This is a genomic window from Shewanella sp. SM55, from assembly GCF_025654025.1.
GTDB lineage: Bacteria > Pseudomonadota > Gammaproteobacteria > Enterobacterales > Shewanellaceae > Shewanella > Shewanella oncorhynchi.
Genome location: NZ_JAKKRS010000001.1, coordinates 1 through 57,671 on the forward strand (window position 1 = coordinate 1; position 57,671 = coordinate 57,671).

Genomic DNA, 57,671 nt, shown 5'->3' on the forward strand with positions numbered 1-57,671 from the left:
GTCGCCGCGGTCGCCGCGGGAATTGTTGGGATAACGCACCAATGGAGCGTTTCTTTAGAAGTTTGAAATCTGAGTGGATACCCGCCAGTGGTTATGGGAATTTTACAGAAGCAAATAAAGAGATCACAAATTACATCACTGGATATTACAGTGAGACCAGACCCCATCAATATAATGGTGGGTTAACGCCAAATGAGTCAGAACGTTTATATTGGAATGACTCTAAAACCGTGGCCAATTTTACTTGACCACTACAAAGGCACTCAATATTGTTAGTGCAATCAATATAACGAAGTACATCTCAAAACGATTTTTCTGCTTTTTATTCATAACTTATCCTTAGATGTTAATTTCTTTGCTATCCGCTGGACGCTTGATAAGCTGATATTTAGCCTTTTTGCGACCTCCGGTTTAGATATCCCCTCTGCAAGCATTGGAGCGGCTTCTTTCGCCTTAGTGATTGCCGTGGGTTTACGTCCTTTATACTTCCCCCGCAGTTTTGCGAGAGCGATTCCTTCAGCCTGTCTTTCTAACATCAGCTCTCTTTCAAAGGTTGCGATAGCTCCAACCATAGTCAGCATGAGTTTGCCTGTCGGGGTTGCGGTATTAATCCCGAGGTTTTGAATTTGCAGTGACACCTTTTTGCGTTCCAAAAATTCCGCAATTTCCAGCAGGTGACGAGTGTTACGAGCAAGTCTGTCGAGCTTAGTGACAATCACAATGTCACCCTCCCTGACAAACTCAAGCATGAGTTGCAGTTGTGGACGGTCATCCTTTGCACCACTTACCTTTTCTTGAAACACCTTGTCGCAGTTTGCTAATGCTTTCAGTTGGGCATCGAGACTTTGTCCCGTGGTCGATACACGGGCATATCCGATTTCTGCCATGAACGACTCCTGTTCAATAGGGCAAGGTATACTGACCAAGCCCTTCAAAAGGTCCAAAACAACCCATGTGACACGGTTATTGATGTGTTTACGACCGTGTCACATGGCCTTGGTTTATTGGTTATGAAAACAATGTGTTATTCAGATTCTTGATCTTCATCAACATCAATGTTTGCCCAAGGTTCTTCATCTGAAAGATAACGCTCAGCGAAGGCTTGGATGAGGATCGGCACTATGGTCAGCAGTGCAGCTTTAGCGACCTTTTTTAGTAACTCGTTAATGATGTTTCTCCTTCCTGATTGTCGTTCAGGCAGCCGAATACCCACCACATGAACCCATGTAGTGAAACGCTGGCCGCCTTAATGGTGTTTGCGGGTTAATCCCAGTTGATGGTTATTTGGTAGAGATCATCTACCAGATAGCTTCTGAAGTTGGCTTCCCATAGTCGGTATAGGCCGCTGAAGTGGCTTAACGGATGATGACCAACATAAGCCTGATACCCTGAAGCCTCTGCAAAGTTGAAGTCGATGTCCTTCTCTAATTCTGGGTAGTAACGTCCCTGATAGGCAAAGTCAGTGATATAGCAGAATTGCCACATGCTGGTGGTTGATGAATATTCCAAACGGATTTCGACCGGATGAAAGCCACCAGACTCAGCAGAATAGCTAGGATCACGGAAGTTAATCGTAACAGCTTTACTATTGATTGGTTTGTTAGCATCCACCAGCAATCGCTTGAGGAGCTGAGCCAAACTAAGCGTGATAGGTAGTAGTTTCCTTCCTGACTGAAGGTCAATCTGAATAGGCTGTTCAGTTGCCGCTGGTGTATTCATAACCATCCCCTTTCAGCAAACGAAACGACATCTTGATGACCAACAACAAAATGGTCTAACACTGATACATCAATAGTTGCCAAGGCTGTCTTTAAACGCTCTGTAATGCGTTTATCGGCCTCTGAGGGTTCAGGCATGCCTGAGGGATGGTTGTGGGCGAATATTACGGCAGCGGCGTTTCTATGCAGAACTATTTTTACCACCTCACGAGGATATACTGAGGCGGCATCTATCGTGCCGAAAAAGAGTTCTTCACAACTAATCAAACGGTGCTGACTATCCAGTAGCAATACCGCAAATACCTCCCGCTCGTATCCAGCCATTTTCAGTCGAAGATAGTCTTTTACCAGTTGTGGAGAGGTGAATGCCTGCGGATTAGCTTGCAGGGTGTAGCGACTCTCCAAGATAGCAATGGCTTCCCTGATAACAGAGTCTGAAGAGTCGAGTTGATTACGGTGGGTTAATGTTGAAATAAGCATATATGTTTCCTGTGTATTTGATTTACATCAGGTTTCTTATGCCTTAGTTCATGGTAAAAAATGACGGTATAAGTCAGTTGAAACGATCTCCCACCGATTAAAATAGAAATATGGGGGGTGACAAATACTGCCCCATTGAAAGTTCAATCGGAGAAAAAATCATGCACGACGAATTAGTCTTAACCTACCCCCTTTTGCTTGTTGAAGGCCGATTTACGCCAGAAACAAGAGATCATCAGATTAACGAAGCCATCAAAAACCACAGCCCCTTCTTTACAGTCGAGATTGTCCCAGATAAACGAGGTACAGATCAGAAGATGATGCACCTTCAAGGAGAGGTAGCAATGGGTGCAGGAAGCTTTAGAGATCAAGGTGCTATTAAAGCATTTCTCATTGAGAAAGGTTTTACCCCTGAGACTATCTCAATCACAAAGGATGGTAATCTATACGCGACTCATCCTAGAGAACATCTACCATATATGCACTGGATAGTCAGGCTGCTAGTCCATTTTCAGGCTTTTGGGGAATGGCTTGCGGTTAACTATTGGTATAGAGATTATCCAGATAAATAGTCATTATGGGTCGTTGCTAGACTCATCTATCAAGTGGCTAAGGTGAGTCTAGGCTCAGAATCTATGTTAACGTTCTCCGTGATCCCAACCAACCGTTATCACGAACCTATTTAGTGATCCTGCTGCAGAGCAAGCCAGTTAAGACCTTGCTCTGCAAAGACAAACAATTTATCGCTATAGCCCTGAGCTATCACGCTGCGAATAATCTCAGGATCAATATTAAGGTAATCGTGAACCAGTGCATTACGAAGACCTATCACCTTACGCCAACCGCTAAGTTCCTCAACAGGTTGTGCTCCACGCTGACAGAGGATCTCAAAAGCTTGATAGGCATCCTGCGGGCTATGTCCTGCCAATGCTTTAGCCCAATGTTTAGCAATACCGATACAGGCTTCAATCGAAACCTGCAAGGTTCGTTCAGCAGCACGATATTCAAGATTCGATAGCGAACGCTGGCTGAGTATAAGCTTTAGTTCAACCAGCTCAGCCTGATAACGGTTGAGGCTAAGGCGTAGAGACGTTATATAGGCATTATCAGACATCAGTTAGTTGTTCCTCTGCTCATTGGCGACGTTGCATAATCGAGTTCCATCGACGACATAATACGGGCCTCTTCCTGCATCCTTCGGCCTTCATCACGACTGTATAGAACCTTGTTAGCATCAATAATACCGAATGCTAGTGGAATAGGAGCCAGATTAATGTCGACGACTGAGAGCTTTCCTTCCGGCAAACCCAGTGCACGCTGCCAGTCCATCGCTAATAACTCTGCTCTTAGACGATTATCGAGCACGTTATCAGTCTTAACAGGGTCAAATGCGACCGCCAAATCCCAATCACTCTGTTCTGTAGCATTACCTTTGGCCTGAGAACCATAAAGCCATAGTGCGGCGACTTCAGGTTGGCTTGCCGCCAATGATTGTAATTGCTTAGGGTCAATGGACATGTGTGCATCCTTATCGATTAAATCATAAGCTATTGTTATAAAATATCTTCTGCCTCAGTACCTGCGATATTTCTTCATGATACTAGTCAGCAATATTACAGCTTTGCGATCAGAATATTAGTAGCATCAAGTTTCAGCTAGTCAGGGTGAGAGCCGTAATCAACTCTTTAAAAACAATAACTAATAATCCCGAAGTGTACCAACCCTCAATCAGGCTGAACAGTTGTTATTTCAAAGTTTGCTGCTAACGACCAGCTTGGACAACACCTTTTCTCCATGCCGATTTTGCTGCTGATTTCTGCCAACTCACTCTCCATCAAATGCAAGTAACATTGCCCTATTTGACAGTTTTATTGTTTTTACTTGCTGATTTTTAATTGATTTTCTAAAAATAGCTATAGAAAAAAGTTAATAGAAATACTTTAGTCAGTCTGCTGAATTTTCGGCTGAGGTTGGTGTAAAGCGGTTTAGGCTTATTGGAAATGGAGTGAAGACGAGTGAACAAGTGATTATCGACCTGATAGATGTGGGAGCCTTCATGCTGAACACTCCACCAGCACACTAGAGTTCACGTCATACGAGTTACTATCGTGAACTCTAGCATCACCAGTCTAAGACAGTTGATGCCATCTTTTATCTTCTTTTGTGACTTCCACTAAGTAAACCAGCAATAAAAACCTTATAAATTAGCACTATTCCATTTATTCATAACTACAGCCGCATTAATGAAAAAATGTCATATGAAAACCTTTTAGGCAACAATTCGCCTCTTTAACCGATTTGGTTGAAATCTCATCAATTTACTGCGTTCAACTCTAACTCCAATCGATTAAAACATTATGTGAGAGGCATGACATGAATGACCCCACCGGAGATTGAGATGATAAACCATGACCTAAACCACAGCCCTATAGCAACAGCAAGCAACGCAGTTAGCTCTAGCGTGTTCAAGCTACCTTTTGAGCTATTCCAAGATCAATTAGGCCGAACACTCTACGAGATAAGCCGGATGCCTGTTAGTAATGGCGTGCTGTTGGGTGGTAGGGAGAGTCTAGCTAATACCTTAATGAAGCGTTGCGGTTATTCATTAAGAACGGCTAAACGCCATATCGGTCGGCTGGTGGCTTCGGGACTTCTGGAATGCTCTCAAACAACTAATGCCACAGGGATGCAGGCAACAAACCTTTATCGTCGTATGTTCGATTAATAGAGGAAAGAATGCCCCTGTTTAGGTTGAAGGACGACTTAAACAGGGGAAGAGCTAAAACCAGCTCGAAGGCCAAACTACAGACAAACTATTTACATATATATTTTAGTCTGTTGGCCTCTGTTTTAGAGGATATGTCACATGACATCTCAAGTATTTGTAAGAAATAACAGATTTAACCATCAAACATTGAATGAAATCGGCTTAGAGGGCGTTAAAGCACTTTATGACTTGCCAGAGCTGATCGCTAAGCTCGTCGACAGCGAGGTTAAGCCAACATCGAGCGACTACTGCCAGTTAGAGGATGATGTTTGTCCCTTCTGTGGGCATGCAGGCTGTTTCAAAATTTATCATGCTGATCCAACAGACCAAAACTATCACTGCTACTCATGTGAGGAACACGGTGATATTTATAGTTTTCTGACCTGTTATGACCTTGCAAACAATCCCTATGATGCGGCCAACAAGTTACTTGCTGGCGAGATTGAAGGGATAACCATCAATACTCAACCCAAAGCTAAGAAAGTTAAGCCAGAGAAGCTAGAACTGACCGAAGAGCAATTCCTTCGTCGGCAAGAGCTTATGAATGCAGCATGTGAATACTACTTTGAACCTATGATTGCTGATAAAAGTAAGCCTCTTGCTACTCTTATGGAAAAGCGAAAATTCAGTCAAGAAGTACTGTTTGATAGCGACATAGGATATTCCCAAGGTCAACTTTGGTGTGCCTTAGAAGCTCAAGGCTTCAGTCGTAATGAGATGTACGCATCAGGATTGGTTAAAGAAGGCCAATCCAATCCTTCGGACTTTTTCCCAAGGGATGTCTATATCTTTCCTCATTATGATGAAGATGGACATCTTTGCCGCTTCACGTTTAAAGATCCCAAGAAAGAGAAACAATATCAAATGCCTAAGCAATTTTGGTTAAATGACATTCAGTTTTATGGACAACATTTAATAAATACCGCAGGGGCAGTCGCTATCGTTGAAGGTGAACACGACTTGTTAGCCTTACTAAATCACAACTGGGAGGGACCTGTTCTGGCAACCAATGGGCAACTGGGTCAAGAACAGCTGGCATGGGTAAAGCAGAACTTGCAAGAACGTGATGTGATCACCTTCTTTGATAGTGATGCTGCGGGTGATAAGTATCGCGAGAAGTTGGCAGAATTAGGATTATCCTCACTCACTCAAGTGGGTCTGCCTGAAGGTCAAGGCAAGGACATTGACGACTATTTAAGGCGTGAAGATGCCTTATCACTCGAGGAGCTGGTTAATCAATACGGTGTAAGCCAGCAGTCTGTTGAAGCGATCTGTGAACCTGCTGTAAAGCATGACAACACCTCGACAGACCCTGTGTCTGTGTCTGATGAACCTATCCCCGAGATCTGGGCTAACTTCAACGAAGACTCACTGAATGATGTGGGTAATGCTGACCGATTAAAAGCGATCACCAACGACAGCATGATGTACGTACCAGAACTTAACAGCATAGTTAACTTTAATGGCAAACATTGGGCTCCATCAAGCGGAAAGGAGCTTGAATATACCCGCTGTGTTGGAGAACGTCTTATCAATCAAGCTGGTAGTATGTTAGAAGAAGCAATACAAACCAAAAATAAGACTAAGTTAGCTGAAGCAGAGCAATTACAAAAATTTGGCCGGATGACGCTTAATCGTAAAAAAATGATGGATATGCTAGAAATCTTCAAGTCAGGCAATCAGATATCTTCGAACCGCTTCGATGCTAATCCTATGCTGCTTGGAGTAAACAATGGCGTATTAGACTTAGCTAACGGAAAACTATTACCTGCACAGAAAGAAATGTACATCAGCCGCTGTGGGGATGTTCATTTCGATAGCTCAGCAGGTTGCCCTCGTTGGTTACAGTTCATTGATGAAATCACCTGTGGCGACAAAGAATACGCTAAGTTTTTACAACGCATAGTCGGTTACATGCTAACCGGGCGAACAGACGAACAGGTACTGTTCTTCCTCCACGGTCATGGCTGTAATGGTAAGAGCACCTTTATGAACGTGATACAGCGATTAATGGGAAGTTATTATCATCAGATCGATAGTAGTGTTTTGCTGCAAACCAATAACGGTAATACAGGCCCTAACCCATCCTTAGTTAAGCTGGATGGTAGTCGTGTTGTTGTGGCTAATGAATTACCTGAAGGCTCTAGGATGAATGAAAACCTAGTGAAATCTATGACTGGTGATGATGTGATTGTCACTCGTCAACTCTATGCCAAGGTAGAATTAGAATACCGTCCGAAGTTTAAACTCATCATGATAGGTAACCACAAGCCCGTGATTCGTGATACGAGCCTCGGCATGTGGCGAAGAATGATCATGCTTCCATTCAATGCGAGTTTCAGTCAGGAACAGATGGACCCACGATTAATGGATAAGCTATATGCTGAACTCTCAGGTATCCTCAATTGGGCTCTAGAAGGCGTTCAAATGTGGCTAAAGGATGGCATTAAAGCCTCGATTCCCAATTCGATAAAGTCAGAAATCGCAGAGTATCGTCACGAGTCAGACTTACTCGCGATATTCCTTGAGGAATGTACCTGTAAGGGGGATTTTACCTATACAGATATGCTATATGATGCCTTTAGAAAGTGGGCTGAGCGTGATGGCGACTGGAAGATGACCCGTAATATCATGACCAAACGGCTGGTGGAGAAAGGCTTTGAGAAAGGCCGACACAACAGTAAAGCCATGATTAAAGGAATTATCTTAAAGCCAATATTTGATGACATTATCGAACTCGCTCCTGAGCCACGGCAAGCTTCAAAACCGTTGTGGAGCACAGCTAGCGGTATTTCGCCGGATCAGTATACTGTCTAACGGTTAATCTATAACCAATTGAAGAGAGGCCCTAGAGCCTCTCTTTTACTTTTTTATTGGGTTCATTTGAATGCAGTCTGTCAGTTTCGAGAACCAGATATAACTAGTTCTAGCAGGTTGTTCTAACCACTTTTTGCTCCATGCCTTGTTAGCTAAATGGCAATAGATATAGATATTGACTTGCTATTTAGAAAGCAACATAGTGATTATTAAATTGTAATCCAATAAGGTTCAGGCGTTCCAACGTTAGCTAAAAAAACTGACAATAGCATAACTAATAATGTCAACTAAACTGCTTTGTTACGCTATGAATATCGTTATACGTCTTGAGGGGAAACCGTGCAAAATCCGGGAGAAGAAGTGGTTGGTGAGTATCTTAAACTATTTTTAGCATGTGATTTTGTGGAGTACAACTTATATACGCCAGATGTTCAAGGAGAAATTGATGTCGTTGGTATCAATCCTAAAGACAAGGTCGTTTATATCTGTGAAGTAGCCACGCATTTAATTACTGGGCTTCAATATGTTAAGAATCAGCAGCCTGAGAATGTTGAGCGGTTTACTCGTAAGTTTCGTAAGAATATCCAATATGCCAACAAGTACTTTGAAGGGTATGAAAAACATTTTATGCTTTGGTCGCCAATTGTAAAAAATCAAGGGCCTAATGCTAAGCACAACCAAACTCGAGATATAGAAGAAATTAAAGAAAATCTCCGACTAGAATTTGGAGTCGAGTTAGAGCCAATGATTAATCAAGATTACCTTAATTGTTTGATTGAGCTAAGGAAATATGCAGCAAAAGAAACAAAAGAACTAAAGTCACCAATACTAAGACTCATGCAAATAGAAGAGAAGCTTGCTAAACATGCTGCCAAGCTTCATGTGTAATATTTTCTGTACTTTGCCATAACACGTTCGATGTAACTAGAAGATATCCCGCTGTAGTTAAATATGAGGCAATTACAACTTAGCGATGCCATTCAGGAATAGTGATGACTGGCATCTTATCTATCGCTTGATGCAGTTCTGAGTAGATCCCATAGTTTCGCCCCGTATTCCCCGCATTAGAGTGCCCTGTTATCGCATTTTGAATATCCTCACGCATCACCTTCCTTGCCTCTGTGATGAAACGATGGCGGAACGCATGTAGTGGTTTGAGTGTATCAAAATTTTCGATATTGAGCGTCATAAACGCCTCTTTGAGGTGCCTTGCAACCGCTAGATGATACTTAGCCTTATTGTTTGCTTTGAGCACCGGAAACAAACGGCCATCAACGGGCAAAGAGTGAAGGTAATCGAGTAATCCCAACTCGATGAGAGATCGACATACTGGCACTTTCCTTGATTCACCCGTCTTAACGGATTGGTCGTCCCTCACCTCTTGGATATGGAAAAACCATAGCTGTGGGTCGTCCTTATCCTGCTTAATGTCTTTCACATAGAGTTGAGCAATCTCTTCAGCCCTTGCTCCTGTATAGGCTAGGATAACGGGTAACCAGTAAGGTGCCTCACCATACCTTGCTTTCTGAGCATCTGTTCGAGCTAGAAAAAGTGGTAAGGAAAAAATCTGTGATAGCTCAGTGTTTGAATAGCCCGGATCTCTCACTGTCCTGACAGCTTCTTTACCCGGAGAGACTTGGTGACAAGGGTTTTTCGGCAAGATATCCAATTTCACCGCTTGCTGGAAATAGCCTGAGATAAGCTTAAGTTCCTTATCAGCGGTATTGATGCTAACCCGAGCCAACCCTTGCTTATTTGCTATCTCAATTTGCTTCTTAAAGGAGAGATCTCTGACATCATGTGTTGGCTTACTGGGACATTGAATGATCCAATTGAAGAAGTTACGCATATCAATCTTTTGGATTTGACCTATTGGCTTAGCGCCGAAAAACTCGATGAGTCTGTTGCATGGTCGATTGCGGTCTGCTTGCCATGACTTAAAGGCCGTCTCACCTAAGATGAGACTTTTTTGAGTATTAACCCATTCAACCAAATGAGAAACGGTAGATGATGTTGAGACATCCCCTCGGGTAGCCATATCATCAGGAACGACTTCTAACCCTGATTCAGCTAGTGCAGCACGACTGTTATCAGCAAAATCCTGCACATTCCCTAAGTCACTTCGTGGCATGAACAGTGGCTCGAAGCCTCTATTTCGTTCCCGTCGTGTATATACTTCTAGGTCAAATGCAGAATTACACAGCCTAATAATAGCTTCAGCTAATTTGACAGAGAGATACAGCCTAGCGGCATGGGAAAAGCGTTGGCACTGAGACAGATTGAGAGCTTCATCAACGAAATCGTTCATGTGACTCATGAAGCGTTGTTCTGCTGATTGCTGGTGGATAGTCCCTTCAGCGTCATTTAACGCCTCTAACGGATCGCTAAACCACTCTGCCATCGCTTCAAGCCCATCGGATGTCTCTAGGGTATATCGAGCGAGGATATCTGGCTGGCTTAGTCGTTGACGTTCATTAACGAACCAATGACTCACGATAGCATCTAATTGTGCAGGGTTAACTTGCTGCTCTCGTTCTTGATTATCGTAACGCAGCTGGGCATTAGCCGTGATAGCTTCAAACTCTGCAACAATGACTGATGCCCGAGATTTTGCTTCTGCTGCGTCCTTAGTTTCAAGACTTCTTTTAAGCTCTGTTTTACCGTCTAAGAAAGGCCGTAAATGTGCAGGAATACCCTTGCGGATTTTCCACATTCCAGACTTCGGATCTCTGCGAGGTTGGATCATAAATGCCATCGTTTTGTACCACCCTTTTGTACCACCTTAAGGTGCCAAAGGTTGGTTAGCCATTGGATTAAGCAACTATAATTCAATAAGTTTTTGATAGAAAAGAAAAAACCCGACCATGTGATCGGGTTCTTAGAATTTGGCGGTGAGAGAGGGAGTCGAACCCTCGATACGTTACCGTATACACACTTTCCAGGCGTGCTCCTTCGGCCACTCGGACACCTCACCATATATCGATTTATGTTAGCGTGGTTAATCTTTCACGTTCAAGAATCACTAACGATTTCATATAGCCCTGCCGAGAGGCTTTCATCGTTAACGGAGCGGTACTGTACGCAAAAGCCTAAAGGGGGTCAAGTAAAAAAGACTCAGTTTCAGGCGGTTGCGCAATTGCTAAACAAACCGCCGTGATTTATTGAATCTTTTCACCGTTTTATACCGTTAATTGACGGTAAATTTGTGTACTTCTTTTGACATTGAATTCGCGTCAAACGTTAGGGCTTTGGTCAGCTCCCTAAGCTCATCGGAGATCCTTTGAGTATTAAGGTAAATCTCACTGATCTTCAGTGCATTACGATTTACGTCTTCGGATACCGCCGATTGCTCATGGGTTGCTGTAGCAATTTGCTCGTTCATGCGGTCAATAATGTCTACTTGCTCCACAATACGTTTCAATTCGATACCTGCCTGTTCAGCTTCATGGACACTGCTATTAGCCTGAGCTAATCCTCTGTCCATAGCTTTTACTGCAATGCTCGCTCCCGCCTTCAATCTATCTGTCATATTTTTAATGTCAGAGGTCGAGGTTTGTGAGCGCTGCGCTAAACTTCGGACTTCGTCTGCAACTACAGCAAAACCGCGACCCATTTCCCCTGCGCGAGCAGCTTCAATGGCGGCATTAAGCGCGAGTAAATTAGTTTGCTCAGCAATACTGCTGATCACTTCAAGCACTACCACTATGCCGTGAATTTCACGGTCTAAATCGTTAATGGCTTTAGAAGCTCCACTAATATCGTCGGCTAACGCTTTGATCGCTTTGCTGGTTCGGCCGACTTCGAGGTTGCCTTCTTTAGCCTCTATATTGGCGGCGGAAGACGCTTCGGATGCCTGCACTGCATTACTGGCAATCTCGGCCACTGTTGCACTCATTTCTGTCATAGCGGAAGCTACTTGTTCTGCCTCACTGTGGCCCGCCATCACATCTTGCTCCATGGCATGGGTACAGAGATCCATTTGCGCCACAGCTTGTTGCAATTTAGCGCCACTGGAACGTACATGTAGGATCACCTTTTCAAAATCACTCATCATGTCGTTAAAGGCGATGGCGAGTTCACCGAATTCATCGGAGCTAGAGTGAGTCAGACGCACACTTAAGTCGTAATGTTTACGGGCTTGCGTGATGGTCGAATATAAGTGATGCACACTGTCATGCAAATAACGGATAACAGATAGACTCAATATCAAGACTATCGCCAATACTGAGATTAAGGTCGCGAGCACTAAGAACATTTTCTCATTCGCTAAGGTTAATCTTTCATGGGTGGTATTAAGTAAATCTGCCGAGACTTGCTGTTCAAACTCACGTAATAGCTCAATCCGCACGGTCGATTTACTGAACCACTCTTCAGGACTTTGTTGCAGGATTTTTTGATTATCTTGCTCGAATGCGATTTGACGTAACAGCTCAACGTCATGCATTGCAGCTGAACTCTGTAAACGGTTAAACGAGGATAATAAATCAGAATTTGCTAGCGCTAAAAAACGCTCTTGATAGGTATTTTGCTCTGAAACCAAAGTGATAAATTTGGCATAAACCTTAGGCTTAAATCCAGCTTGGCCAAAGGTTGAGCTGAGTACCGCCCTTTCAATCCCCGCCCTTTCCTTTAATTGCAAAAAAGCACTAAAAGCCGTCGCTTTAATGGCGATTTCTTGATTAGCACCCGTTTTTGCGGTTTCATCGACTATTGTCAGTAATAACTTATTTAACTCAGTGTAATAGGCAACTTCATCGGCGACACTGATACTTAAACTATCCACCTGCGAGCGGATTGCATTTAAACGCCCGAGTTGAGCGTTTAGCTCTCTAAGTTTTGGGGCAAATATCTCCGGCAGATGATTCTCAGTGATAAAACGCTGATAGAGGCCGAGCTGCGTATCCGTTAATTGTCTTTGATCAGGTATTTTACCCGCAAACGCTTTTCCTGCTGAGCCAATAAATCCAGCACTCATGCCGCGCTCTTTTTGTAACTCATGCACTAAATTACTGTTGGTGACGGCTAGCTCGCTTAATTGCACCACTAAGGTTAAATCTTTTCTATATTCATATTTTTCAATGAGGTAAAGCGTGCCACATAAAAAACAGGCTAACAGTGGAGGCAAGACAACCATTAATAATTTTTGTTTTAGACTGAGATTACCAATCCATTGCCATTTCATAGAAATATCCTTTTAAACTTAGTTTTAGATCCAAATACCGAACACTAGGTATAGCATAATATCAACCGTAGGACGACTAAGGTTTATTGAAATTGCACAAGCTAATATCCTGATAAACGAGGATTTCCCCCATATTCCATCAATTGTTTAGATTTTGCTAATCGCAGAGCAAACTTGAGAAACGTCAAACAAGAATAAGATAGAAATAAAAAACGCATTGAAAATTCCAATACGTTTTTCTAAAGAAAGGAACACTTAATCTGTGAATGAAGATGACTCTAGCTGAAAAGCTGTGGGAATAATCCCTTCACACCAGCCGCAATGACTTCGATACCAATGGATAACATCAAGAGTCCCATGAGACGGGTAATCACGTTAATACCCGTTTTGCCGAGGATCTTATAAATGATAGATGCCATTCTAAACAAACCAAAACTCACTAAACCAAACACTATCACAGTAATGAACATCGCAATAATGTTCGACAATGAATTATGCTCAGCGGCAAAGACAATCACCGAACTGATAGCGCCAGGTCCCGCCATCAGTGGCAAAGCCAAAGGCACAACCGCCACAGATTCCATCGCCGAGGATTCGCGGTCTTCCTCTTGGTTACGCTTCACTTCGCCTAACTTACCTTGCAACATTGACATCGCAATAATGGCAATCAGGCTGCCACCAGCAATTCTAAAGGCAGATAACGAAATGCTGAACATATTCAGAATGTGCTGCCCCGCCACAATCGTGACTAAGAGGATCACCACAACTGCAAAGTTCGCTACTTTACCCGTGTGATTCCGCTCAGCCTCCGTTTGATGGCTGGTTAAGCTCACAAACACAGGCAACAAGCCAACCGGATTAATGATGGCAACGAGGCCAAGAAAAAATTTAACGTAAAGAGTTAACTCCAAGGGACTATCCTTATGTGCGTGTCACGCCGTCTTCATCAAAATAAGCTTGAGGGCAAGTATAGTATCTCAAGCGCTATTGACTGAAAAATGAGATTTTTGAGGTTAAATCACAACTTCGAATAATATTTAGTTATCGAAGCCGATGCATTTTCAGCGCAATTTTAAACAAACAAGTTACCCTAAGTGTAGTTTTATTACATAAAAGCACGATATTGTCGTTGATATCACACTTTCAACGCGGCTTTAGGTGTAATTTTCTACCATAAAGAGGATTTAGTGAATGCCTTGATTCACTAAATCTTTTTAGGAGTATTAATCATGACAGTGACCAATGCACAAGAACTGGATCTCATGGTCGAGCGAGTAGCGAAAGCACAAGCCGAGTATGCAACATTCAGCCAAGCGCAAGTCGATAAAATTTTCCGTGCAGCCGCCCTTGCCGCTGCCGATGCGCGTATCTCGCTGGCGAAAATGGCCGCCGCAGAAACCCGCATGGGCGTGGTTGAAGACAAAGTAATTAAAAACCACTTTGCCTCTGAGTACATTTATAACAAATATAAAGATGAAAAAACCTGCGGGATTTTATCTGAAGATGTCACCTTCGGTACTATTACCATTGCAGAACCCGTAGGCATCATCTGTGGCATAGTCCCCACCACTAACCCCACATCAACTGCAATATTTAAAGCCTTAATCAGCCTTAAAACCCGTAACGCAATTATCTTCTCGCCCCATCCTAGGGCCAAAGTTTCAACCACAACCGCAGCAAAATTAGTGCTTGATGCTGCCATAGCCGCAGGCGCGCCCAAAGACATTATTGGTTGGATTGATGAACCGAGCGTTGCACTATCAAATCAATTGATGACTCACCCTAAGGTGAATTTAATCCTCGCAACGGGTGGCCCTGGCATGGTGAAAGCCGCCTACTCTTCCGGTAAACCCGCGATTGGCGTAGGTGCGGGTAACACGCCTATTGTTATCGATGAAACCGCCGACATCAAACGCGCGGTCAGTTCGATTCTCATGTCGAAAACCTTCGATAACGGCGTCGTTTGTGCGTCAGAACAAGCGGTAATTGTGGTCGACAGTATTTATGAGCAGGTTAAAGAGCGTTTCGCAACCCACGGTGGCTACATGCTATCGAAGGATGAAACCGCTGCGATGCAACACGTCATTTTAAAAAATGGCGGTTTAAATGCTGATATCGTTGGCCAAAGTGCTGCCAGTATCGCGAAAATGGCAGGCTTTGAAGTGCCGCACTGGACAAAAGTGTTGATTGGTGAAGTCACCGACATTTGCGATAGCGAAGCCTTCGCCCATGAAAAATTATCGCCATTACTTGGCATGTACCGCGCCATCGACTTTAACGATGCCATGGATAAAGCCGAAGCCTTAGTCGCGCTCGGCGGCATTGGCCACACATCAGGGCTTTATACCGACCAAGATACCCAAACAGAACGTGTGCATGCCTTTGGTTTTAGAATGAAAACAGCACGTATTTTGATCAACACCCCAGCTTCACAGGGCGGCATTGGCGATCTGTACAACTTCAAACTGGCGCCTTCGCTCACTTTAGGCTGTGGTTCTTGGGGCGGCAACTCGATTTCAGAAAACGTTGGCCCGAGTCATCTGATCAACAAAAAAACCGTCGCTAAGAGGGCCGAAAACATGTTGTGGCACAAGCTTCCTGCATCCATCTATTTCCGCCGCGGCAGTTTACCCATCGCACTAGAAGAACTGAGCGATAAAAAACGCGCCTTAATCATCACAGACAGATTTTTATTCAACCACGGTTATTGCGATGAAACCATGCGGATTTTAAAAGCCCAAGGCCTTGAAACCGAAATTTTTTACGATGTTGAAGCCGACCCCACCTTAGCCATAGTCCGTCAAGGCGCTAAGGTGGCCCAAAGCTTTAAACCCGATGTGATTATTGCGCTCGGCGGCGGCTCACCAATGGATGCGGCGAAGATTATTTGGGTGATGTACGAGCATCCAGATGTGGATTTTGCCGATTTGGCGCTGCGCTTTATGGACATTCGTAAACGTATCTACAAATTCCCTAAAATGGGCACCAAGGCCATGATGGTGGCAATTCCTACCACCTCAGGCACAGGCTCAGAAGTCACCCCTTTTGCAGTGGTGACAGACGAAATTACAGGTAAAAAATACCCGATTGCCGACTATCAACTCACGCCCAATATGGCGATTGTTGATCCAAATCTTGTGATGGACATGCCTAAATCCCTCACCGCCTTTGGTGGCATAGATGCGGTGACCCATGCATTAGAAGCCTATGTTAGCGTGATGGCGAATGAGTACAGTGATGGCCAAGCGCTACAAGCCCTCGATTTACTGTGCAAATATTTACCCGATGCCTACAACTTGGGCTCACAATCACCTGTCGCCCGTGAAAAGGTCCACAATGGCGCCACTATTGCGGGTATCGCCTTTGCTAACGCTTTCCTTGGGATTTGCCACTCAATGGCACACAAACTGGGCGCCGAATTCCATCTCGCCCATGGCCTAGCCAATGCGCTGCTAATCAACAACGTAATACGCTTTAATGCAACGGATCTGCCCACTAAGCAAGCGGCCTTTAGCCAATACGACAGGCCAAAAGCCCTGTGCCGTTATGCTGCCATCGCAGATCACTTGAAACTAGGCGGAAAGACGGATGAAGAAAAAGTCGAAAAATTGCTTGAGAAAATCACACACCTCAAGAAGACGATTGGCATTCCTGCTTCTATCCAAGAAGCCGGTGTCAACGAAGCCGACTTCCTCGCCAAGTTAGATGAATTAGCCGAAGATGCGTTCGATGATCAATGTACCGGTGCCAACCCACGTTACCCATTGATTAACGAGCTGAAACAACTGTTCCTCGATAGCTACTATGGCCGTGACTATAGCGATAACAACTAGGTTATCGCCTGCCAATGCTAGGCTCGTGCTTAATAAAAGCCGCGCGACATAAATGAAAAAGCCCTCGAATGAGGGCTTTTTATTGCGTGATGTTCCGTGGCTTACCTAGTTAATGAGTGACTGAATCGATGCGTTAACATCACGAACGTAAAATCACTTCACTAGCCGCTAGCTCAACGGGGCATCACTCAACTTACGATCACTAAGCTAATCACCACTTAGCTGAGCATCACAACAAACTACGACTAACGCTGCGCCAGCACATAATCGATGGCGCTGGTGATGGCCGCAACTTGCGCCAGATTACATTCAGCTGGCGTGGCCGTTGGGCTATCTGGGTACACTTCTGTCGTTGTGTTATAGATACACCCCGTGACACTGCTGCAAAGCCCTAATGACTTAAGCGGATAGTTAATCATCCCGTGCTGCACCACAGTCGAGCCAATGATCTCGCCTTTCTCATCGGCAGGAGCAATGTGCGTCACTTTACTCACACCATCAATAATGGCTTTCTGAAAGGCATCCATTGAGTGTTCTGTATCACCCACAGCATAAAAACCATCTGGGATAGTACCTTTGACGTACTCTTTTCCATCACGGGCGCAAAGCGCTGGACGAAATTCTAATTCATCTGAATCAGTGGTTTCATGTAAATCCACATGCACATCAAAATCTTGCTCTACGGATGCGACTAAGGCCATCAAGGCCGCCGATTCTTCCGCTGGACTATTGGCATAAAATGAGCGATTAGGATCGATAGCCTTAGGGTTCCAACGGTTGATAGTTTCGTAACCCCAAGGACTCACGCACACGGCGATCACAAGATTGACGCGCTCAACATAATGAGCCGCCTTATCCGCTAAAAATGCCAGGGCACCATGAACACCGCTGGTTTCGTAACCGTGCACGCCACCCGTGACTAATACTGTCAGTTTTTGAGGATCGAAGGACGCTGGCTTAACCGCAAGCAAGGGATAACGCTCCGCATTTATCGATAAGGCGCCATATTGCACAACAGCAAGCCCAAGTGCTAAGAGTGATGCTTCCATCGCCTTGAGTGGCGTCACGACATCGTCCTGATACGAACGCTTGATTTTGGCGCTTGCAAGCCATGCAGCTTTTTCAGCCTCGCCCCATTTTTCGCCTACGGTGCCGATGGGATAAAATGTTAAATTTGCCATAATTCCTCTATTTTTAGTTCTATTCGGTAAAGTTCTTTTTATTCAAGCTCTTTTCGCTCAAGCTTTTTCGTTGAATTACTATTCAGTCGAATGATAGTGCTCGTATTCGGATGATAAATGAGTACAGTCAACCTAAAGCACTAACTGCATGGGAATATCGCGGATCCCGCCACGTTCTCGCTCGGGTCCAAGGGGCATAAAGCCAAAGCCTAGGTACACAGCCTGCGCATTCAGCGCCGAGTTCACGGTAAATATGCCCGAATTGCCTTGGGCTAAACATTGAGCTTTGGCATGTTCCCACAACATTCGCGCCACGCCTTGCCCCTGCGCATGGGAGGCGACAAAGAGATGGTATAAGTGACTATTCGCCTTCATCCCCACTACACCTGCAAGTTGGTCCGAGTCCGTTATGGCAACATGGTACTGATAACCCATAGCAAAGTAGCTACCAATCGCTTCTATCGACATGGCATTAACTAAGATTGCAGCGCCCTCTGCAGTGCAAGTTGGGGCGATAAATTCTTGGGTTAATTGAGTGAGTAATACGCTTATTTCAGGGATATCAGTTAAGGTTGCGGCTCGAATGTTCATCTTAACTCCTTGATTAAAAAAATTTCATGACACCATAAAAAGCCAGAACAAAGTCTGGCTTTTTAAGATACTGAATCAAAAGGCACTCAATCCAAATACACTTGGTCAGAAGACGCTTAGTTTAAATACAGACTAAAAATACTTTGATTGTCAGTTGAGCATTAAATGACTCGCCGATAATAATCCTATCAGGGCGAGCATTGCTTCTATGGGCTTTCGTCGGTGCAAAGCCCATAAACGCACGGGTCGTTATTGCTTAGTCCAGCGGTTCATCCAACCGAAGACATTAGCATACCATTGCTCTAAGTTTTCAGGTTTTAAGATCCAATGGTTTTCATCAGGGAAAATCAATAACTCTGATGGGATCCCTTTGCGCTGCATAAAACTGAATGCCGCTAAACCCTGACCATAAGGGACGCGGAAGTCCTTCTCACCGTGGATAACCAGCATGGGTGTTTTCCAGTTTTCAACATAATTCACTGGGTTAAACTTCTCATATAACGCTTTGTTATCTGAATAAGTGCCGCCAAACTCATGCTCTGCGAACCACACTTCTTCAGTCACGTAATACATAGAACGCATATCGAACAGACCTGCGTGGTTAACTAAGCACTTGAAACCATCGTTCCAGTTACCTTGGATCCAGTTCATCATGTAGCCGCCGTAAGAACCGCCGAGCGCACAGGTGTTTTGCGGATCGAGCCATTTTTGTTGCTGGCTCACCGCCGCTAGACCTTTTTGTAGATCTTCTAATGGCTTACCACCCCAATCTTGGCTGATTGAATCAGTAAAGGCTTGGCCGTAACCGGTAGAGCCGTGGAAATCCACCATGACGACGCCATAACCCGCACCCGCCCATAATTGGGCATTCCAACGACCACTGAAGGCATTACCAAATGAACCTTGTGGCCCACCGTGAACGAGATAGGCAATTGGGTATTTTTTCCCTTCTTGGAAGTTCGCCGGTTTGATCCAGTAACCGTAAACGTCTTCGTTATTCCAACCTTTAAAGCTGAATTGTTCAAACTTACCAAACTTGATCTCGGCCAATTTGTCTTTATTCACTTCGGTCAGACGTTTAAGCCCTTCACCTTCGGTCGTAATGCTATAGAGATCGCCCGGTTCAACTAAGGTTTTGCTATCGAAAATCAGTTGTTCGTTAGTGACCGCAATTAAACTGTTCGTGCCATCACTGTAGACAGAACGCACATCGCCAAATTGGGTATTCACTTGGAAAATTGAGACTTGACCTAAATCTTGTGCCGTCACATACAAGGTACGATTGTCAGGAGCAAACATCAGTGAGCTTGGGCTGCGATCCCATAATGGCGCCACTTCTTTGGTTTGGCCTGTGCTAGTATCGCGCAGCATAATGCCGTAGCGATCTGCTTCAAAACCCGGTTTTTTCATTGCTAAATAGGCCATGTAACGACCATCGCTCGAAAATGTTGGCTGCGCATCCCATGCAAGATTGTCTTTGGTTAAGTTGGTTGCAGTGCCGCCTGTCACTGGCACTTGCCACAAATCATAGTTAGTGGTCCAAGCTTGATCTTTGCTAGGGGCTTTCGCGCTATAAACCACAAACTTACCGTCTGGGGTGAAAGTTACTTCTTCCATACCCGAGAAAGGTTTTGGCGGCGTTTCAGTATCTAAACCTTGAGTCACATCCACTACTTTAGTGAGTTTTTCACCGTTTACAGCGCCCACAAATAAGTGGTTACGGGCGTGGTCTTCCCACGTATCCCAATGGCGAACCATTAACTGCTTGTATTCACGGCCAGTCGATTTACGCTCAGCTTCAGCGGTAAATTTATCCTTTGAGCAGGCTAAGTCCTTACACTCTGGGAATACCCGCATGCTAAGTACAACTTGTTTACCGTCGTTTGATAATTTATAGCCATCAATATCCAAAGGTAAATCAGAAACTTGTACCGCTTCACCGCCCGTTAATGGCAGTTGAAATAACTGGCTTGAACCACTGCGACTGGCAAGGAAATAAATCGACTTATCGTCATTGGCGAAGCTCACATCGTGCTCTGTGCCCGTGGCAGAGGTCAATTGCAGTGGTTTCGCCTTCGTGTCTATCAAATCTAATAGATACAGATCCGAGCTGGCCTCTCCTTTATCGTTTACCGTTTTAAGACCATAAACTAATTTAGTGCCATCATGGGACACAGTCGCAGAGTGCATCTTATTGAGTTTAATGAGTTGTTGCACAGTAAAAGGCGTTGGATCGGCCGCTTGGGCTGATAACGCCAGTCCCGCAGCGCCGAGCGCCAATAGGAGAGGAGCTATTTTCATTGTTATGTCCGTCTTTGGTTAAACTGGTTCGATAGTTGCGCCAATCATTGCAAGGGTTCTATTGAAATTGCAATAGTTCTACTGAGTTGCAACCGCACGAATGTTAAAAACGATCTGAGATCGTATCTTTCGAAGATAAGCTTGCCACACTATCGAAACAAAAACGCTCAGGCAAGCCAAATGGCGAACCTGAGCGTATTTTTTTGTGACAAAATGTCAGTGGCGCAACGTTTTACCTCAAGAACAGATATCAGAACTCAAACTTAAGCTATTTTGCTTAAAAAGCCATCAAGTTCAATCCGCTGCATCCCAACCTTTACGCTTTCGCGTTGGCAATATTCACTTTCCAAATTGCAGGGCCAGTTTCATGGGCGTTCACACCGTTTGAATCCACAGCCACAGTCACTGGCATATCTTGCACATCAAACTCGTAAATCGCTTCCATTCCCAAATCAGCAAAGGCCACGACGCGAGAATGTTTAATCGCTTTAGACACTAAATACGCAGCGCCGCCAACGGCCATCAGATATACCGCTTTGTGTTTTTTGATCGATTCAACTGTCGCAGGGCCGCGCTCAGCTTTACCTATCATGCCCATCAAGCCAGTTTTCTCTAACATTAAGTCAGTGAATTTATCCATACGAGTTGCTGTGGTTGGGCCCGCAGGGCCGACAACTTCAGTACCCACTGGATCAACTGGGCCAACGTAGTAAATAAACTTACCGGTAAAGTCCACGCCTTCTGGCAGACCTTCACCGCTTTCAATCAGGCTTTGAATGCGCTTATGGGCAGCATCACGACCAGTCAACATTTTACCGCTCAGCAGAATGGTTTCACCGCTTTGCCACTGTTCGATATCCGCTTGAGTGACAGTATCTAAGTTAACGCGGCGCACATCATCACCCACTTCACGGGTAATTTCTGGCCAATCAGACAATGATGGTGGCGTTAATTCAGCTGGACCTGAGCCATCTAAATGGAAATGCACGTGGCGAGTAGCAGCGCAATTTGGGATCATCACCACTGGCTTTGACGCCGCGTGGGTGGGCGCCGATTTGATTTTAACGTCTAACACTGTGGTTAAACCGCCAAGACCTTGCGCACCTATGCCTAAATTATTCGCACGCTCAAAAATGTCTAAACGCAGTTTTTCTTCGGTCGTTTGCGCGCCACGGGCCATCAACTCATGAATATCCACGCTTTCCATCAGCGCTTCTTTGGCTAATACGGCCGCTTTTTCTGCCGTGCCGCCAATGCCTATACCCAGCATACCCGGTGGACACCAGCCCGCACCCATAGTCGGTAGCGTTTTTTCTACCCAAGCGGCGATATCGTCAGATGGATTTAACATCACCATCTTAGCTTTGTTTTCACTGCCGCCACCTTTGGCTGCAATCGCCACTTCGATATGGTTGCCAGGCACCATGTCGATATGCACCACAGATGGCGTGTTATCTTTGGTATTTTTACGGCTGCCCGCAGGATCTGACACTATTGATGCGCGCAGTGGGTTATCAGGATTGGTATAGGCACGACGAACACCTTCGTCGACCATTTCCTGGATCGTCATATCAGTTTTGTCCCATTGGACACCCATACCCACTTTCACGAAAGTGGTCACAATCCCAGTGTCTTGACACAGAGGACGCTTACCTTCGGCCGACATGCGCGAGTTAATTAAGATCTGGGCAATCGCATCCTTCGCCGCCGCACTTTGTTCACGCTCATAAGCTTGGCTCATGGCATCAACAAAATCCTTCGGGTGGTAATAAGAAATGTATTGCAAAGCATCCGCCACACTTTCAATAAAGTCGGCTTGTTTAATCACAGAAGTTTCAGACATTTTATGGTGAGATGACATAGTAGGAGCGCTCCAGCAGCCTTTGCGGCCTAACTTGTTTTTGTTTAATTCTTTCTGGGCCAATATGATACTCTTTCACATCTTTTTGGGCTACATCACATTTTGAATAGGGTTAATCGATGGCAATTAGGGCGTCAAAACAGCTTGCATCACGCCAACTTGACTGGACATTAAGTACCGCAGCACTGTTCGAACACTTTGCAAATGACACTTGGGCAATTCTGTTAGATTCGGCGAACGCGCCGCATCAAGACGCCAGATTCGACATCATTTGCGCCAATCCTATCGCAACGTTAGTGACTCAGGGCGAGCGTAGCGATATAAAGCTCATCGATACGAGCTTGAGCTTACCCGAGGCAATAGACCCAAACCGTGATCCCTTCGAGTTACTCAACATTTTATTAACCCATTGGTATTCAAAATCTTTTGATTGTGATTTGCCCTTTAGTGGTGGCGCAATGGGCAGTTTTAGCTACGATTTAGGCCGCAGAATTGAATCCCTGCCGATAACGGCCAAGCAAGATATACAACTGCCAGAGATGAACATCGGCTTTTACGACTGGGCGTTAGTTTTTGATTACCAAGCCCAGTGTTGGCATTTATTGCACTATTTAGGTGAAGCGGCACTCGACATTGAGTTGAATAAAATTCAAGATAAAATCACTAAAAAGCCAAATGCCGCCACATTCATGCTCGCTAGCCCATGGGCAGCACAAATAGACAAAGCTCAATACACGGCCAAATTTGCAGCAGTTCAAGCCTATTTACACAGCGGTGATTGCTATCAAATAAATTTAACCCAAAGATTCGAAGCCCATTATCAAGGCGATGAATGGTCAGCCTATAGCCAACTGCGCAATGCCAATAAAGCGCCCTTCTCGGCCTTTATGCGTCTGCCGCAAAACACGATTTTATCGATTTCACCCGAGCGCTTTATTCAGCTTCGCGGTGACGATATTCAAACCAAACCTATCAAAGGCACGCTGCCGCGTCATACCGATCCCGCATTGGATGTGAAAGCCGCCAATACACTGGCAAACTCACCAAAGGATCGCGCCGAAAATGTCATGATTGTCGATTTACTGCGTAATGATATCGGCAAAGTGGCGGCAGCAGGCTCAGTACGTGTACCGCATCTATTTGAGATTGAAAGTTTTCCTGCGGTGCATCACCTTGTCAGTACAGTAACGGCCAAGCTCGATGCTAAGTACAGCGCCAGCGATTTACTGCGCGCAGCGTTTCCCGGCGGCTCAATTACCGGCGCACCGAAAATTCGTGCCATGGAAATTATCGAAGAGCTCGAACCTTCACGGCGCAGCCTTTATTGTGGTTCTATGGGTTATATCAGCCAAGACGGCCAAATGGATACCAGTATCACCATTCGCACTATTGTGGCCGAACAGGGCAAACTCTATTGCTGGGCGGGTGGAGGCATAGTGGCGGATTCAGAAGTGGATGCCGAGTACCAAGAAACCTTTGATAAGATCAGCCGTATTTTACCTTTGCTTGGCGCTGCGTCACAAAAGCCGTAAGCTTTAATACTAAACAGTCACGAGAACGTCGATGGATCAAGCGGAATTTAGACTCAGATTTAATCTGCACCCGTTAGCGCGGCCAGATCCGGCGGCCTTCCCACACCTTGGACTGCGCAAAGCTGCGGTGTTGATCCCACTGCTGGAGATTAACGGTGAGCTGAATCTAATTTTGACCCAAAGACCTATGCATCTGCGCGCCCATCCGGGGCAGATCAGTTTCCCCGGCGGTAAAATTGAGCCCTATGATATTGATGCGATTGCGGCCGCGTTAAGGGAAGCAGAAGAGGAAATTGGACTCTCAAGGCATAACGTCGACGTGGTGGGCAAGTTTCCAGCCCACAATACCTTCACAGGGTTTGAAATCACTCCTGTGATAGGCATTATCAAGCAGGCATTTGATTTAAAACTCGATCCCGGTGAGGTAGCCGATTGCTTTACCGTGCCATTAAGCTTTTTTATTGAACCGAATAATCGCCACCAAAAACGCTTTTTACGCCAAGGGCGCTATTACAGCGTGCATTTTATTCCCTATCAACAACGGTTTATCTGGGGTGCGACTGCGGCCATTATCGACCATCTGTGCCGCCAGTTAAGCATTCCTGCCGATATTCTCTGACTTCATTTGCCATTGCTAAACCGTTAAAAAGCCAAACTGTTAAATTAGCCAAACAATGGCTAGCTTAAACCACCAAATGGATATACAAACCGGCGACAATAGACGTTAACAGCAACATGGGAATATTAAACCAATAACCCATACGACTGTGGTGGGCGACATAATAGTTAAACGCTAAACTGACCAAACTAATACCGCCACAAACCCAAATCAAATACTGCAATAATTGGGTTTCATGTGGATCCCAATGGACTCTAAATGTCGCGCCACGGGTCAAATAGGCCCCAACTTCACGGTCTGGCCTTGCATCACTAAACACTAATAGCGCATAGACGGCTATTGCCCAGCCTAAAATGGATAAGGTCGCAAGGATAATTTGAAATATTCTAGTCTTGCTCATACCGCCTCCCGCCGTTTAACTCACTATATCGCTCAATATCGATATTATTAACCTCAGGATACCTTTTTCAGCTTGAGAAAAGCCACCAGCAAGGTAATATAAACCTCCAAAATTTTCATATAAAACGTTTCGTTGGAGAATTAAGCAACAATGAGCATTGCATCTGTCGCATCTGTATTTAAAGGTGAGCACGCCGTCGGTTCTAAAGTCACAGTGCGTGGCTGGGTCAGAACCCGTCGTGACTCTAAAGCCGGCATCTCTTTTTTAGCTGTTTACGACGGCTCTTGCTTTAATCCTATCCAAGGTGTCGTGCCCAATAGCTTAGATAATTACGACAACGAAGTGTTAAAGCTGACTGCGGGTTGTTCTGTTGTGATGACAGGCGACGTGGTGGAATCTCCTGGTGCAGGCCAAGCATTTGAGCTGCAAGTGACTGAACTTGAAGTCGCTGGCTGGGTTGATGATCCAGACACTTACCCAATGGCCGCTAAGCGTCACTCAATTGAACATTTACGCGAATTAGCGCACTTACGCCCACGTACTAACATTATTGGTGCCGTTGCCCGCGTACGTAACTGTCTATCCCAAGCGATTCACCGCTTCTACCACGATGAAGGCTTTATTTGGGTATCGACCCCACTTATCACAGCATCGGATTGCGAAGGCGCCGGTGAGATGTTCCGCGTATCGACCTTAGATATGGAAAACCTGCCGCGTACTGAAGCGGGTAAAGTCGATTACGATAAAGATTTCTTCGGTAAAGAAGCTTTCCTGACCGTATCTGGCCAGTTGAACGCTGAAACCTACGCCTGTGCACTGTCAAAAGTGTATACCTTTGGCCCGACTTTCCGTGCTGAAAACTCAAACACTAGCCGCCACTTAGCGGAATTCTGGATGGTTGAGCCTGAAGTCGCCTTCGCTAACTTAAACGACATCGCAGGCCTTGCCGAAGCTATGTTGAAATACGCGTTCAATGCCGTCTTAACTGAGCGTATGGACGATTTAACCTTCTTCGCCCAACACGTTGATAAGACTGTGATCGACCGTCTGCAATCTTTCGTTTCAAGCGATTTTGCTCAAGTAGATTACACGGATGCGGTTGAAATTCTGCAAAACTGTGGCAGAACCTTCGAGTTCCCTGTGTCTTGGGGTATCGATTTATCTTCTGAGCATGAGCGTTACTTAGCCGAAGAACACTTCAAAGCCCCTGTGGTAGTGAAGAACTATCCAAAAGATATCAAGGCCTTCTACATGCGCTTAAACGATGACGGTAAAACCGTTGCCGCAATGGACGTGTTAGCCCCAGGTATCGGTGAGATCATCGGTGGCTCTCAACGTGAAGAGCGTTTAGACGTGCTAGATATGCGTCTAGCCGAAATGGATCTGAACCAGGAAGATTACTGGTGGTACCGTGATATGCGCCGTTATGGCACAGTGCCACATGCAGGTTTTGGTCTAGGGTTTGAGCGTTTAGTGTCTTACGTGACGGGCGTGAACAACATTCGTGATGTTATCCCTTTCCCACGTGCACCGCGCACTGCGAACTTCTAATCTCCCTTTAATTGGGACTGCATAGCTAAGACATCTCTATTAAGCCTTAGCAAAACGAAAGGAGCTGAATATTCGGCTCCTTTTTTGTTCGTCCGTTTTAGTCACATCATGCGGCAAACAACCATTAATCCGCCAGACTCAACGCCTGCGCAATATATTCCGCGACTCGCTTGGCAGCAATATCATCGATTGACACCAACTTAATATGGCGGCGAAACTTGCCACTGCCTTCAAGTACCTGATGAGGATCGCTAAGATTCGCGCCTAAGCTAAACTCCAATGAAACATGCTGTTTATAGGTAAACACACCACCAAAACTGGCTTTGGTGCTAAAGAGTATACCGCCGTACTTAACGGCTTCAGTAATGGCCCGCGACGATGTGGTAGCGGCGGTTTTGACCTCCTGCCTCACCCCCTGCACTATTTCAAACAGACTCGGGCTGGTACATAAAATATCTTCTAACAGTTTTTCAAGTTGCGGCTGATCTTCCATCATGATCTCTTTACCTCTCATACAAGCAAGACTATCCCAGCCCGATTGTAGCGCGCTAATCGGACTGAATAACACCCAGTTGAAGCATCCATCCAAGAAATAAGTGACGTGCAAATAAAAAGGCCAAGCGTGGAGTGCGCTTGGCCTTTTGCTGGAGTTGTCCAACTTAGCAAGGCTAAGTCACACGGATAAACACTGCTCCCTAGATTAAAACCCCTTCACACCGGCCATATCAGGGAGATGATGAGCAATCCCCTTGTGGCAGTCGATACAGGTCTTTTCGCCGCTTGCCAGTGATGTTGAGTGCATCTGCGCCGCTCTGGGTGATTGGCGAGTAAAGTCCATGTAAGTGAAGTTATGGCAGTTACGACACTCGAGCGAATCATTGGCCTTTAACCTTGCCCACTCATGTTCTGCCAGTTCACGGCGCTTATCTTCAAATTTCTCACGGGTATTAATCGTCCCAAAAACCTTACCCCACACTTCCTTAGATGCCTGCATCTTACGGGCAATTTTATCGGTCCAGTTATGCGGTACGTGGCAATCAGGACACGTCGCCCGCACGCCACTGCGGTTAGTGAAATGAATCGTCGTCTGTAGCTCTTGATAGACGTTATTTTCCATCTCATGGCAACCAATACAGAAAGCTTCTTGGTTGGTCACCTCTAGGGCTGTGTTAAATCCCCCCCAGAAAATCACCCCAGCCACAAAACCACCTAAGGTCAAAAAACCTAAACTGTAATGCACACTCGGACGATTGAGTACCTGCCAGATTTTTTTCAGTTTATCTAACATGCTAACTCCTAGTGTTTTTTCTGCTCAGTGTTGGCTTTGATCAGATGTTCCATATCCACAAAGTCATTTTCGACCAGTAACTTGGCATCTAACTGCGGCACATGACACTGAGTGCAGAAATAGCGGCGCGGCGATAACTCGGCTAAAAAGTTATTGTCCCTGTCCATAAAATGCGTGACGCTGACCATAGGTGCTTGCGAATCCCCAATGCGGCTACGAGCATGGCAAGCCATACACTTGTTCACTTTAAGATCAAGCTGATAGCCGTCGATCTTGTGTGGGATCACCGGTGGTTGCATGGGATAGCTGCGCACTTCCTTCACATCGGTATTACGCACACTTTGCATCGCAGGTGGCGTAGGCTCGACATTGATAGGCGCTTGGCGCAGGGTATCAATTTTATCTTCGGGAATACTGGCGGCAGACACACTTGTCATGATGAATGAGCCAAATACCAATAAACCGATCGCTGAGACTAATTTTAGGGTTTTCATCGTGTTCTCCTTAAACCTTGACGATCTTCACCGCACACTTTTTAAAGTCAGTTTGTTTTGACAAGGGATCTGTCGCATCTAAAGTGACTTTATTAATGAGCTGGCTAGCATCAAACCAAGGCACGAACACTAAACCCACGGGCGGTTTATTGCGGCCACGGGTTTCGACTCGGGTCTTAATTTCACCGCGACGGGACACAACGCGAATTTCATCGCCACGGCGCAAACCGCGTTTTTTCGCATCTTCAGGGTGCATAAAACATACGGCATCGGGGAAGGCACGATATAACTCAGGCACACGTTGGGTCATAGAACCCGAATGCCAGTGTTCCAGCACTCGCCCCGTCGACAACCAGATATCATATTCTTCATCGGGCGCTTCTGCGGCAGGTTCATAGGGCAAAGCGAAAATCACCGCACGACCATCGGGATGACCGTAAAACTCAAAGCCCTTACCTGCTTTAACATAAGGATCTGTGCCTTCACGAAAGCGCCACTTGGTTTCTTTACCATCGACCACAGGCCAACGCAGACCGTGAGCCTCATGGTAAACATCAAATGGGGCGAGATCGTGGCCATGGCCGCGGCCAAAGGTCGCATATTCCTCGAATAAGCCTTTTTGGACATAGAAGCCAAAGTGTTTAGCCTCATCGTTCAAATATTTAGGATCGGCATCCGCCAGCGGGAACTTATCAACATTACCGTTCTGATACAGGACTTCGAATAGGGTTTTGCCTTTAAACTCAGGGTTCGCCGCTAATACATCCTTAGGCCAGACTTCGTCTGTGGTGAAACGCTTCGCAAACTCCATCAATTGCCACAGATCCGAATGGGACTCACCCGGTGCCTGCACCATTTGATGCCAAAACTGAGTACGGCGCTCGGCGTTACCGTAGGCGCCCTCTTTTTCCACCCACATAGCGGTGGGCAAAATCAAATCGGCAGCTTGAGTCGTCACCGTCGGATAGGCATCGGACACCACGATAAAGTTGGCAGGGTTACGGTAACCCGGTAAACCTTCTTCATTGATGTTTGGGCCCGCCTGCATATTGTTGTTCACTTGCACCCAGTAACAATTCAAGTCGCCATCTTTTAGACGACGGTTTTGCTCGACGGCGTGATAACCGGGTTTAGGTGGAATAATGCCGCTTGGGATCTTCCAAATGTCTTCGGCATGCTTTCTGTGCTCAGGATTGGTCACGACCATATCGGCGGGTAAACGATGGGAAAACGTCCCCACTTCACGGGCCGTGCCACAGGCTGATGGTTGACCCGTCAAAGAGAATGGACTGTTGCCTGGGGTTGAAATTTTACCCATCAAGAGATGAATGTTATAAATCAGGTTGTTACACCACACACCTCGGGTATGTTGGTTAAAACCCATGGTCCAAAATGAGGTCACTTTGATGTCGGGATCGGCATACAACTTGGCCAGCGCAATCAGTTTATCCTCGGGCACGCCCGACAGCTTACTGACTTTTTCGACGCTATAATCCGCCACGAAGGCTTTAAATGTCTCAAAATCAATTGGGGTTGAATCCCCCGCCGTTTTAACATTTTTCGCTTTTTTCTCAAGGGGATGTGTCGGACGTAAACCATAACCAATATCTGTTGTGCCCTGACGGAAGTTAATGTGCTTCTTCACGAAGTCCCAGTTCACTTTATCATTCTGAATGATGTAGTTAGCTATGTAGTTCAAAATGGCTAAATCGGTTTGCGGGGTGAACACGATCGGCAAGTCAGCCAAATCGAAGGATCTGTGCTCAAAAGTCGACAACACGGCCACTTTTACATGGCTGGCACTGAGACGTCTGTCTGTCACTCGACTCCAGAGGATCGGGTGCATCTCCGCCATATTCGAGCCCCAAAGGACAAAGGCATCGGCGGCTTCCATATCGTCGTAGCAACCCATAGGTTCGTCGATACCGAAGGTGCGCATAAACCCGACCACGGCAGACGCCATACAGTGACGCGCATTCGGATCGATATTATTCGAGCCAAAACCCGCTTTCATCAGCTTAACGGCAGCATAACCTTCCCACACTGTCCATTGGCCCGAGCCAAACATGCCCACAGCAGTTGGCCCTTTGGCTTTAATGGTCTCTTTCCATTTTTGCGCCATGATGTCAAAGGCACTGTCCCAACTGATGGGCGAAAACTCACCGTGCTTGTCGTATTTGCCATCTGTCATCCGCAGCATAGGCGTGGTTAAGCGATCGCTGCCATACATGATTTTCGACAGGAAATAGCCCTTGATACAGTTGAGCCCACGGTTCACTTCACTGTTGGCATCGCCATGGGTGGCAACCACTTTGCCGTCGCGAGTTGCGACAATCACAGAGCAGCCCGTGCCGCAAAAACGGCATGGGGCTTTATTCCACTCTAATTTGGTTTTTTCTGAGCTGGTAATTAAGTTGCTTGCGCCTGCGGGCAAGGCTAAACCAGCGGCGCCTGCAGCGGCAATCACCGCATTGGCCTTGATAAAGTCACGTCTGTTCATATTCATTCTTCACCCTCTTCGAGCACTTCACTCTGGTGGTAAACCATAGTGGCTGATAACACGCCCGGAATGGCATTGATCGCTTCGATACTGTCCATCAAGGCGCGTTGCGTCTCGCCTTCGATCACGACGACCAATTTCACTTCGTTGTTGACGGAAAGTTCGGCATTTTCAATGGTCATTATCTGTTGTCTAACATCTGCCATTTTCTGCGGTAAGACCTGCACCACTAAACTGGTGATATGGAGTTCTTTGCTCATCCGACATTCCACTCTTATTTTTAACTATTTGATGATGTTACGTTTAACCAGCGCCCGGTGGACCCGTCAAAATTTGGCTGAACCAAATAGCAAAGCCCAGACCACTGACCAGTAGTACGGACAATAACGGTGCGAGAAACACGGTTAAAAAGATAAAGATTTTCAGTTCTAAGGATTTTTCTTCTGCGGTGCTAGCACTCATGCATCCTCCAAGAGGTGTGTTCCTGCCACTTTGAATGCGCTGCAAAAAATCGCCAGCGGCAGGCTTTATGTATATCTATTGCATCTTTGGATCACGAAGCGATCATACCTTTTAGTTGTTAACAAAATGTATACCTCCAAATTGGTAAAGCGGATGATGCTTGATCCAGATCATCAATTTGATGTGAGTATTCGTCAGATCTCAGTTTTTAAACGTTTTTTCCAATTACAAGTTAGATGATTGAATTGATTTTATGATTAATAAACGACTGAAATGGATAAATCACTACGAGAAAACAACAGAAAACCCTCAAAAAAAACCTGAGTATTCATAAAGGAGTAGGCAGTAGAAAGGTGTAAAAACATGCGAGATAACGACTTGATCCCAAAAGAAAGATATTCGGCATAAAAGCATCGCTGCCACCCCAAAAAGCGCTTATTTTATGTGCCGAGCAGTATCTCTCCTAGTTGATAACTTAGTTTTATCTAAGGTGCTCACTTTCAGCCATTGAAGAATGATAACTCTAGAATAAGTAGATAATTTTGGTATGAGTAAATAACTTTGGTACTAGTAAATAACTAGGACATGAATGACATGAGTAGATATAACGTTAAAGCAGGCCCGTTTCATGGCGCACCACTGGAGGTATATCGCGTGAGAAGAGTAACCATAGGGAAAATAAAAAACCGAGAAAATGGTTAGTTTTCTCGGTTTGTTTAGTCATTTTTTGATCGCGTTATTGTTACATTAATCGGACAAAGGCGCTCAGCTCAACCTTTAAATCAGTCTATTAAACCTGTTGAATATGATTCAAAATGCGCTTTTCAGATATCGGATAAGCCGTGCCTAACACCTGTGCAAAACAAGAGACACGGTACTCTTCAATCATCCAGCGCGCCTCGATTAACGCAGGCGGTGTTGGCATAGAACGCGGTACTTTAGCCAGTTGTGCGATTAAAGCTTCTTGAACCTTGTTGATGCTCTGCATATGCAAACGGTCACGGGTCGGATCAACTGGCAACTTCTCGACACGGATTTCAATCGCTTTTAAGTAACGCGCCACATCGGCTAACCGATTCCAACCACAAGATTCGACAAACCCTTTAAACACTAACTTGTCTAATTGGCTTTGAATATCACTCATAGCAAAGGCAATATCTAAGCTAATTTTGCCCTTAAGACGCTTTTTAATGCTCTGATACAAGGTCAAAATCTGCTCAACCTTCAATGCAATTTGCTCGGCGGTCGGGTTGAGTTCTTGGCGAACCCAATCCTTTGCCTGCTCAAATTGGGCTTGATTACGCACATCGAGGGCTTTTTCATCCAACAATTGCTGCACAGCGGCGGCAATAATGTCATCAATTAAGATTTGCACTTGGCCGAAGGGATTGAAATACATCGCCAATTTCGCCTTATTCGGCAAAGCTTGCTGTAAGTGTTTCACCGGTGATGGAATGTTTAGCAGCAATAACCGTCGCAGACCTTGGCGATGGGCATCTAAGGCCTCAAATTCATCATCAAATAATTTGATCGCAACACTGTCTTTTTTATCGATCAGCGCCGGAAACGCCCGCACTTGGTAATTGCCTTTTTGCTGCTGATACTGCTGCGGCAAATCGCCAAAGGACCACTCAGTTAACGCTTCTTGCTCTATACCTTTATCCGCCACCTGACGAATGGCCTTAGCCACCACGCCTTGTAACTCGGCTTTTAAAGTATCGAGCACCCGACCTTCGGCCACTAAGTTGTGTTTATCGTCTTCGATTTTAAAATTCATCTGCAAATGCGCGGGCAGTTGCGTTAAATCAAAATCCTCCGGCGATATACGCGTGCCACTCATGCGCAGCAATTGCTTGCACATGGCCTCAAGCAAACTGGCACTAAAAGGCACCATGACCTGCACACAAGCGCGGGCATAGTCAGGCGCGGGCACAAAGTTACGCCGTAAACTCTTAGGCAGAGATTTGATCAGTGCGATGCACTTTTCTTCCCTTAGCCCAGCCACTAGCCAATCAAAATCGCTATCGTCGATTTGATTAAGTAGCGCCACCGGAATGTGCACCGACACACCATCATCCGCCGCCGCAGGTTCAAAGTGATAACTTAGCTGCAGGCGCAAATTGCCCTTGTGCCACGTATCGGGAAAATCTAAGGTCGAAATATGGTCGGCATTGCGCTGCATTAACAGTGCTTTGCTGAAATCGAGTAAATCCGGTTGCTCGCGCTTGGCTTTTTTCCACCAGCTAAAAAACAGCTGGGCGTTGTAAATCCCTTCCGGGATCCGCGGCTCGTAAAAGTCCACTAACACTTGCTCGTCCACCAAAATATCGCGGCGACGGGATTTATGCTCGAGGGATTCAATGTCTTCGAGCAGCTTTTGGTTAGCGACAAAAAATGCTTCTTGGGTCTGTAACTGCCCTTCTGCCAAAGCGCTGCGGATAAAAATCTCACGCGCTTCAACGGGATCGATGGGGCCGTATTGCACTTTGCGGCGGTGCACAACCGTCAAGCCGTAGAGCACTTGATTCTCAAGGGCGATAACGCTGCCAGGTTTTGCCTCAAAATGGGGCTCAACATAGCTTTTCTTGATCAAATGAGCAGCTAAGGGCTCTAGCCATTCGGGTTCGATTTTGGCGCAGCAGCGAGCGAATAGGCGCGATGTTTCGGTAAGCTCAGCCGCCATGATCCACTTAGGGCCTTTTTTGGCCAGTGGCGAACCGGGAAACACAAAGAATTTACGATTACGGGCACCTAAGTACTCGTTATTGTTATCTTTAAAACCAACATGACTCAATAAGCCCGATAAGAGCGCGCGGTGCAAGCTGTCATAATTAGCTGGCGTATCGTTTAAGCGCCACTTTAAATCGTGCACGGCTTGTTTAAGCTGGGCGTATAAATCCTGCCACTCGCGAACGCGCAAATAGGCCAAATATTCATCGCGGCACTTTTTACGGAACTGACTAGCAGATAACTCTTTTTGTTGATCTTTTAAGTGCTGCCACAGGTTTATCCAACTGACGAAATCGGAACTGGGATCGGCAAAACGGCGATGGGCTTCATCACTGGCTTGCTTCTTCTCCATCGGACGTTCGCGGGGATCTTGAATCGATAAGCCCGCGGCAATCACTAACACTTCGTTCAAACAACCTAACTGCTGACTCTCGACCACCATACGCGCCAAACGCGGATCCACAGGAATTTGCGCCAAGTTGCGCCCAAGTGGTGTCAGCACTAGCTTGCCGTGTTTGCTCTCAACCGCTTGTAATTCTTCGAGCAACAGGAAACCATCGCGGATATGGCGTGGATCGGGTGGCTCGATAAAGGGGAAACCGGCGATATCACCCAAACCGATGGCCAGCATCTGCAAAATGACCGAAGCCAAGTTAGTGCGCAAGATTTCAGGATCGGTAAACGCCGGACGATTATTAAAATCCGCCTCATCGTACAAACGGATACAAATACCCGGCCCTACACGGCCACAACGGCCTTGGCGCTGATTGGCACTCGCCTGCGAGATAGGTTCAATCGGTAAACGTTGCACCTTAGTGCGATAGCTATAACGGCTGATACGCGCCGTACCAGGGTCAATAACGTAACGAATGCCCGGCACAGTCAACGAAGTTTCCGCCACGTTCGTCGCTAATACAATCCGCCGACCTCTGTGACTACTGAAAACTTTGGACTGCTCGCCATAGGATAAACGCGCGTACAGCGGCAAAATTTCGGTATCGCGGTAATTACGCCGACTCAATTGCTCGGCCGTATCGCGAATTTCCCGTTCACCGTTCATAAAGATCAGAATATCGCCCAGCCCTTCGGCCACCAGTTCATCGACGGCGGCAAAAATGCCTTCGATTTGATCTAAATCGGCATCGCTATCTTGCACTAAAGGTCGGTAACGGGTTTCGACCGGAAAGGTACGGCCCGACACTTCGATAATAGGTGCATTGTTGAAATGCTTAGAAAAACGCTCAACGTCTATGGTCGCCGACGTGATAATAACTTTGAGATCGGGGCGTCTTTTGAGAATTTGTTTGAGGTAGCCCAGAATAAAATCGATGTTGAGGCTGCGCTCGTGGGCCTCATCTATGATGATGGTATCGTATTGATCAAGATTACGATCGGAGGTTAATTCCGCCAGTAAAATACCGTCGGTCATCAACTTGATATAAGAGTCACTCTTAAGCGCATCGGCAAAACGCACTTTAAAGCCAACCACTTCACCGAGCGGACTTTGTAATTCTTCGGCGACTCGGCTCGCCACACTGCGGGCTGCTAAACGTCGTGGCTGGGTGTGGCCTATCATGCCACGGCAACCTAGGCCTAATTCCAAACAGATTTTAGGTAACTGGGTCGTTTTACCCGAACCCGTTTCACCGGCGATGATCACCACTTGATTGCCCGCAATCGCGCGTGCAATATCATCGCGCATCAAGGAAACGGGCAGGTTTTCAGGATAGTGGATTTTAGGCCGAGCGTTACGACGCTGCTCAACCTTCTCAAACGCCGCCTGCGCTTGCTCGCTCAGCTGAGCTAAGACTTGGGTCTTTTTATCTGAGTCGGCTTCTTTATTGAGCTTAAATAAACGACGACGGATCCGCGACGCGTCGCTCTGATAACAAAGATTAAGAAAGGCGTTCGATAGCGGATGTTTGTCTGAGTTCAAATCCAAATTCCATTGCTAGCATCAAAAACGGCGATCCTAGCAAGGAAAGTGGCGTAATGGTATTGCTAATTTACTCTGCACTCAGTATATGGCGTGTCAGTTTCGCACTGGCTCGACTTAGATTAAACCGGTGACAGATAACATTGTTGCATATAGATATTCATGGCTTTGAGCACATTGGTGCGATTAATCGTGCCAATTACTTTGCCATGTTCAACCACTGGATACACTTTAGGTTTAGGCCCTAGCATTTGTTCGGCGAGCTGCAAAATACTGTCATCTGGCCCAACGAACAGCACTTCAGTGCGCATGCAATCCTTCACCACTGAGGTCATATCACAGTGATAGCTACTTTTAATCATCACAGCCAAACAATCCTGCTGGGATAAAAAGCCCACCAAATCGCCCGTATCATCAACCACTGCTGCGCCCATTTTATTATTATCTAACAGCTTTTCGACCGCAGTCGCGAGCGACATATTAGCGCGCAGCAACACGGGCTGACGATCCATATGGTCGCGGATTTTAATTAAGTCCATAGTCTTTCCCTCGAATTAACCCTACGTTTGTAGTCTAGTCAAAATATCGGCAAGAATGTGCGATTTATATCGATTGGGCTTATCTAGTGCATAATACCAATCAAATTAAATATCTAATCAGTTCAGAGCCTCACAGGTATTTCAATCCAAGGTGCATTGACGCAGAAATGGTTATTCCCTTTTAAGTCAATGCAACACCGGAGTGGGATGCCTGTGTGACTCCCGAAGGGCGGGTTTCAACGCGCTTTATACTGCGTTTAAGGCTTTCGACAGAGCACCACTATGCCTTCAAGCCTTCGCCTTGTCTAAAGCGCGTTGAACTCCCGCTGAATGAACAGATATTTAATACGATTGGTATAATCCTATGTCAACAAGAGCTAACAGGACAAAAATAGCGTCAACAAAGGCAGCCAGAAATAGCGACTTAGAGTTAACTGAAGCGAATGCTAGAAACTGAAATCAGGCAAGTATCCGATTGAGCTTCAATGATGGCAGGTAATGCCATCCGTCTTCGGTGATCATTTTACTTGTCATTCCAACGCGTTTTAATTCGCTATTGATACAAGCTATAAGTCGATATAAAAGCGATAGCCTACACCGGGCTCAGTCCGCACATACTGAGGTTCACTCGGGGAATCGCCTAATTTTTGCCTTAAGTGACTGACCACAATTCGTAGATAATGTGTGTCTTCTGTATGAGCGGGCCCCCAAATCTCTTTGAGCAACTGAGTCTGAGTGACAACGCAGTTAGGTGACGACGCCAATTTAGACAATACTGCGTATTCCTTGGGTGTGAGTTCGACAATTTGATGATCAACTTTAACCAGCCTGCGACTTAAATCAATCTGCAACTTGCCGTCATCTAATATGGGTAATTTTTCAGGTTTGATATGGTCCCTTAAAATCGCTCGCACCCTTGCCAGTAACTCTTCCACACTAAAGGGTTTGGTCACATAATCCTGCGCGCCTGCATCTAATGCTGCGACTTTTTCTTTATCTTGATTGCGAACCGACAATACAATCACAGCAACATCGGACCATCCCCGTAACTCCTGTAGCACTTGATGGCCTTCCATATCCGGCAAGCCTAAATCCAAAATGACTAATTCAGGTTGCTGTCGAGCAACAGCTGCGAGCCCTTGCTGACCATTTTCAGCTTCGGTAACGTCATAGCCCTCACTGGTGAGTGCAATCCGCAGCATGCGGCGTATTTGGGTCTCATCATCGATAACCACGATTTTTATTGCCACGTCTCTAGTCCATTCTGTGGTTTATTAAGGATATTTTGGCTGAAAATGATTAGCCAGGAACGGGATAGTCTAACGGCAATTCAACTTCAAAACGAGTGCCTTGCCCCTGTAGGCAATCGGTAACGCGAACACTACCGCCGTGTGCAGCTATCATGCCTTTACAAATAGCCAGCCCCATACCTGTATTCTGTTTTTTCTGATCTCCATCGGCAACCACATAAAACATATCGAAAATTTGATCCCTATGGCTGGCGGGAATCCCCGGCCCCCTGTCTTCAATTGCAATACAGCAACGGTGATTGGAAATGGTTAATTCAATACAAATAGGCTCTTCTGGTGGTGAAAATCGAACGGCATTCTCTAGAATGTTAAATAATCCTTGTTCGATCAGCGCCGCATGCACAAAGAGGAGTGGGGGTTCTTTTTCTCTGTGATATTCAACGATTGCATTAGGGAAATAGCGTTTAAGCCTGCCAAGTACGCTGCCAATAATGTCATCTGCCGAAACCCAATCACGCTCTATGCTCAAAGTGCCATGACCCAGGCGTGTCATATCGAGTAGATTTTGGATATAGCTGTCCAAGCGACGGCTTTCTTGCAAAATAGTATCAAGTAGTTCGTTGCGGTCGGCCTCTAGCAATTGTTTATTCAATAGTTTTAAGCTCTCCGCCGCCCCCATCATGGCTGAGAGTGGTGATTTTAGATCGTGAGACACTGACGATAATAATGCGGAACGTAACTGCTCAATTTCTGTTTTCACCCGTGCCGATTCAAGATCTGACACTAACTGAATACGCCGCCATGTATTAGCGCCTTGCTGTAACATGGCCAGAATAAGCTCTCTATCAAACGGACTGAGTTCGTTGACCGTAGGTTGCCAATCTAAAATCGCCGCGCCAATCGTCGTACCTTCAAGTTCAATGGGGAACACACTCACACCCGATGCGCTCAAGGTATCGCTCAAACGCCCCGCCGCTTGCCCATGGCGCAAGGTCCAATCGATTGCGGCTAAATCAAGGTCGTTAAATGGCGTATTCAGCAGCGGTAAATAGGATCGCTGACCATCTTTACGCTGCAAAACAATATAACAATCGGCATTCACTGAACCAGCAATCTTGCGCCCTATCGTTTGCCAAAGGGCTTTTTCATCATCGGCGACCGATAATTCTTGGGCAACATCTTTTAAGGTTTCAGCATAACGATTTGACTCACGCAGCAAAATAAACTGATTTCGGATCCGAGATGCCGCAGGGCCACTGATAAGCCCTATACACATCAAAAAGATTAAAGTGGCAATATCATCCTGACTATTTACATTCATAGTAAATTTGGGATCAGTAAGAAAGAAATTAAAGCTGAAAAAAGACCACACCGCGGTTGCCATGGCAGGCCTAGCGCCATAGGTTAAGCCAATGCTGACAATCAAGAAAACATATAACAACACCAGATTGCCATTACTGAGCCAAGTATCTAAAAATGCCACCAGCGGAAAAATAACCACCACGCCAATCAACCCAAGAATATGGCCTCGAAGATCACCAAAACTGGCTTTAGGCGTAATGGGATCTCGTACTTGCATTTGGTTTTCGGGTGCGTGGTAGACACTCACCTCAACAGGTAAACCAGACTCAATCAAGCGTTGATACAGCCTTTTACGCCACCAAGGATAGGTGCGTTTCACACCCGCGCCGACTAATACTGTGTTAATTCGATGCAGGGCTATGTAAGGTAAAATGGCCTGATAACTGCTCGTGTCGCGTAATACTTCGGTCTGCGCGCCAAGTTCCTTCGCTAAGGCAAAGGCCTCATTTAACCTTTTCCGCTGATAAAGGCCCAGCGCTTTGCCGGTATCGACCCAAAGCACTAACCAAGGAATTTGCCGCCGCTCGGCAATCTGCCGACCTATGCGGATCAAATACTGATGATCACTGCTGTTACTCACTAAAACCAACAATCTGTCTTTGAGAACAAAATCCGTTCCCTGTGCTTTGGCATCGAGTTCACAAATCAGTTTTGCATCGACTCGCTCTATGACTTTTTTCATTGCCAATTCGCGCAGTGCCGTCAAATTCGAGACCGAAAAAAAAGCATCTAAAGCCGAACGAGCATACTCTGGCAGATAAACTTTACCTTGCTGTAAGCGTTCGATGAGTGTTGATGGCGGTAAATCAACAAATATAATTTCATGGGCTTCATCAAGGAAGCGATCGGGGACGGTTTCCCGTACCCGCACTTGAGTAATTTGCAACACCAGATCATTCAAACTGACCAAATGTTGGATATTGACTGTGGTATAGACATCAATGCCCGCAGCCAATAATTCTGCGACGTCTTGATAGCGCCGTTTATGGCGACTACCGGGGACATTCGTGTGGGCCAACTCATCGACTAAGATAAGCTTAGGCCGACGAAGCAGCGCCGCATCCAAATCGAATTCCGTTAAACGATTATGATGATAATCAATGGGTTTACGTGCCAATACCTCAAAACCCGCTACCATGGCCTCGGTATCGGCACGCCCATGGGTTTCCACCAGTCCAACCAGCAAATCGACACCTTGCTGGGCCATTTCCCTTGCCGCACTGAGCATTGCATAGGTCTTGCCCACGCCTGGTGCTGCCCCAAGAAAAACCGTCAGTTTACCTTTATCATTTTGCTGTATCTGACTTAAGAGCGCATTGGCTTGCTGTGTTTGACTGATTGGTACCACGATTAGAAACTCCTTGAAAGACTCACTATCCAGCGCGCATCACACAGGGACTGGCACTGACTCTGCGATAAATCCGTATCGACATAACCGACACTCAACACATCCTGCTCAGTCATATTGAGGTTCAGCCCAACCCGCCAATCCAAATAGTGGCTATTGCTTACGGCCATAGAACCTAAAAACAGTGCCATATCTTGCTGAGAAGCAAAAAAATTGCTCCCAAGATGCAGTACTAGGCTTACATTAGAGAACAGCTGCGGCTCATAACTGGCGTAGACATACTGAAAATCGTCCACATTCTCGCCAAAATAATCAGGAGAATAAACCAGCCCTAACTTAGCATCGGCGTAGCTTACCACAGCATAAATTTCTTTATAACTCAGGTCGGTATCGTCCTGCGAGTATTGGTAACGTATCACGCCTAGGTCCGTTGTTAAGCCATTATCCCAATCTTTAGCCCAGCCAGCGGACAAGTCGAGTTCTAAACTTCCATCCCCAAATTCGATATTACTGCCCCAAAGTGAGCCATACCAGCCAGAATCATGGCTTAAGGTATACCCTGCTTGAACTGCAGGTCCTTCATCAGTTTGAGAAATACCGCGAAACGCATAATCACTGATGAGCATCACACTCCCTTGGCTCTGCCAAGAGGCATTGCCCCCATGAGTCTCAGTGCTGGCAAGCGCACCCATAGAGAGTGAAGATAATGCCATCATCACACCCGCACAGAGGCGTGAACAAGGAGCAGACTTAATCGGTAACATAAAAATTTATCCTTAAATTCAGTAGAATATTGTTTTATTGAGCGTGTTTAGCAATCTGGTCGAGAGCGAGGTTGAGCTTGAGCACATTGACGCGCGCTTGCCCAAAAATGCCCCACTGCGGTGGTTCGATAAATTGCGCCACTAAGGTCAACACTTGTGGTTCGGCTAACTGTCGAGCCTGAGCCACGCGCGCGACTTGCAGTTTGGCTGCTGCGGGTGAAATATGAGGATCCAGTCCCGCCCCCGATGTGGCGAGTAAATCCACTGGAATATCAGCGGCCTGAACAGATTCTCTGGCTTGGATTTCTTGGCTTGTTGCCATCACACGTTCACGTAACGCCGGGTTACTCGGCGCAAGATTACTACCACCTGTCGCCATAGGATCGTAACCGACAGCGCTCGGCCGACTAAAAAAATAGGCCGGATTAACAAAGGGCTGAGCGATGAACTCAGACCCCATAGCGACATTATCCCTGTGGATCACACTGCCCTTAGCTTGTACGGGAAATAAAGCGCCACCGAGCTGAGTCACAGTGCCGGTATAGACAACGCCACACACAAATAACAGGGCGAGACTGGTTCTCAATCCCATAACGGCATGCTGGGTTTTAGTGGTATATACGATTGAATTCATTACTGTCTCCTAGAGCATCAGTGCAATGATTGAGTCGAGTGCTTTAATGCCGACAAAGGGTAAAATCACCCCACCTAAGCCATAAATCAGCATGTTATTTCGCAGTAATTTTTCGGCACTTATAGGTCTGAGCTTGATGCCTTTTAATGCCAATGGAATTAAGGCCGGAATGATAAGAGCGTTAAATACGAGCGCTGCGAGTACGGCTGAGGTTGGGCTGTGAAGCTGCATCAGATCCAGTGCACCAATCGCAGGCAAAGCCCCCGCAAATACCGCTGGAATAATGGCAAAATACTTAGCCACATCATTAGAGAGAGAAAATGTAGTCAAGGCGCCGCGGGTGATCAGCAATTGTTTCCCGACTTCAACGATAGCCAGTAATTTAGTGGGATCAGAATCCAAGTCCACCATATTGCCAGCTTCTTTAGCAGCTTGGGTACCTGAGTTCATCGCAAGACCTACATCGGCCTGCGCTAATGCCGGCGCATCGTTAGTGCCATCCCCCACCATAGCCACTAATCGACCTTTGGCCTGCTCTGCGCGAATAAGGGCAAGTTTATCCTCAGGTTTAGCTTCAGCGACAAAATCATCGACCCCAGCTTCGGCGGCAATCACGCCAGCCGTTAACGGATTATCCCCTGTCACCATGATGGTCCGCACACCGAGTGATCTTAAACGGGCAAACCGCTCCGCAACGCCTGGCTTAATCACGTCACTTAAGGCTATAACCCCTAAAATGTGCGTGCCACTGGCGACGACTAAAGGAGTCCCCCCCTGCAAAGCCACTTTGCGGATAAGCGCGTTAACTGATTCAGGCCAGTGAATTTGATGCTGCTGCGCCCAAAACTGCATCGCATCGCCAGCGCCTTTAATGCCTTGAATACCATCGGTTAAAATCACCCCAGAAACCCGAGTCTCCGGCGTAAATGGGATAAAAGTCGCATCCGTAGGTTTGACGGGCAACACCGCGCCCAAATCTATGGCCAATTTGAGTACAGATTTCCCTTCAGGGGTGGGGTCATCGAGGGAAGACAGCACCGCCGCATCACGCAACATCTCAGCAGCAATGCCTTTCACGGGTAAAAATGCGGTCGCTTGACGATCACCGAAAGTGATAGTGCCAGTTTTATCCAGCAGTAACGTATCGATATCCCCCGCAACTTCCACGGCTTTACCCGATTTAGCGACCACATTGGCGGCTAAGGCGCGGTTCATGCCTGCAATACCAATGGCAGGTAACAAGCCACCAATCGTCGTTGGTATCAAACACACTAACAGCGCAATTAACATAGTGTAATCAAGGCTTGCACCGACGAAACCCGCCATGGGTGGCAAAGTCACCACCACGATAAGGAAAACCGCAGTCAATGATGCAAGTAGCACAGTCAACGCCGTTTCGTTCGGTGTTTTCTGACGCTTCGCCCCTTCGACCAGCCCTATCATACGATCTAAAAAGCTATTCCCAGGATCGTTGGCAACCAGCACGGTAATTTCACCCGTAAGTATCTTAGTGCCGCCAATCACACCGGAATGATCGGTGCCCGCTTCACGCAACACAGCCGCAGATTCACCGGTAATCGCCGATTCGTTGATAGTGGCTATCCCTTCGATGATCTCACCATCGGCAGGAATATAATCACCCTGTAAAACCTTCACTTTATCGCCTTTGACAAGCAAAGTTGCGGATACTGATTCCAACTCACCGTGGCGTATGCGCCGAGCCTGCAAGGCCTCTTTCGCCGACTTTAAGCTAGCCGCTTGTCCACGACCCCTTGCCTCTGCCACGGATTCCGCAAAGTTAGAAAACCACACGGTAAGCAAAAGAATAAGGGTCGTGGCTAACTCAAAACCAACAGTCTCGTCATTGAAGAACTTTTGTCCTGTGATCAAAGCGGCGAGTAAAGCGCCGACCATCACCACGAACATCACAGGGTTGCCAGCCATACTCACTAAGGACATTTTCTTTACAGCACCGAAGGCAGCTTGCTTCACGCCGGCGCTATCTAATATTTGAGCAGGTTTATGCATGACTATTTCTCCAGACTCATAGTGGCAAGTTCTAAAGCTTCGCCAATAGGCCCTAATACCGCCGCAGGTAAGAAAGACAGGAAGTTAATGATTAAAATCACAGCAATAAGGGTGAAACAAAAGGTGGGACTCTCGAGCTTCAAGCTCGCGTTACTGTCGGGACTCACTCTTTTACTCGACATCATCCCCGCAATCGCCAGCGGTAAAAACAGCGGCAGGTATCGACCGAGCAGTAAGGCGATAACGCAACTGATATTCCACCAAGGCGTGTTATCACCTAAACCTTCAAATCCCGAACCGTTATTAGCAAAAGCGGAGGTATATTCGTAAAAGACTTGCGAAATCCCATGAAAGCCGGGGTTACTGTTGCCCGTAATACTCGGGATAGCCACAGTGATCGCCGTCAAACCTAAGACGCACAAGGTAGGTAAAACTAATAGACTCCCCAAAAGGGTGATTTCACGGGTTTCGAGCTTACGACCAAATATCTCTGGCGTACGGCCAATCATCAATCCCGATAAGAAAACAGCAATCCACACATAAACGATAAAGTTAACAAAACCGCAGCCAATACCGCCCCATATCGCATTAAGTAGCATGCCTGATCGCGTCATCAATCCCCCTATTGGATTGAAGGAATCGTGCATGGCATTGACCGAACCGTTAGAGGTTTGTGTGGTAAAAGAAGCCCATAGCGCCGATAGCTCAGGTCCAAAGCGAACTTCTTTACCCTCCATATTCGGCCCTTCGGCGCTTAATCCCGCAAAGGCAGCGTTGGGTTGCAACTCGCTGTACACAGTTGCCCCAAGAAAACTGACGCTTAATAAACCCATAGCAACCAGAGCCATCAAGGTAAATTTTTTGCGTCTTAGCATTCCGCCCGCCATAAAAACGACGGACATAGGGATCAACACTAAGGCAATGGTCTCGATTGCATTACTGACTGGCGTTGGGTTTTCTAGCGGGTTACTACTGTTGGGGCCATACCAGCCCCCGCCATTAGTACCTAACTGCTTAATGGCCACCATAGATGCAACGGGGCCAATCGGAACGACCTGCTCAGTAATAGGTAATGCAGAATCTAAGGTGTTCACTTTTTGCGCACCGTCAAAACTACTCGGTACGCCTTGCCAAGTCAGTAACAGCGCCACAATAGCCGCTAATGGCAGCATAAGTCTGAGTACACCGCGCACTAGGTCAACATAATAGTTACCCAGATTTCGAGCCTCGCCCTCTTTGGCGCTGTCATTATTCAACCCGCCTAACATTCCCCGCAAAATCGCCACACAAACAGCCAGCGCCATGGCTGGAGTGACAAATTGCAGCGTGACAATGACAAATCCTTGGGATAGATAACTGAGCTGAGCCTGCCCGGAATAGTGCTGTTGATTGGTATTGGTGAGGAATGACACCGCAGTGTGCAACGCCAGATCCCAAGATAATGGTCCTATACCATCGGGGTTAAGCGGTAACACATGTTGGAATTTAAGGATAAGAAACGCCAAAATGCCAAGTACCAAGTTGCTGATAAGAAACGCCGCACCATAGGATTTCCATGTCATCCCCGAATGGGCATTTACGCCTATAGCCCGATAAATCCACTTTTCAATGGGATTAAATAAACGATCTGAAAAATGGGACTGACCAGAGAAAACCCCTGTCATATAGGATCCCAACAGCCATGCGAGCCCAAGCGCAGTAGTAAAAATAAGGGTAATTTCAAACATAACGACTCCTAAAACTTATTAGGGGCAAACATTGCCACTGCTAAGTAGATGAAAAGTGCTATGGAAAGTATTAGAAATATCCAGTCCATATAATTTGTCCTTAAGAAAGTGAGTAACAGAACAAATATATGAATTAACCGCGTAAAGTCTCTAGAGTTCAAATGACTAATCCCGTAAAGAATACGTAAAAGTCATCATAATCAGTGGTAAACAAGGCCACAATAAACCATGGCATTAGCTATAAAAGTAAATAAAAATGCCAGCTAGAAATACTAACTGGCATTAACACATGACCTAGCAATGATATTGTAGATTAATTAAGCTCTATTTTTTTCATTTTATTATAGCTATCTGTCTTAATCTCTTTAAGTACACCTTTATTGTCATCAATAAATAATGCTTTTATATCATTCTGATTAGCGACGACTAAACCTTCTTGACTTCCTAAACATAATAGCGCTGTAGACCAAGCATCTGCTCTAGCCGGATCCGTTGCCAATACAGTTACAGATACTGTGTTATGGGTTACGGGTTTACCGGTTCGCGCATCAATAATATGTGAATAGCGCTGCCCTAAATGATCAAAATAATGACGATATGTACCCGATGTCATGATCGCTTGAGGGAAATTAATAAGCAGAACCTTTTGCATTATTCGCTGTTCTGGCAGCGGTTTTTCAATCGCGATTTTCCAAGCAGAACCGTCGAGCTTACTGCCGTGTACGACCATTTCGCCGCCAATCTCTACCAAATAATTATCGATATTGTATCGCTTTAGCACATCTGCAACTTTGCCTACGCTATATCCCTGTCCAATCGAAGATAAATCAAGATGTACCTCTGGCAAATCTTTAGTTAACATTTGATTATCAATACTTAAATGATGTAAGCCTACATAGGTTAATGTCTGTTGAAGTGCACTTTCTGTAGGAATAGTTAATTGATTATGGGTAAATCCCCACAAATCGAATAATGGTTTAATGGTCAAATCATAACAACCCTCCGTTTTTGAAGTGACCTCCTTGGCTATCCCTATGAGCGCTAAAATATCATCCCCGACCGCCATAGCTAAGTGCATACTGTTAAAACGAGAAATCACCGAATCTGAACGATAAGTAGACATATGAAGATCTATTTCTGCCAATTGCCGCTCAATCTCGCGGTTTATCTCTGTACTATTTATCTTGTCTTTACTCCAAAATGTCACATGCCAACTCGTTCCCTGCGCAAGGCCTTCTAACTTGGTATAAACTGGCGATTTCTGACACCCTACTAGCATAATGAGTAATATACATCTCAATAACCATTTCATTTACTGACCCTCCCAGTCAATTCGACAAATTAACCATAAAATACACTTAAAATTAAAATCGCCAGAATGCCCGTGAGAAAATTATGAGTACAGGAAATATTTCTAATCGCCCAAAAAGCATAGCGACACACATCAGCCATTTAGCCGCATCTTTTAACGTGCCAAATCCAGATGCAGTGTCACCATAACCAATTCCCATATTATTAATGCACGCGGCGACTGTTCCAAAGGCGGTGGCAAAATCATGTCCAATGGCGACCAATCCCCATACAAAAACGCAAGTAAAAAATATGTACAGGAAAAATAATCCCCATACTGAGCGAATGACTCTGTCTGAAACGACTTGGCCACTGATCTTTGTCGTTAAAATGGCATTAGGATGAACCAATTGATGAATTTCTCGGATCCCTTGACGGTACAAAAGTAAAAATCTGACAGCTTTAATACCGCCACAAGTAGAACCAAAGCATCCACCAAAAAAGCTCGCGCCTAATAATAAAAGCACAATATGACTGGGCCAATTAGGATAACCCGCAGAGCCTAATCCATTGTCCGTCATAACTGAAACCGTTTGAAAAAATCCATGTACCAATGAATCTTTAATATCAAAAGTTTGAGTACGATTCAGCTCTAAACAAGCGATCCCAACAACGATAGATAATATGAGAATAAAAAATCGAACCTCCGCATTATACCAAATAGGCTTGAAGCTTCGCCGAACTAACACTATGTAGTATAAGGCGAAATTGATTGCTGCAAGTATTGAAAACACACCACCCACAAGCTCAATTGCAGCACTGTTATAATATCCTAAGCTGTCACTATGTGTGGAAAATCCACCCAATGAAACGGTAGATAGACTATGACATATGGCATTAAACCAATTCATTCCTGCAAGTTTATAAGCAACTGCACAGCCTAAGGCAAGTACGCTATAAAGCCCCCATAAATTTCGAGCCGTATCCGCAAGGCGGGGCGTCATCTTTTCCTCTTTCATGGGACCTGGCATCTCAGACTGATATAATTTTGCGCCACCAATACCAAGAAATGGCATAATTGCAACGGCCAAAACAATTATCCCTAACCCACCGAGAAAATTAAGCTGTGCTCGATAAAATAAAATCGATTTGGGTAGTTCATCAATATCTGAAAAAATCGAGGCTCCAGTCGTCGTAATGCCAGACACACCTTCAAATATGGCATCGGTTAAACTCAAGTCCAATCGTCTATCAAGAAGAAAAGGTAATGCACTCATTAAGGAAAATATCAGCCAAAATAAACAAGCGACCATGAAGCCATCACGTTTTTGCAGATTTTTATTTTCCTCACTTGTCATCTTCCAACCGACCACACCAATAAAAAGGGAAAGTAGGAATGTGATTAAAAATGGAGTGATATATCCATCTTTATAAAATAATGCAACAGCGATAGGCATCAACATGGTGAAGCTATATATGACAATCAAAAAGCTACATAGATGAATTATGGTATGAAATCGAGAGCTAGATTTCTGTATTCCACTGACTGCAATCATTCCAACTCACCTTTAGATATTTATCGTGAAAGACTTAATGAATAATTTATTAGGTATCATAAAATACGAGCGCTCATGTCCTGTTCTAAAATTATATGCAATCGATAACAGAGTTAGGTTAGGAAATAGATCTTCCCCTAATACTCTTTGTTGTCGTCTAAGGTGGATTGCAAGTTGACTTATCGTCACGACAATGGCTATGACAATAAAAGCGATTAGATTGATAAAAACAACCACATCTATCATTGGGAGGGAATAATAAGGAGCGTTTAATAAAAAATGAACACGAATAGCTTCAAAAAATGCAGCCATATACGCATATTGAAAACAACATTGAAGTGTAATCATAACGACAACGAGTTGGAGTACAATAATAATGCTTTAGATGACCCCCTCCAAGATGGTAGATACAAGCAAATAGCGAGTAGACACTCAGAAATAAAGCTCAACCTAACAGAGAATTTAAAAACACTTAGTTTGTCCATCAAAATGTAAGTCGTTATGTTATACAGATTTTCACTTTAACAGACGAAAACAATTCTGACGCGTAAAAAAAACGTAAAAAAATACGGAAATTAACTTTAGATAGACAAAATAAATAACATTATATTTTTGAAATCCCCAATCAATTTAACTGGGGATGGTTAGTATCAATATGCTTAAATGGCTAAGGCTTGCTCAAGATCGGCAATCAAATCTTGAGGATCTTCGACGCCAATGCTCAATCTAATCAGGTTGTCATTCACCCCTGAAGCTAGCCGACTTGCGGCATCCATAGCAGCATGGGTGGTACTTGCTGGGTGACAGGCAAGACTCTCTAAGTCGCCTAAACTGACCGCTTGAGTAAACAAGTTCAAATGATCTAAAAACTGCGCCGCTCGATTAAAACCCCCTTCGAGCTCAATACTCACCATACCGCCAAAGGCGTTGATGGTTTCACTCAGAACTTGATCCTCTGCTAGCCCTGGGTAATAAACTTTTGCAACGCTCGGATGGGTTGCAAGAAAAGCGGCGACCTTAGCCGCGCCCGCAAGATGAGCATCCATTCTAAGTGCTAAGGTACGTAAGCCTCGCTGTAATAAATAGGCTTCCTGTGGCCCAATCGCAGCGCCGATATGTTTAAGCGCTATAGTGCGAATAGGTTGCATTAATACCTTAGGTCCAGCGACAACACCTGCGATTAAATCGCCATGGCCACTTAAATACTTAGTGGCACTGTGCATCACGATATCAATGCCATGTTCCAGCGGTTTGAATAAATACGGGGTTAAAAACGTATTATCACAAATGGTTATAGCGCCCACTTTTTCGGCGGCAAGCTTAACCTTACGGTAGTCACTGACTTTTAAGGTCGGATTGGTAATGGGCTCAAATAAAATAATTTTTGTTTCGGCGGTAATCTCTGCCAATAAATGATCATCATCTTGATAACGGCGCACAGTAATACCCGCGCGAGTTAATGTTTGGATTAAAAATGCCGCAGTGCCACCGTATACGGGGTCGATAAATGCGATTTCATCACCTTGACTCGCTAAGGCATAGAAAATACTGCTGATTGCCGCCATCCCACTCGCAACAACGAGTGCTTCATCAGCCCCTTCCAGTTGTGCTAATTGATATTCAAGCGCCTGCACTGTCGGATTCGCCATGCGACTGTAGATAAAGCCCGGTTGCTCACCTGCAAAACGGGCTCGACCATCCTCGGCACTACCATAGGCGAAGGTGCTACTTTGATAGATAGGAGTTGTAAGAGCGCCCGTCGAGTTATCAGCGGCATAATGGGTGTGAAGTAATTTAGTTTTAAATTGCATAATAGATCCTAATAACCATTAAATGGCATGAGCGAATGAGGCGTAATGTGCTTGAGCAACGTCGGGATGAGAGCGCAAACGCCCTTTTAATACGTTCTGGCCCACTTGGTGGAAAAGAGGATTTAATGGATCGCTTGCCGGTCCTTGAGCTTGGTTCGCCAGATGCTTTGGCAAAGGTAACAAAGGAACTGTCGCATTCAACTGCGCCGCCATAAAAAAGGCACACGAGTAGCGCTCGACCCCAGCAGGCGGGCTAGTAACCCTATGGTTGGTTGCCTTTAAATACCCATTAGAAGCCAACTCAAGTAATTCACCTATATTCACCACAAAGGCGTCTTCTAATGGCGGTATGCTTAACCAACCGTTGTCAGTCTGAACCTCTAAACCGGATTGCTTATCTTGCAGCACTAAGGTCAAATAGCCAGGATCTTTGTGTGCCCCTACACCTTGGCCTGAAGTCTGTCCATCCGCGCCGGGATAGCGAATAAGCTTCATATGCTGATAAGGACCAACTTCAATCGTGGCATCAAAGGCGCTTTCTGGCTGCTCTAGCGCAACAGCTAAAGCCCTCAATAGTGTGACACTGGTATCGGCTAAATCCTGTTGCCATGCCAATAAAGTCGATTTCATCTGTGGTAATTGTGACGGCCATTGATTAGGCCCCTGTAGCTGCCACCATATAGGCACATCAGACTGCTGAGGGTTAGCCACTTCTTCTTGCATGATATCAAACTGTTCCCGCAAGTCCGGTTTCCCTAAGGTCAATTCACCTTGCAAACGGGTATAACCGCGAAAATGCGGTGTATTAGCCATTTTCACCGCAAGTTTATCTACGACGGGCAGCGCAAAGAAATCTGCCGCTAACTGAAGTACTTGCTGCTGTCTAGCAAGCTCAATGCCGTGGCCTGTGAGATAGAAAAAACCTATTCTTCTGGCAGCATCGGCAAGCTTAGTAATAAAAGCGTTACGACGTTGTCCACCGGCATGCCAATCACTTAAATTCAATATCGGTAATTGTTCCATCAATGACTCCCATTTAATGCATTGTCTGAGCCGGATTCTATGCCTTTATGGGTCGATGGATAATGAATTAATAACTATTTGATATATTAAACGGTAATAATAGATCATTTGGATATATAGACATCTAGGCTTCTATACTGCTAGATTTGAATTTCAAAGGTTAAAACAGCGCTAATTATTAGGCCAACTCAAACCGCACCACTCAGATAAACATCATAAGCCATACTGCTTAATGATATTTATCTGGTTATTTTTCAATAGATTAGTAAAATTAAGATATAAAAATAAAAGCGAGTCCACTTTTGCGGCTCTCGCTTTTTAAGGTTTCGAAGTTTTAACGTTTCTAAGTCATGTCAGTTATAAACCTAGATGCTTCTACAAATGACATTATTGATCATGCCAAATCAGCACTTGGGCTGGCTCACCATTACTACGGGTGGCGCGGTACATACCTTCGGTATTAAATGGCGTAGCAATATTGCCACGCTGATCGACTGCAATCACACCACCTGAACCGCCAGCAGTAATAAGACGTTGATTAATAACTTCATCTGCAGCCTGAATGATGGATTTTTGCTGATATTTCACCTTGGCACAAATATCCCCCGCGACGAGGTAACGGATAAAAAATTCACCATGACCCGTTGCCGATACGGCACAAACACCATTTTCAGCATAAGTGCCAGCACCGATGACAGGAGAGTCACCGATACGACCAAAGCGTTTTGCCGTCATACCACCGGTCGATGTACCTGCAGCTAAGTTACCCTTTTTATCTAAGGCGACAGCACCAACGGTACCAAATTTGTAATCGAGGTCCTTCATCTCAACATTAGCAACTTGTTCAGATTTAGCCGCAACTTGCAGTTTTTGCCGTGCATCGAGTAATTGCTGATAACGCTCGTCAGTATCAAAATGATGATTTGGCACTAAAGTAAAGCCTTGAGTCAGGGCAAATTCTTCCGCTCCTGCGCCCGAGAGCATCACGTGCTCAGATTTATTCATCACGGCCAAGGCTAAGTCAATTGGATTGGCAATATGACGCACTCCAGCGACAGCGCCGGCATTCATGGTTTTGCCATCCATAATAGAGGCATCTAATTCATGTCCGCCGTCATAGGTATAAACCGCGCCTATACCAGCATTAAACAGAGCACTATTTTCAAGGATATTAATTGCGGTTTGTACTGCCACTAAGCTGTCACCGCCCTCCTCTAAGACTTTTGAGCCTTTATCGACCGCTTCCTTTAACTTATCTTTGTAGGCTTGGCGTTGTTCAGGGGTGAGATTAGCTTTAGAAATCGTCCCCGCACCGCCATGGATCGCAATGGCGAACGGTTTATCATTGGCAAAGGTGTTATGTGACATAAAAAGTAGGCCCGAAATAATTAAACTAAAGGTGGCTAATTTTGTTTTCATTCTTTACATCCCCTTAAAAAGTAGCGTCCTTTGTAACCATTTCATCGTGTAATTTCAATCATCTCCTTGCCTGTTGGTTTTATTCTGGCGACAATGATGCCAAATCACAGGGACTATAAAGTGCAGCCATTTTTGCAAATCACCTCACATTACATTCGTCTTTGCTTGTTTCTGAGTCTGATTTCAGTCACATCAGTCGCGGCAGCAGATGATTTTATCAAATTATCTGTTACAGGCGTGAATGAAGCGCTTCGAAGCAACATAGTTGCTCACTTAGGCGCTTTACCTGAATCTGAGGTGCAGCGCCGTGCCTTTTTGTTTAATGTCGATGACAATATCAGCACCGCCTTAGAATCCATGGGCTACTATCACGGTGAAGTAGAAGAAAAGCTGATTGAGCATGACAAGGGACCGTGGGAATTAAAACTTGAAATAAGCCCCGGCGAGCCAACCATTGTTCAGTGGGTCGATATTAATTTTAGTGGTGAAATGCTTGATGACCGAGCCTTCGATCAATGGCTCGCAAAGGTCAACATTAAACCCGGCGATGTGTTAAATCACGGTGTTTACAGCGACGTAAAATCGCAACTGGTCACCTTAGCCTTGGCACGAGGTTACTTCGATGGCGAATTTACTGAATCACAAATTAAAGTTAACCGCGATATTAATACCGCACAGGTAAGTTTGCATTTTGATTCAGGCAAACGTTACCGATTTGGCCAAGTCAGTTTCGATGGCCATAGCTTAGAACCCGATATATTAGAGGATCTTATCCCCTTTAAAGAAGGTGCTTCATACTCAACTCGCCGTGTAAGCGCCTTGAATCGTCAGTTATTAGATACTGGTTATTTCGCCAATATCAAAGTGATCCCGCAAATCGATAACGTCGAAGATAACCATATTCCAATGCGAGTCGAATTAACGCCTAAGGCAAGTCACGCAATTGAACTCGGTTTTGGTGGTGATATTGGCAAAACAGATCAAGCCTTTGATCCGAGGGTGCGCGTGACTTGGCGTACACCACAAATCAATAAATACGGGCATTCCCAAGAAACCAGTCTCGAATGGTCGCCCGATAGACCAAAGTTATTAACCACTTATACGATTCCGCTCACACATCCCTTAGACGATCAATTAAAGATCCGCCTCGGTTTGCTGCGGGACAAATACGGTGTGACTCAAGTATATGATGCCGAGAATCGTGATTTTAGTAACACAGGCCAGCTCGAGTCGACTAAGTACCTTCTGGGACTATTACGTCAGCAAAGACTAGAAAATCAATGGCTAATGAGTTATTCGTTGGAGGCCATACGCGAAGAATATACCCAGTCTGACGTCGATTATATGCCGTCGTTTTATCTGGCAGGAATTAACTTTTCTCGGACTAGCCGGGGAGATAACTCACTGGATCCTAAATCCGGGTTTAGACAAATTTACAGCCTAGACTATGCCGATCCCTATTTAGGATCAGAAACCCGCCTAGCCCGCTTGCAAGCTAAATTTAAATGGATTGATACCTTCTTCGATAACCACAGAATCGTCGCTCGTATTGATTTAGCCGCCAACTTAGCTAACGAGAATGATCTTGCCTCTATCCCACCATCACTACGCTATTTTGCCGGTGGCGATCAGAGTGTGCGCGGCTATGGTTATCAAGAACTCGGCCCCTATTTAGACTATGTTGCTGACGATGGAAAAACCAATCGCGAGGTTATCGGTGGCCGCTATTTAATGGTTGGTAGTTTGGAATATCAATATTATGTGACCCCCACTTGGCGGGTCGGCACATTTATCGATGCGGGTAACGCCTTCGATAATAATCAATTTGAACCTGTCGTCTCTGTCGGTGGCGGTATCCATTGGATCTCCCCGATTGGTCCAATCAAATTAGATTTAGGGGTCGGATTGAAAGAAACTGAGACCATTGAAAGATCATGGCGAATTCACCTAACCATGGGGACAGATCTATGAGCCAGCCCCCAGAGCATAATAAGCCAAGCAAACAAGATATCGTTGATAATCCCATCATTGAAGCCAATGAAGCCGAAGCCACTGAAACCATAGTGACCTCTGTCACCCCATCGATGTCATTCATTCAAAGACTGTGGCGGCAGTTCAAACTCTGGACTCGGATTATTATCTATGTGCCATTAGGGCTTTTAGTGTTAATCGCCCTATTACTCGGCACTGAATTTGGCTCGCGCATTACCGTGGGTTTAGCCGATCAATTTGTACCCGATCTTGAACTGACTTATACCTCTGGTTCCATTAACAAAGACTTAGCCCTATCTCACGCGGCTTGGTCTATGGCCGGAATGAACGTTCAACTTGAGGATCTGCATTTACTGTGGCAGCCCGCCTGTTTACTGCAAAAACGCTTATGCGTGAATAGCTTATCTGCGGCTAAAGTCGATGTCACTATTGATACCCTAGCGCTTTCTGCAGACTCAAACGAAGCGCCAGTCGCGCCACTTGATGAAGAACCCAGCGAGCTCCTATTACCCTTTGATATTGTTTTAGATGCTGCTGAACTCAATGGCGTTAATATCCAAGTGGATGATATGCAATTTACCGCTAATCGTCTTAACGCAGAAGCACAATGGTTTACCGAAGGTTTGTCGGTTAAACAGCTATCCAGCGAAGGATTATTCGTACTGATCCCTGCATCAACCGATGTAGCAACACAAACTAGCACGGCAGCGGTAACGAATGCAGCAAATCCCAGCACTGCTAAGAATACTACACCGACACCATCGGCCAGTCCGTCGCTAACAAAAGAGGCTGAATGGGCTTTAGCACAATTGCCACAAGTATTTATGCCTTTCCCTGTGACAGTCAATGCCCTAACGTTAGACAACACCACACTGCAAATCGGCGATCGTAAAGATGTTTTTAGCCATGCAGAACTACAAGGCAGTTTCCGTGAATACCAATTGACCTTAGACCATCTCGCCATCAGCCACACCGATGGCAGCGTCGATATCACAGGCAGCCTAACACTTGATAAAGATTATCCACTCGATTTAGAGGCAAATCTCACCCTTAACCAACTAGTCGAATTGCCAGATCTCACTCATCAAGTATTAACGTTAAAGCTGAGCCAAAGTTTAGGGCAACTTCAGGTGAATGCCGTCGCCAAGGGCGATGCCGACTTTACGCTAGATGGCCAAATAACACTGCAAGACCCTAACCTGCCCTACAAGGTGAGACTTGAACAGACACGGCTTCAGTGGCCACTGAAGAACCCTGAATACTCGGTAAGCGATGCCACGCTCGATAGCCAAGGCGACCTTAATCGGCAAGAGGCGAGTCTTACTGGCCAACTGATCACACCCTTTCACAAAGTACTCGACATAGACACTGACATCCAACATCAAGATGCTAAGTTAACCATCAATAACCTTGATGTAATGGGCGCGATTGGTAAGGTCAAACTCACAGGCGAACTCGATTATCAAAAAGCCATTAGCTGGAACGCCAATCTCTGGATCAATGACGTCAAATTACAAGAAATACAGCTGCCACAAACGGATACAGCGCAAAGTACAACGGGTTTACCGGACAGTTTGATTTCAGGAAAATTACGCACTAAAGGCTCATTTGCAGACCCCCGTTGGCAAGTATCCCTGAGCGATACTGAGCTCACTGGCACTTTGCAAGGTTATCCCTTCGACATTACAGGGGATATCAGTGTGAATGATTCCCTGTATGTCAGTGCTAAGGGGCTGAACGCCAAAGTACTAGGTTCAACTCTGGCACTCAAAGGCGAAGCCAATGCCAACTGGGATCTCCAAGGTGAATTACAAGTGCCCGACTTTGGCCTGTGGTTACCTAAGGCTAGCGGCCAACTACAGGCGCAGATCAATGTCACTGGTGACGAGAAACACCCCCAGGTCGAGCTTACAGCACAGCTGGCAGAACTTTACTATCAAAACATTAAACTGCAGGAATCTAATTTAAAGGCCTATTACAAACCGCTAGATCAACATGAGTTTGCTATCTCGCTAAAATCAAAAACCTTACAGATTGCAGAACAAAATTTAGATACAGTGACACTCGGGGCGAAAGGTACCATTAACGCTCAAAAACTCACACTCAACGCCACGGGCGATCTTGGGCTCGATGCAACGATGAGCAGCCAATACGATGTGAAGAAGTCACGACTACAGCTCGATGTTGATCGTTTAAATCTCAACACGCCCGTAGGCCTATGGCAGCTTGATAACACCATTAATCTGGCTTGGGACCAAATCAAGAATCAAGGCAGCATTACGCCCTTTTGCCTCATGAATCCCAATAGCCGTATCTGCCTAAACAGTAATACACCAATAGGTAAAAAAGGCAGTGCACAGGTGAGCTACTCAGGTAATCCAGGGCAATTACTTGTCCCAATATTACCAACAAATATGCGTTGGAATGGCCCTGCATCGCTATTAGCCAATGTTGCATGGGCTGCTGGCCGTAAGCCTACTGCCGATGTGAACTTTGATTTTGCTCCCGGCAGCATTATGCTAAAACGGGATAAAAATCGTGAAGTCACCATTAATTACCAAAACCTGTCATTAAAAGCGACCTTAGATGCAAAACGGCTGGCGACGGTTTTAGATTTTGAATCAGAAGGCGTGGCCAGTTGGCAGGGTGAGATTAACGTCAATGTCACACCCGATCGCACCCTGT

The 57,671-nt window shown here is 45.5% G+C and carries 47 protein-coding genes and 1 tRNA gene (1 of these 48 running past the window's edge); 12 read left to right on the top strand and 36 right to left on the bottom strand.

Features of this window, described 5'->3' with window-relative positions; genetic code table 11:
- Positions 1-248: integrase core domain-containing protein (locus tag L5L91_RS00005; RefSeq protein ID WP_263235290.1), on the top strand; the 248-nt coding region annotated here is incomplete at its 5' end.
- Between the two features lie 78 nt (positions 249-326).
- Here the strand turns inward: L5L91_RS00005 and L5L91_RS00010 are convergent.
- From L5L91_RS00010 to radC, 4 genes are all read right to left on the bottom strand, one after another.
- Complete coding sequence (locus L5L91_RS00010; protein WP_263160996.1) at positions 327-887, bottom strand: recombinase family protein; 561 nt, start codon at positions 885-887, stop codon at positions 327-329.
- A gap of 137 nt (positions 888-1,024) precedes the next feature.
- Complete coding sequence (locus L5L91_RS00015; protein WP_105252320.1) at positions 1,025-1,213, bottom strand: hypothetical protein; 189 nt, start codon at positions 1,211-1,213, stop codon at positions 1,025-1,027.
- 50 nt (positions 1,214-1,263) lie between these two features.
- Positions 1,264-1,719, bottom strand: coding sequence for a DUF2787 domain-containing protein (locus L5L91_RS00020; RefSeq protein ID WP_263235292.1), 456 nt, complete (start codon positions 1,717-1,719; stop codon positions 1,264-1,266).
- Positions 1,716-2,198, bottom strand: a complete 483-nt coding sequence (gene radC, locus L5L91_RS00025; protein WP_263138372.1) for a RadC family protein — start codon at positions 2,196-2,198, stop codon at positions 1,716-1,718. The genes L5L91_RS00020 and radC overlap by 4 nt, the downstream gene beginning before the upstream one ends.
- Positions 2,199-2,359: 161 nt before the next feature.
- Between radC and L5L91_RS00030 the strand changes: the two genes are divergently transcribed.
- Positions 2,360-2,770: a hypothetical protein gene (locus L5L91_RS00030; protein WP_198573314.1), complete on the top strand. Its 411-nt coding sequence runs from the start codon at positions 2,360-2,362 to the stop codon at positions 2,768-2,770.
- 110 nt (positions 2,771-2,880) lie between these two features.
- On the opposite strand, the gene hepT is transcribed toward L5L91_RS00030, so the two are convergent.
- Together hepT and mntA are read right to left on the bottom strand one after the other, a co-directional pair.
- Positions 2,881-3,312: a type VII toxin-antitoxin system HepT family RNase toxin gene (gene hepT / locus L5L91_RS00035; protein WP_263235294.1), complete on the bottom strand. Its 432-nt coding sequence runs from the start codon at positions 3,310-3,312 to the stop codon at positions 2,881-2,883.
- Positions 3,312-3,716 carry a type VII toxin-antitoxin system MntA family adenylyltransferase antitoxin gene (gene mntA, locus L5L91_RS00040; protein ID WP_041408500.1) on the bottom strand — a complete coding sequence of 135 codons (405 nt, stop codon included), beginning with the start codon at positions 3,714-3,716 and terminating at the stop codon, positions 3,312-3,314. The genes hepT and mntA overlap by 1 nt, the downstream gene beginning before the upstream one ends.
- An 880-nt stretch (positions 3,717-4,596) precedes the next feature.
- Here mntA and L5L91_RS00045 point away from each other — a divergent pair.
- From L5L91_RS00045 to L5L91_RS00055, 3 genes are all read left to right on the top strand, one after another.
- Positions 4,597-4,923: an ArsR family transcriptional regulator gene (locus L5L91_RS00045; protein WP_150102351.1), complete on the top strand. Its 327-nt coding sequence runs from the start codon at positions 4,597-4,599 to the stop codon at positions 4,921-4,923.
- 141 nt (positions 4,924-5,064) lie between these two features.
- Positions 5,065-7,782, top strand: a complete 2,718-nt coding sequence (locus tag L5L91_RS00050; RefSeq protein ID WP_263235296.1) for a phage/plasmid primase, P4 family — start codon at positions 5,065-5,067, stop codon at positions 7,780-7,782.
- 339 nt (positions 7,783-8,121) lie between these two features.
- Complete coding sequence (locus tag L5L91_RS00055; protein WP_263235299.1) at positions 8,122-8,670, top strand: hypothetical protein; 549 nt, start codon at positions 8,122-8,124, stop codon at positions 8,668-8,670.
- 79 nt (positions 8,671-8,749) lie between these two features.
- On the opposite strand, the gene L5L91_RS00060 is transcribed toward L5L91_RS00055, so the two are convergent.
- The 4 genes from L5L91_RS00060 to L5L91_RS00075 all read right to left on the bottom strand — a co-directional run bounded on the left by L5L91_RS00060 (position 8,750) and on the right by L5L91_RS00075 (position 13,875).
- Positions 8,750-10,528: a DUF6538 domain-containing protein gene (locus L5L91_RS00060; protein ID WP_263235302.1), complete on the bottom strand. Its 1,779-nt coding sequence runs from the start codon at positions 10,526-10,528 to the stop codon at positions 8,750-8,752.
- 140 nt (positions 10,529-10,668) lie between these two features.
- Positions 10,669-10,756 (bottom strand) — tRNA-Ser (locus L5L91_RS00065).
- A gap of 213 nt (positions 10,757-10,969) precedes the next feature.
- Positions 10,970-12,964: a methyl-accepting chemotaxis protein gene (locus tag L5L91_RS00070; protein ID WP_263235305.1), complete on the bottom strand. Its 1,995-nt coding sequence runs from the start codon at positions 12,962-12,964 to the stop codon at positions 10,970-10,972.
- Between the two features lie 278 nt (positions 12,965-13,242).
- Complete coding sequence (locus tag L5L91_RS00075) at positions 13,243-13,875, bottom strand: YchE family NAAT transporter (RefSeq protein ID WP_006081420.1); 633 nt, start codon at positions 13,873-13,875, stop codon at positions 13,243-13,245.
- Between the two features lie 318 nt (positions 13,876-14,193).
- On the opposite strand from L5L91_RS00075, the gene adhE reads away from it, so the two are divergent.
- On the top strand, positions 14,194-16,797 hold the full coding sequence (gene adhE / locus L5L91_RS00080) for a bifunctional acetaldehyde-CoA/alcohol dehydrogenase (RefSeq protein ID WP_263235308.1): 2,604 nt from the start codon (positions 14,194-14,196) through the stop codon (positions 16,795-16,797).
- A gap of 245 nt (positions 16,798-17,042) precedes the next feature.
- On the opposite strand, the gene L5L91_RS00085 is transcribed toward adhE, so the two are convergent.
- From L5L91_RS00085 to L5L91_RS00100, 4 genes are all read right to left on the bottom strand, one after another.
- Positions 17,043-17,978 carry a M14 family metallocarboxypeptidase gene (locus L5L91_RS00085; protein ID WP_263235310.1) on the bottom strand — a complete coding sequence of 312 codons (936 nt, stop codon included), beginning with the start codon at positions 17,976-17,978 and terminating at the stop codon, positions 17,043-17,045.
- Positions 17,979-18,110: 132 nt separating this feature from the next.
- A complete protein-coding gene (locus L5L91_RS00090; RefSeq protein WP_263235313.1) occupies positions 18,111-18,569 on the bottom strand; it encodes a GNAT family N-acetyltransferase in 459 nt (152 codons plus the stop codon).
- A gap of 249 nt (positions 18,570-18,818) precedes the next feature.
- Complete coding sequence (locus L5L91_RS00095) at positions 18,819-20,870, bottom strand: alpha/beta hydrolase family protein (protein ID WP_028760136.1); 2,052 nt, start codon at positions 20,868-20,870, stop codon at positions 18,819-18,821.
- A 316-nt stretch (positions 20,871-21,186) separates the two neighbouring features.
- Entirely contained in the window at positions 21,187-22,731 is a 1,545-nt protein-coding gene (locus tag L5L91_RS00100; protein ID WP_259510002.1) for a fumarate hydratase, read from the bottom strand.
- Between the two features lie 119 nt (positions 22,732-22,850).
- On the opposite strand from L5L91_RS00100, the gene pabB reads away from it, so the two are divergent.
- Together pabB and L5L91_RS00110 are read left to right on the top strand one after the other, a co-directional pair.
- Positions 22,851-24,263 (top strand): aminodeoxychorismate synthase component I, encoded by a 1,413-nt coding sequence (gene pabB, locus L5L91_RS00105; RefSeq protein ID WP_263235320.1) that lies wholly within the window; start codon positions 22,851-22,853, stop codon positions 24,261-24,263.
- 31 nt (positions 24,264-24,294) lie between these two features.
- Complete coding sequence (locus L5L91_RS00110; protein WP_263166395.1) at positions 24,295-24,882, top strand: CoA pyrophosphatase; 588 nt, start codon at positions 24,295-24,297, stop codon at positions 24,880-24,882.
- Positions 24,883-24,946: 64 nt separating this feature from the next.
- On the opposite strand, the gene L5L91_RS00115 is transcribed toward L5L91_RS00110, so the two are convergent.
- Positions 24,947-25,282 carry a hypothetical protein gene (locus L5L91_RS00115; protein WP_113939548.1) on the bottom strand — a complete coding sequence of 112 codons (336 nt, stop codon included), beginning with the start codon at positions 25,280-25,282 and terminating at the stop codon, positions 24,947-24,949.
- A 150-nt stretch (positions 25,283-25,432) separates the two neighbouring features.
- Here L5L91_RS00115 and asnS point away from each other — a divergent pair, with 150 nt between their 5' ends.
- Positions 25,433-26,833, top strand: coding sequence for an asparagine--tRNA ligase (gene asnS, locus L5L91_RS00120; protein ID WP_263235323.1), 1,401 nt, complete (start codon positions 25,433-25,435; stop codon positions 26,831-26,833).
- Positions 26,834-26,957: 124 nt separating this feature from the next.
- Here the strand turns inward: asnS and L5L91_RS00125 are convergent, their stop codons facing one another.
- The 8 genes from L5L91_RS00125 to L5L91_RS00160 form a co-directional block, all read right to left on the bottom strand.
- The gene (locus L5L91_RS00125; RefSeq protein ID WP_263235325.1) at positions 26,958-27,347 is read right to left on the bottom strand and encodes a DUF1801 domain-containing protein; all 390 of its coding nucleotides are present in this window, start codon (positions 27,345-27,347) and stop codon (positions 26,958-26,960) included.
- Positions 27,348-27,533: 186 nt separating this feature from the next.
- Complete coding sequence (locus tag L5L91_RS00130) at positions 27,534-28,121, bottom strand: cytochrome c3 family protein (RefSeq protein WP_028760143.1); 588 nt, start codon at positions 28,119-28,121, stop codon at positions 27,534-27,536.
- Positions 28,122-28,129: 8 nt separating this feature from the next.
- Complete coding sequence (locus L5L91_RS00135) at positions 28,130-28,615, bottom strand: nitrate reductase cytochrome c-type subunit (RefSeq protein WP_028760144.1); 486 nt, start codon at positions 28,613-28,615, stop codon at positions 28,130-28,132.
- Positions 28,616-28,625: 10 nt separating this feature from the next.
- Positions 28,626-31,115, bottom strand: coding sequence for a nitrate reductase catalytic subunit NapA (gene napA / locus L5L91_RS00140; protein ID WP_263235650.1), 2,490 nt, complete (start codon positions 31,113-31,115; stop codon positions 28,626-28,628).
- 2 nt (positions 31,116-31,117) lie between these two features.
- Positions 31,118-31,375, bottom strand: coding sequence for a chaperone NapD (locus L5L91_RS00145; protein ID WP_028760146.1), 258 nt, complete (start codon positions 31,373-31,375; stop codon positions 31,118-31,120).
- Positions 31,376-31,418: 43 nt separating this feature from the next.
- Positions 31,419-31,577 (bottom strand): nitrate reductase, encoded by a 159-nt coding sequence (locus L5L91_RS00150; protein WP_028760147.1) that lies wholly within the window; start codon positions 31,575-31,577, stop codon positions 31,419-31,421.
- A gap of 790 nt (positions 31,578-32,367) precedes the next feature.
- Entirely contained in the window at positions 32,368-36,243 is a 3,876-nt protein-coding gene (hrpA, locus tag L5L91_RS00155) for an ATP-dependent RNA helicase HrpA (RefSeq protein ID WP_411569322.1), read from the bottom strand.
- Positions 36,244-36,365: 122 nt separating this feature from the next.
- Positions 36,366-36,782, bottom strand: a complete 417-nt coding sequence (locus tag L5L91_RS00160) for a CBS domain-containing protein (protein WP_028760149.1) — start codon at positions 36,780-36,782, stop codon at positions 36,366-36,368.
- Positions 36,783-36,997: 215 nt separating this feature from the next.
- Here L5L91_RS00160 and L5L91_RS00165 point away from each other — a divergent pair, with 215 nt between their 5' ends.
- Complete coding sequence (locus L5L91_RS00165) at positions 36,998-37,177, top strand: hypothetical protein (protein WP_263185144.1); 180 nt, start codon at positions 36,998-37,000, stop codon at positions 37,175-37,177.
- Positions 37,178-37,348: 171 nt separating this feature from the next.
- Here L5L91_RS00165 and L5L91_RS00170 read toward each other — a convergent pair whose 3' ends face one another.
- From L5L91_RS00170 to L5L91_RS00220, 13 genes are all read right to left on the bottom strand, one after another.
- Positions 37,349-38,032, bottom strand: coding sequence for a response regulator (locus L5L91_RS00170; protein ID WP_028760150.1), 684 nt, complete (start codon positions 38,030-38,032; stop codon positions 37,349-37,351).
- 49 nt (positions 38,033-38,081) lie between these two features.
- Positions 38,082-40,742 (bottom strand): sensor histidine kinase, encoded by a 2,661-nt coding sequence (locus L5L91_RS00175; protein WP_113939544.1) that lies wholly within the window; start codon positions 40,740-40,742, stop codon positions 38,082-38,084.
- A 2-nt stretch (positions 40,743-40,744) separates the two neighbouring features.
- Entirely contained in the window at positions 40,745-41,506 is a 762-nt protein-coding gene (locus L5L91_RS00180) for a TorF family putative porin (protein ID WP_263235330.1), read from the bottom strand.
- Between the two features lie 34 nt (positions 41,507-41,540).
- Complete coding sequence (kdpC, locus tag L5L91_RS00185; RefSeq protein ID WP_263235332.1) at positions 41,541-42,140, bottom strand: potassium-transporting ATPase subunit KdpC; 600 nt, start codon at positions 42,138-42,140, stop codon at positions 41,541-41,543.
- 9 nt (positions 42,141-42,149) lie between these two features.
- Complete coding sequence (kdpB, locus tag L5L91_RS00190; protein ID WP_263235335.1) at positions 42,150-44,168, bottom strand: potassium-transporting ATPase subunit KdpB; 2,019 nt, start codon at positions 44,166-44,168, stop codon at positions 42,150-42,152.
- Between the two features lie 2 nt (positions 44,169-44,170).
- Positions 44,171-45,895: a potassium-transporting ATPase subunit KdpA gene (kdpA, locus tag L5L91_RS00195; RefSeq protein WP_263235337.1), complete on the bottom strand. Its 1,725-nt coding sequence runs from the start codon at positions 45,893-45,895 to the stop codon at positions 44,171-44,173.
- An 8-nt stretch (positions 45,896-45,903) separates the two neighbouring features.
- On the bottom strand, positions 45,904-45,984 hold the full coding sequence (locus tag L5L91_RS22720; protein WP_105252297.1) for a potassium-transporting ATPase subunit F: 81 nt from the start codon (positions 45,982-45,984) through the stop codon (positions 45,904-45,906).
- A gap of 224 nt (positions 45,985-46,208) precedes the next feature.
- Positions 46,209-47,207 carry an FAD:protein FMN transferase gene (locus L5L91_RS00200; RefSeq protein ID WP_219250495.1) on the bottom strand — a complete coding sequence of 333 codons (999 nt, stop codon included), beginning with the start codon at positions 47,205-47,207 and terminating at the stop codon, positions 46,209-46,211.
- A gap of 52 nt (positions 47,208-47,259) precedes the next feature.
- Positions 47,260-48,741, bottom strand: coding sequence for a TrkH family potassium uptake protein (locus L5L91_RS00205; RefSeq protein WP_263235340.1), 1,482 nt, complete (start codon positions 48,739-48,741; stop codon positions 47,260-47,262).
- A 12-nt stretch (positions 48,742-48,753) separates the two neighbouring features.
- Complete coding sequence (locus L5L91_RS22725; RefSeq protein ID WP_411569323.1) at positions 48,754-49,119, bottom strand: DUF4118 domain-containing protein; 366 nt, start codon at positions 49,117-49,119, stop codon at positions 48,754-48,756.
- Between the two features lie 281 nt (positions 49,120-49,400).
- Positions 49,401-50,552 carry a trans-sulfuration enzyme family protein gene (locus L5L91_RS00210; protein ID WP_263235343.1) on the bottom strand — a complete coding sequence of 384 codons (1,152 nt, stop codon included), beginning with the start codon at positions 50,550-50,552 and terminating at the stop codon, positions 49,401-49,403.
- Positions 50,553-50,570: 18 nt separating this feature from the next.
- Positions 50,571-51,575, bottom strand: coding sequence for an isopenicillin N synthase family dioxygenase (locus L5L91_RS00215; protein ID WP_263235345.1), 1,005 nt, complete (start codon positions 51,573-51,575; stop codon positions 50,571-50,573).
- A gap of 387 nt (positions 51,576-51,962) precedes the next feature.
- Entirely contained in the window at positions 51,963-52,994 is a 1,032-nt protein-coding gene (locus tag L5L91_RS00220) for an isoaspartyl peptidase/L-asparaginase family protein (protein ID WP_263144772.1), read from the bottom strand.
- 120 nt (positions 52,995-53,114) lie between these two features.
- On the opposite strand from L5L91_RS00220, the gene L5L91_RS00225 reads away from it, so the two are divergent.
- The gene (locus L5L91_RS00225; protein ID WP_173245224.1) at positions 53,115-54,965 is read left to right on the top strand and encodes an autotransporter assembly complex protein TamA; all 1,851 of its coding nucleotides are present in this window, start codon (positions 53,115-53,117) and stop codon (positions 54,963-54,965) included.
- Positions 54,962-57,671 carry the 5' portion of a translocation/assembly module TamB domain-containing protein gene (locus L5L91_RS00230; RefSeq protein WP_263235347.1) on the top strand. Its footprint extends 1,280 nt past the window's final position, so 2,710 of the gene's 3,990 nt are visible here — the first part of the coding sequence; it begins with the start codon at positions 54,962-54,964; the stop codon falls past the right edge of the window. The genes L5L91_RS00225 and L5L91_RS00230 overlap by 4 nt, the downstream gene beginning before the upstream one ends.

Excerpts from the sequence above, each read along its gene's own strand:
- L5L91_RS00110 (WP_263166395.1), top strand. The coding sequence starts at position 24,295 with ATGGATCAAGCGGAATTTAGACTCAGATTTAATCTGCACCCGTTAGCG.
- napA (WP_263235650.1), bottom strand. The coding sequence starts at position 31,115 with ATGAACAGACGTGACTTTATCAAGGCCAATGCGGTGATTGCCGCTGCA.
- L5L91_RS00200 (WP_219250495.1), bottom strand. The coding sequence starts at position 47,207 with ATGAAATGGTTATTGAGATGTATATTACTCATTATGCTAGTAGGGTGT.
- L5L91_RS00145 (WP_028760146.1), bottom strand. The coding sequence starts at position 31,375 with ATGAGCAAAGAACTCCATATCACCAGTTTAGTGGTGCAGGTCTTACCG.
- L5L91_RS00060 (WP_263235302.1), bottom strand. The coding sequence starts at position 10,528 with ATGATCCAACCTCGCAGAGATCCGAAGTCTGGAATGTGGAAAATCCGC.
- mntA (WP_041408500.1), bottom strand. The coding sequence starts at position 3,716 with ATGTCCATTGACCCTAAGCAATTACAATCATTGGCGGCAAGCCAACCT.
- L5L91_RS00115 (WP_113939548.1), bottom strand. The coding sequence starts at position 25,282 with ATGAGCAAGACTAGAATATTTCAAATTATCCTTGCGACCTTATCCATT.
- radC (WP_263138372.1), bottom strand. The coding sequence starts at position 2,198 with ATGCTTATTTCAACATTAACCCACCGTAATCAACTCGACTCTTCAGAC.
- L5L91_RS00210 (WP_263235343.1), bottom strand. The coding sequence starts at position 50,552 with ATGCAATTTAAAACTAAATTACTTCACACCCATTATGCCGCTGATAAC.
- asnS (WP_263235323.1), top strand. The coding sequence starts at position 25,433 with ATGAGCATTGCATCTGTCGCATCTGTATTTAAAGGTGAGCACGCCGTC.
- kdpB (WP_263235335.1), bottom strand. The coding sequence starts at position 44,168 with ATGCATAAACCTGCTCAAATATTAGATAGCGCCGGCGTGAAGCAAGCT.
- L5L91_RS00020 (WP_263235292.1), bottom strand. The coding sequence starts at position 1,719 with ATGAATACACCAGCGGCAACTGAACAGCCTATTCAGATTGACCTTCAG.
- L5L91_RS00160 (WP_028760149.1), bottom strand. The coding sequence starts at position 36,782 with ATGGACTTAATTAAAATCCGCGACCATATGGATCGTCAGCCCGTGTTG.
- L5L91_RS00130 (WP_028760143.1), bottom strand. The coding sequence starts at position 28,121 with ATGTTAGATAAACTGAAAAAAATCTGGCAGGTACTCAATCGTCCGAGT.
- hepT (WP_263235294.1), bottom strand. The coding sequence starts at position 3,312 with ATGTCTGATAATGCCTATATAACGTCTCTACGCCTTAGCCTCAACCGT.
- pabB (WP_263235320.1), top strand. The coding sequence starts at position 22,851 with ATGGCAATTAGGGCGTCAAAACAGCTTGCATCACGCCAACTTGACTGG.
- L5L91_RS00215 (WP_263235345.1), bottom strand. The coding sequence starts at position 51,575 with ATGGAACAATTACCGATATTGAATTTAAGTGATTGGCATGCCGGTGGA.
- kdpA (WP_263235337.1), bottom strand. The coding sequence starts at position 45,895 with ATGTTTGAAATTACCCTTATTTTTACTACTGCGCTTGGGCTCGCATGG.
- L5L91_RS00090 (WP_263235313.1), bottom strand. The coding sequence starts at position 18,569 with ATGAACATTCGAGCCGCAACCTTAACTGATATCCCTGAAATAAGCGTA.
- L5L91_RS00205 (WP_263235340.1), bottom strand. The coding sequence starts at position 48,741 with ATGATTGCAGTCAGTGGAATACAGAAATCTAGCTCTCGATTTCATACC.
- L5L91_RS00150 (WP_028760147.1), bottom strand. The coding sequence starts at position 31,577 with ATGAGTGCTAGCACCGCAGAAGAAAAATCCTTAGAACTGAAAATCTTT.
- L5L91_RS00045 (WP_150102351.1), top strand. The coding sequence starts at position 4,597 with ATGATAAACCATGACCTAAACCACAGCCCTATAGCAACAGCAAGCAAC.
- L5L91_RS00095 (WP_028760136.1), bottom strand. The coding sequence starts at position 20,870 with ATGAAAATAGCTCCTCTCCTATTGGCGCTCGGCGCTGCGGGACTGGCG.
- L5L91_RS00135 (WP_028760144.1), bottom strand. The coding sequence starts at position 28,615 with ATGAAAACCCTAAAATTAGTCTCAGCGATCGGTTTATTGGTATTTGGC.
- L5L91_RS00180 (WP_263235330.1), bottom strand. The coding sequence starts at position 41,506 with ATGTTACCGATTAAGTCTGCTCCTTGTTCACGCCTCTGTGCGGGTGTG.
- L5L91_RS00125 (WP_263235325.1), bottom strand. The coding sequence starts at position 27,347 with ATGAGAGGTAAAGAGATCATGATGGAAGATCAGCCGCAACTTGAAAAA.
- L5L91_RS00070 (WP_263235305.1), bottom strand. The coding sequence starts at position 12,964 with ATGAAATGGCAATGGATTGGTAATCTCAGTCTAAAACAAAAATTATTA.
- adhE (WP_263235308.1), top strand. The coding sequence starts at position 14,194 with ATGACAGTGACCAATGCACAAGAACTGGATCTCATGGTCGAGCGAGTA.
- L5L91_RS00100 (WP_259510002.1), bottom strand. The coding sequence starts at position 22,731 with ATGTCATCTCACCATAAAATGTCTGAAACTTCTGTGATTAAACAAGCC.
- L5L91_RS00030 (WP_198573314.1), top strand. The coding sequence starts at position 2,360 with ATGCACGACGAATTAGTCTTAACCTACCCCCTTTTGCTTGTTGAAGGC.
- L5L91_RS00085 (WP_263235310.1), bottom strand. The coding sequence starts at position 17,978 with ATGGCAAATTTAACATTTTATCCCATCGGCACCGTAGGCGAAAAATGG.
- L5L91_RS00050 (WP_263235296.1), top strand. The coding sequence starts at position 5,065 with ATGACATCTCAAGTATTTGTAAGAAATAACAGATTTAACCATCAAACA.
- L5L91_RS22720 (WP_105252297.1), bottom strand. The coding sequence starts at position 45,984 with ATGGACTGGATATTTCTAATACTTTCCATAGCACTTTTCATCTACTTA.
- L5L91_RS00010 (WP_263160996.1), bottom strand. The coding sequence starts at position 887 with ATGGCAGAAATCGGATATGCCCGTGTATCGACCACGGGACAAAGTCTC.
- L5L91_RS00220 (WP_263144772.1), bottom strand. The coding sequence starts at position 52,994 with ATGAAAACAAAATTAGCCACCTTTAGTTTAATTATTTCGGGCCTACTT.
- kdpC (WP_263235332.1), bottom strand. The coding sequence starts at position 42,140 with ATGAATTCAATCGTATATACCACTAAAACCCAGCATGCCGTTATGGGA.